This window comes from Streptomyces sp. CB01580, assembly GCF_001905795.1.
In the GTDB taxonomy this organism is placed as follows: domain Bacteria; phylum Actinomycetota; class Actinomycetes; order Streptomycetales; family Streptomycetaceae; genus Streptomyces.
This window is the reverse complement of record NZ_LIXJ01000006.1, coordinates 115,344-173,014: the sequence shown is the minus strand read 5'-3', so window position 1 is coordinate 173,014 and position 57,671 is coordinate 115,344. Positions and strand designations below refer to the sequence as shown.

Below are 57,671 nucleotides of genomic sequence, written 5' to 3'. Positions count from 1 at the left end.
CTGCTTGGCCACGGCCTCCTCGATCTGGGCGTTCTGCGCGAACTGCCAGAACGGGCTGCCGGTCGCCGTCTTGGTGATCTTCTCGGTCCACTCGGTGGTGAAGGTGTCCTTCGCGACCTCCGGGGCGGACAGGCCCGCGGTGGTGGACGGCGGCAGGGAGCGGGCCGCGAAGTACTCGGAGGTGGTGGCGCGGTCGGAGGTGGTGTGCAGGGCGAACTGTGTCGCGGCGTCCTGCCCCTTGCCCTTGACGATCGCGATCACACCGCCCCACAGCAGCGCCTGCGGCGTGTCACCGGAGCGCAGCACCGGACGCTGCATCGGCTGCATCGCGTCGGCCAGCGTCTTGTCCTTGGACTGGGCCGAGGTCACGCCCTTGCCGATGACGGCATCGTCGTAGAAGGCGGCCTTGCCCTGCCCGAACAGGGCGCGCGCGTCGAAGCGGTCCACGTCCGCGGCGATCAGCCTCGCGTCGTGCAGCTTCTTGTACCAGGTGACCGCGTCGACGGACGCGTCGTCGCCGATGGTCACCTTGTCGCCTTCGAGGAGCGTGCAGCCGAAGGTCTGCATCCACGGGAAGATGTCCTTGAGCTGCGCGACCTTGGTGGCCGCGGCGTAGGGCACGACACCGCCGCCGAGCCCCTTCAGCTCCCGCAGCGCGTCCTCGAACTCCTCGACGGTGGTGGGGTGCTTCTTGATGCCGGCCTTCTCCAGGAGCTTGGCGTTGGCGATCACACCGATCGAACCGGTGTTCCACGGCAGGCCGTACTGCTTGCCGTCGTACATGCCGCTGTTCAGCGCCACGTTCGTGTAGCCGCCCCTCAGGGCCACGGAACCGAGGTCGGCGAGCCTGCCCATCTGCGCCACCGCGGCGAGCCAGGCGATGTCGAGGTGCACCGCGCCGGTCGTCTCCCCGCCGCCGAGCTTGAGGGTGAGCTGGCTCAGGTACTCGTTGTACGGGTACGAGACCGCGCGGATCTTGGAGTTCTCGGCCTTCTCCCACGCCGCGATGATCTTCTCGATCGCGGGCTTGGCGGCCTCCTCGTTGAGCGACCAGGAGGTGAAGTCGAAGTTCTTGGACTTCGTGTCGCCTCCGTTGGAGGAGGTGCCGGCGCCGGACGGTGCGCAGGCGCCCAGCACGCCTGCGCCGGCCACACCGAGCGCGCCGATGCCGAACATGCGCAGCGCGCCGCGCCGGCTGATGCCAGAGGTGGTCATGGTGTCTCCATGGGGGAGTGGGTGGAAGGGGAAGTGCGTGGGGGAGAGCGCGGGCTCAGCTCTTGACCGAGCCGGCGGTCATGCCGCCGACGAGGTAGCGCTGCAGGAACATGAAGGCGACGACCACCGGGACGGACACGACGAGCGAGGCCGCCATCAACTCGGGCCAGGCGGTCTGGAACTCGCCGATGTAGGTGGAGACGAGGCCGGGCGGCAGGGTCTGCTTCTCCTTGTCGGCCAGCGTCACGGCGAAGATGAAGTCGTTCCAGCCGCGGACGAAGGCGAACAGGCCGGCGGCGATCATGCCGGGCGCGGCCAGCGGCGCCACGACCGAGTGGAGCGTCCGCCACCGGGACGCGCCGTCGATGGACGCCGCCTCCAGCAGGGCGTCCGGGATGGTGTCGAAGATGCCCTTCAGCATCCAGACGCACAGCGGCATCGTGAACGTGGTGAAGGACAGCACCAGGGCGGTGTACGTGTTGAGCAGGCCGAAGCTGGAGAACACGGCGTACAGCGTCACCAGCAGGAGTGCCTGGGGGAACATCTGGGAGGCCAGCACCAGGTGCATCAGCGAACGCCGCCCGCGGTAGCGGAACTTGGAGAACGAGTAACCCATGTACGTGGCGACGACCACGCTCAGCACGGCGGTGATCGAGGCGACGATCAGGGAGTTGACCAAGTACTTGATGAGCTGGTCGTTCTCGGCGAGGGCCGTGAAGTTGCTGAAGGTGATATCGGTGGGTACGAGCTTCGGCGGGAACTGGAAGGTCTGCTCGGGGCTGCTCAGGGCGGTGGCCAGCAGCCAGTAGACCGGCAGCATGCCGAAGGCGCCGATCACCAGGACCGCGGTCCAGGCGGCGATCCGCGAGCGCAGCAGGTCCTTGCGTATCCTGCGCCGCGTGGTGCGTCGGGCGGACGTGGCGGACCGCCTCGGCCGGTCGGTGCCAGACAGCGGGGTGGAGGTCGTGGAGGTCATCGGGCGTCGCCCTTCCGCTCGGTGATCCTGAGGTAGACGACGACCAGGATGAGCAGGAGCAGCATCCACAGGCCGCCCAGCGCGGTCGCCCGGCCGATGTCGAAGCCCTTGAAGGCGGTCTGGTACACGGCGGTCGCGAAGGTTTCGGTGGCGCCGGCCGGGCCGCCGCCGGTGAGCACGTAGATGGTGTCGAAGTGCTGGAAGTTCCAGATGAACTCCAGCAGCAGCACGATCGAGGCGACACCGCGGACCTGCGGCCAGGTGACGGCGAAGAAGCGCCGGATCGAGCCCGCCCCGTCCATCGAGGCCGCCTCGTGCAGTTCCTTGGGCACGGTCTGCAGACCGGCCAGGAGCATCACCATCATCCAGGGGAAGCTCGCCCAGGTCTTGGTGACGATGACGGCGAGCATGGCGGTGCCGGGCTGGCCGAGCCAGGAGACGGACTCCTCGATGATCCCGGCCTTCATGAGGATGCCGTTCAGCACGCCATAGTTGGCGTTGAAGATCCACATCCACAGGAAGGAGACCACCACGCCCGGGATCACCCACGGGAACAGGAACAGGCCGCGCAGGAAGCCGCTGCCCTTCAGACCCGAGTTCAGCGCGAGCGCGAGCGCGAAGCCGATCACGAAGGGGACGATGGTCGCGCCGACGGTGAAGACCAGCGTCTGCTCGAGGATCGTGAGGAAGTCGCCGTCCAGCCAGTGGGTGAAGTTGTCCAGGCCGACGAACTCCCGGCCCGGCAGCCGCAGGTCCTGCTTGAAGAAGCCGGTGAACAGCGCCGACACCAGCGGGTAGATGATGATCGTCGCGAACAGGGCGAGCCCCGGTGCGGTCAGCAGCAGTGCGAACGCGCCGTTGGAGAGCCGTCCGCCGGTCCGCTCACGGGGTGGAGCGGCCTTGTGGGGAGGTGCGGCCGTACTCATGGGTGTGTCCTCTCAAACGGTGCGGGAGCAGTGATGCAGGGCGCGCCACGGGAGGCCGTGCGCCGACAGGCGGACGCGACGCGGCCGGGCGTGAGCGGTGAGCGGCCTCGCCCCTCGCTTCGATCGAGGCCCTGTGTGAATGCCATGCATGCTCCGTTGAACGCAAGTTGCAGCATGCGGGATCGTTCTCCATATCGTGCGACGGCGTCAACCCTTTTGGTCGGTGAATCGCCGATTCTGTGCGGGACCAACGCTCTCGCCGCACCTGCGGCGAGCCCGGTCGTCAGTCCCTGACGGCGGTGTCATCGGCTGAGCCGGAAACCTACAGCACATTCCCACTGACTGAACAGTGGTTGCACAATGTGCATGTGATGTACGTTCAAGGTCGCTCCGCTGCGGCGGAGAGTATCCGAGCTTCACACCAAGGAGGCCGCACCGTGCGGGAAGAAGAGGTCCACTACGACATCGCCGTCATCGGCGGGGGCCTGGCGGGGACCTGCGCGGCCATCGCCGCTGCCCGGCTCGGCCGGCGCGTCGCCCTGGTCAACAACCGGCCCGTCCTGGGCGGCAACGCCAGCAGCGAGATCCGCGTCTGGGTCTGCGGCGCCGCTGCCCACGGCGTGCACCGCTGGGCCCGGGAGACCGGCATCATGGGCGAGCTGTACACCGAGAACCAGTACCGCAACCCCGAGGGGAACCCGTACTACTGGGACCAGGTGGTCCTCGACGCCGTGCGGGCCGAACCGGGCATCGACCTGTATCTCAACACGGACGTGCGGGAGGTCGACGCGAGCGGCCCGGACGACGCACGCGAGGTGCGCTCCTGCACCGGCTGGATGATGGGCTCCGAGCGCCGCATCACCTTCCACGCCCGGCAGTTCCTCGACTGCACCGGCGACGGCCTGCTCGGCCACCTCGCCGGCGCCCGCTACCGCATCGGCCGCGAGGCCCACGCGGAGTTCGGCGAGCCCTGGGCGCCCGAGGAGGGGGACGAGGCGCTGCTCGGGTCGACGATCCTGTTCCACACCAAGGACCTGGGCCGACCGGTGAAGTTCGTGCCGCCCGCCTCGGCCCGCGACCTCACCACCACACCCATCCTGCGCAACCGGGTGCTGCGCACCGGCGACAACGGCTGCGACTACTGGTGGATCGAGTGGGGCGGCGAGCTCGACACCGTCCACGACAACGAGCGCATCCGCGACGAACTCCAGGCCGTGATCATGGGCATCTGGGACCACATCAAGAACTCCGGCGAGTTCCCCGACGCCGAGAACCTGACGCTGGAGTGGGTCGGCAGCCTCCCCGGCAAGCGCGAGTACCGCCGCTTCATCGGCGACCACGTGCTGACCCAGCAGGACATCCTCGAGCAGCGGCAGTTCGACGACCGCGTCGCCTTCGGCGGCTGGTCCGTCGACCTCCACCCCGTGCAGGGCATGTACGCCGACGAGCCCGGCGCCCGCCAGCGCTACGCGGACGGCATCTTCCACATCCCGCTGCGCTCCCTGTACTCGGCGAACGTCACGAACCTCCTGTTCGCCGGGCGCAACATCTCCGCCACCCACGTCGCCTTCGGCGCCACCCGCGTCATGGCCACCTGCGCCACGCTCGGCGAGGCCGCGGGCACGGCCGCAGCCCTGTGCGTCGCCGAGGACATCGGCCCGCGCGAACTCGCCGCCAAGCATCCCGAGCTGGTGCGCCGCGCCCTGTTGCGGCAGGACGCCTCGGTCATCGGCCTCGCCGACGACGACCCCGACAACCTGGCGCGCACGGCCCGCGTCAGCGCCTCCTCGCACCTGAGCCGCCTGGCCGCCGAACCCACGCCCACCGCGCCCGGCGAGCCGTACCCGCTCACCCGTGACCTGGCGCTGCTGCTGCCGGCGGACCCCGCGCTCGACACGGTCGACCTGCTCGTCCACGGCGTTCCGGGCGAGCGGCCGAGCGAACTCACCGTGGAACTGTGGAGCACCGGCCGCCCCGAGAACGCGGTCCCCGTCGACCGCCTGCTCACCACCACGGTGAGCGTGCCGGCCGACGGCCCCCACTGGGTCACGGCCCGCCTCGGCCACCGCCCGGACGCCCCGGAGAACGTCGTCCTGATCGTGCGCGCCTGCCCGGGCGCGGCGCTGGTCCTCGTACCCGAGCGCACCGACGGCGTCCTCGCCCTGCGCAGCAGGATCGAGGGGGACGCGGCCGTGGACCACGACATCCCGGAGGAGGAAGGCCAGCTGGTCCTGGAGTGGCAGGCCCGCGGCCTGCGCCGCCGGACCTTCGGCTTCCGTGCGGCCCCGGACACCGCCGCTTTCCTGCCCGAGCGGGCCGTCGGCGGATTCCAGCGCGCCTACGGGGGCCCGCAGATGTGGTCGTCCGCGCCGCTGCCCGACCCGGACCGGGCCGCTCAGTGGCTTCGCCTCGACTGGGACGAGGAGCAGCAACTCGCCGAGGCGCGCGTGGTGTTCGACGACGATGTCGACGAGTACCTCAACAACCTGCACCGCCACCGCACCCCGTTCGAGGTCATGCCGGAACTGGTCCGCGACTACCGCATACAGAGCCGTGATTCCGACGGCACCTGGCGCACGCTGCTGACGGTGACGGGCAACCGCCGCCGCCACCGCGTGCACGCCCTGAACGGCGCGGACGGCGGGTCCGTGCGCACCGACGCGCTGCGGCTCGTGGTGGACGCGACGCACGGGGCGCGGCACGCGCACGTGATCGCGTTCAAGGCGTACGGCGCATAGCCGCACGGCGAAGGGGCCCGGTGAAGGTCGAACGACCTTCACCGGGCCCCTTCGCCGTGCGCGTCAGAGGGCGCCGAGTGCTTGGCTGATGGCGTCGGCGGCCTCGATGACCTCGCGGGTGAGGGCGAGGCGCTGCCCTTCGGCCTCGGCGTGGTTGCCGAGGAGGGAGGCGGGGCCCCACAGGGAGATGGCGGCGACGACGTCCCCCGAGGCGTCGCGGACGGGCGCGGCGAGGGAGGCGCGGCCCAGGGCGCGTTCTTCGGCTTCGATGGCGTAGCCGGTGCGGCGGACGGTGTCGATCTCCGAGTCGAGGAGGTCGTGGCTGGTGGTCGTGTAGTCGGTGTGCGCCGCGAGCGGTTCGGGAAGCAGCTTGCGGCGTTCCTTGGGCGTGAGGCCGGTGAGGAGGCATTTGCCGATGCTGGTGGCGTGCAGCGGGGCGGTGTGTCCGGCCTGCGTGTAGGACTTGGGGGCGCGCGTTCCCTCGAAATTGCACAGGAACATCAGCTCGGTGCCGCGGCGGACGGCGACATTGGCTCCGAGCCCGGTGCGCGTGGCGAGGTCCTGGAGGACCATGCGCGCGGCGCGGTGGACGGGGTGGCGGTTGGTGGCGGTGGCGGCGAGCGGGAGGATGCCGAGGCTGAGGCGGTAGAGGTTGCTGACGGGGTCGCGTTCGACCATGTCGAGGCGTTCGAGGGTGGACAGGAGGCGGGAGGTGGTGGAGGAGCCCAGCCCGGTGAGTTCGGCGACGTCCGAGACGCGCAGTTCGGCGCGGCCGGAGTCGAGTGCGCGCAGCACCGAGACCGCTCGTTCGACGCTCTGGTTCGTCCCGGTGTCGGTCGCCCGAGTAGCCATGACCCTCCTCATTCTGCAAACCGCTTGCACAATCTGCATCAGCATATCGTGTCGGCCTGAGGGCTGTTCGTGAAATCCGCTGACTCGCGGCCGGAACGGATACGGGTCGATCGCCGGGTTGCACGGCTCCCATGGGCGGCCGTCGTCTGCGTGAAGGGAAGCGCGGAGCAGGAGGAACACCTTCGCCGATGTCGCCGGCACGCACCGCCGTCGGGTGTCAGGACGACGACGGTGCTCGCGGCTCACCCTCAGGCGGGTTCGGGTTCCAGGTCCGCGGGCCGTGCCTGTGGCTCCCGCGCCGGTGCGGTCCTCGACCGCCACCGCTTGGTGGTGCGTAGGTAGTGAAGGACGACGCCGGACATCGACAGAAGGAGCAGAGGGCCGAACAGCCACGGATGCGCGGCCATCTGCTGCGGCAGGTAGCGGTAGGACACCAGCAGCAGGGCGAAGACCGTCGTGCCATGGGCCACCAGCCACGTGCACGACCGGTCCCAGCCGAGTGCCGCGCCGCGCATGCCGGCCTCGATGGTGAGGGCGAACACCACACCGGCGACGAGGTCCACGCCGTAGTGGTAGCCGAAGCCCAGTGTCGCGGTGAGGGTGGCGACGAACCAGAACATGCCCGCGTATCGCATGAGCCGTGAGCCCTCGCGGGAGTGGATGAGGAGCGTGGTGGCCCACGCCGTGTGCAGGCTGGGCATGCAGTTGCGCGGCGTGATCTCGTCGAACGGTATCGGATGCGGGGTGCCGATCACCGGCAGCGAGTCGGGCCATACGTCGGCGGCCGCCCACGCTCCGCCTTCCGCACCGTAGGCGTAGACCGGCCCGACGACCGGGAAGATCATGTAGATGGCCGGCCCGAGCAGGCCGATGACCAGGAAGGTGCGCACCAGGTGGTGGGCCGGGAACCGCCGCCGATCCGCCACGTGACGCAGCTGGTACAGCCCGACGAGTGCGGCTGCCAGCGGGAGTTGGCCGTAGACCAGGCCGAGAACATGGCCGCTGATTGGGTCGGTGGCCTCGACGATCCGGCCGACCAGCCACGAGGGATCACCCAGCGCGTGATCGGCGGTGACGAGGTACGGGTCGAGCACGGTCGGGCGGGTCTGTGACGTGATCAGCAGCCAGGTGTCGCCCGTCCTGTGGCCCATCACCAGCAACAGGCCGAGACCCGCACCCTTGAGCAGCAGCGCGCGTTCCGCGCCGGTGCGGCGCGTGAGAGCGAGGACCACACAGCCCACGACCACCCACAGGGCGCCGTTGCCGAAATGCATGTCGGCGCCGACAGCCCACCGCACCAGCAGGAAGAGGACGTCGATGCCGATCGCGGCTCCCGCCGCGACGAGCCGCTGGCGCCAGGTGAGCACCACCATGGTCAACGCCAGACCGGCATACAGCAGGGGGCCCGAATGGGGGGCGAATATCAGCTCCCGTGTCTCGACGGCGATCGGCCCCGGCTCGCCGTAGCCGCGCGCTGCGAATTCCAGCGCGATGAGGAATGCGAGGGTGGTCACGCCGGCCGCAGCCCACAACATCGTTCGTGGCTGACGCCATGCGGTGTGACCGTGCGAGGGTATTCGTGGTGGTGTGGTCTGCAATGGCCTGACTCATCGGTGGAGTGGAGGAAAGGGACAAGTGCTGCGCCGATGAACGCGAATTTCCGGTGAAGAACAGGTGATCACGGTGATCGTCGCGAGTTCGAACATGCTAACGGCACGTGGGCATGTCACAGGCGGTTCGGCGACGATCGGGCGGCGGAGGCCATCGTTCCGTTCACCGGACCTGCCCAGGTCGCCGTGCGCGCGCCGCGGTTCAATCACCGCCGCGGTGCGGCGGCCGGGCCAGGTACGCGGACGGGGCACGGCCCAACAGGCTCCGGAAGGCCGCCGTGAACGCGGCGGGATTCTCGTAACCGAGCGACGCCGCGACCCGGGTCACCGGCGTGCCCTCGGCCAACGCGCGCACCGACCACAGGATGCACGCGCGCTGCCGCCACTGGGCGAAGCTCAGGTCCGTACCGCGCCGGAACAGTCGGCCGAGGGTGCGCTCGCTGACATTCAGGGCTGCCGCCCAACGGGCCGGCGGATCGTGGATGTCCGGTGCGCGCAGGAACGCGTCGCACAGCCGCCGCAGTTCCGGGTCGGCGGGCAGCGGCACGTCGAGGGGGAGCGGCGTCAGGCTCCGCAGTTCGTGCAGGATCAGCTCGACGACGGTCGCGTCCCGGCCGTGTTCGGGGTAGCGGGGAGTCATGTCGACCGCGTCGAGGACCAGCGCCCGCAGCAGCGCGGAGACGTCCACCACCCGGCACTGCCCGGGGAACCACGGAACGGCACCCGGCTCGATGTACAGACTGCGGGTGCTGACCCCCGTCATGGCGACCTGGTGCCGGATCCCGGGCGGGATCAGGACCGCACGGTCCGTGGGCACGGTCCAGGCCCCGTCCGCCGTCTCGACCTGCATCACGCCGGTCGCCGCGTACAGGAACTGGGCGCGGCGGTGCGCGTGGAAGGGGAGCAGGTGGTCGTGCGGGTAATCGGTGCCGATGGCCAGCACCGCACGGTCCAGGTCGTCCACTTCGTCGACCGGTACATTGCGCACACCCCGATCTTACGCACAGGCTGTCGCCTGCGCGTAAGAAGTCGGCGAATGATCGATTGTCCGCCGTAGACGCGGACGCCTAGCGTCTCCACCGTGTCGACCTCGCTCCTTCCCTGTCTCCCGCTCCTCCTGTTCGGCTGCCTGACCGGCGTCACGACGGTGCTGTTCGGTTTCGGCGGCGGCTTCGTCACCGTCCCCGTCGTGTACGCGTTCCTGACCACCGCGGTGCACGACGACCCGGGCGACGCCATGCACGTGGCCGTCGCGACCTCGACGGCCGTCATGGTCGTGAACGCGGTGACCGCCACGCTGGCGCAGCACCGGGCCGGCCGACTGCGGCAGGAGTACGTCTGGCCCCTCGCAGGCTTCGTGCTGCTGGGCGCGGCACTCGGTTCGCTCGTCGCCACCCGGCTCAGCGGTGGCCTGCTGCATGTGCTGTTCGCCGTGTACCTGGTGGTCACGATCGCGGACAGCCTTCTGCGCAAGGGGTTCCTCGCCGTGGCCGACGACGACGGGCCGCGCCCGCTCGGCCGGTTCACCACGACGTTCGGCGGCGTGGGCATCGGTGCGGTCGCGGCGAGCCTGGGCGTCGGTGGCAGCGTCATGACGGTCCCGCTGCTGCGCCGCCGCGGACTGCCCATGGCCACCGCCACCGCGCTGGCGAACCCGCTCAGCGCCCCCGTCGCTCTCGCGGGCACCCTGGTCTACGCGCTCGCGCCCACCGCCCAGGCACACGTCGGCCGCGTCGGCCACATCGATCTCGTGGCCTGTGCCGCACTGCTCTGCGGATCCCTGCCCACCATCGCCCTGCTCAGGCGGGTCGGCGGGCGCGTCCCCGACCGCCTGCACTCCGTCGCCTACGTGGCCCTGCTCGTCCTCGTCCTGATCGTCATGCTCGCCACCGGGCCGTGACCGCAGTGCCGTCGCGCTCGTGAGGGAAGCGGCCCGGGTCGATCCTCCGAGCCCACTTCCCCGTCCGCGCCCCACCCGCTGTCCGGGCGGCCAGAAGGCGCTGCCCCGGGGTCGTTGAACCCGACGGTGCGAAGGTCAGGGACGGCGGCGCGGGCGGAGAACGCCGCTCGGCCCACGTGCCCCCCGTACAGGCAGACGTGCTTGTCACCGCATTCGTAGGTAGCGGCTGCCGCCGGGGAGAGCACCGCGGTGGCGGCCATCACCGCTCCTGTCGCCACCACGGTGCCGAATGTGCTGACCCTGGGCATCGGAGTGCGCCCCTTTCGTTCCGGGCGTGAGCCATCGGTGAATACCGTTCGGCCTGCCGCGCATGCCCGAACCGAGACGGCGGCCGCCGTTGTGCGCCGGACTCCAGAACCCATCAGGTCCAGCCAGTGGGAGGCGATTCGGCGTCGCGGCGTACCCGGGTCGGCGTCGCGGCGACCGTCCACCCGGCGAGGACGCGTCGGCGCCCTCGTCAGTCGTCGGGCGTGGTGTTGACGGCGCCACATGCCCAGTAGTTCCATTCACCGGGCAACTCGTAGTGTGTTGTCGTCCAGAACCCCTTGGGGCGGCCCTGGACGACGTTGGTCTCCCAGCAGCTCCAGCAGCTCCAGCAGCTCCAGCACTCGAACTTGAAGTCCTCCATGACCTCGGAATGGGGCCCTTGAAGCGCGGCCAGGACTCCGTTGCCGAACTCGGCCGGTAGGTGTCGCCGCAGGTCCGTCCAAGCCCCGTTTCTCGGACCCGGCAACCGCCGTCGCATCGTCCGCCGGACATCCACCACGCCGCCCCCCTCGACGGGCACCGACCGTCGTGTCCGGCCGCGCGCCAGGAGGGGTGGACCCGGGGCCGCTCTGTGCCGCGCGCCCCTTCGTCGTGCTCCCTGTCGCGGAGCACGATGAGAGGCGCGCGGCAATCGATCGAGGAGCCGCTCCCTCATGATGTCGAGCAGGACGCTGTCCGCCGTGCCGTGGGACGCGGCTCGCGGAGGTGGTGAAGCATGAGCGGGACGCACGGGAAGCGACGTGAGCCCTGACGGCCGGGAGACGCCGTAGCGCGGGACGGAACACAGGTCGGTGCTGTGCCGCAGCATCTGCCCGAAAGCCGCATGGCGGGCAGGCAACCGGCTACGGCTTCTCCGACGGCCCCTCCGGGGTGCATGCCGCACCGTCTCCTCGCCGCGAGCTTCGACCCGCCCTGCCGCTCCGACGGTACGGGGAGAAGTTCATGGTTGCGGGCGAGCGGCGGTGGTTCTCGCGGAACGGCTCGGCATCCCCCTTGCGTACGCCACCGGGATCGACCTGCCCCGTGACCCGGAGGCGCGGCAGGGCGGTCGCCGTCATCTGTCCCGGCTCGCGGCGAGTGCTGGGCCGGGAGCAGTGTCAGCGCGCCGCCCGGGGCCCGCGACGTCGGCACCGACGTGGCCCTCCTGAGCGCCAATACCCGCTTTCGCCAGGTGCGACTGAACGGAGGGCCACTTTTTTGGTCACGTGACCTATATTTGGTTTCATGACTGACGAACTCTTCTTCGACGCCGACGGCCCTGTGCTTCTGGTCGGCGGATACGGAACGGTCGGCGCGGAGCTGGCACGGATGGCGGCCGTGTCATGGCCGCTGGTGCTCACGGGGCGGACTGTGCAGCGCGGACAGCGACTGGCGGACGAGACGGGCGCGGAGCTGCGCACCTGGGACCTGACGGACCCGACGCCGTTCCGAGCGGGGGTCAGCGCGGTTGCCGGCGTCGTCAACGATCCGGACGACCGGGTCCTGCGCGCCGCGATCGACGGCGGGGTGCCGTTCGTGGACGTCACCCGCTGGACCACGCGGATGCAACGCGCGGCCACTGTCGCGGCACTGGCACGTCCGACCGCACCGGTACTGCTGTCCTCCGCGTGGATGGGTGGCGTGACCAGCCTCGTCGCAGCCTGTCTCGGTGACCGGCTCGGCGGTGCGGACACGGTCGACGTGGCCATTCGCTGGGACCTGGGCGACCGGGCGGGCGTGGACTCGGTGGAGTTCATGGACCGGCTCGGACTGGACTACGAGGTGGTGCGGGACGGAGAGCGGCGCACGGTCATGCCGCTGAGCGACGTCCGCCGCGTCCGTATCGGGGAGTCGCTGACCCGGGTCGCCAGGATCGACACCCCCGAGCAGTTCACCCTTCCCCTCACCCTCGGGACCACGACCGCCACAACCCGGATCGGATTCAGTTCGCCCGCGTCCACGGCGGCCCTGCTGGCAGCCAAGCGGCTCGGATTCTTCCGCTGGGGCCGCGGCGAGCGCTTCACCAGGGCGCGCCGCGGACTGCTGTACGCACCGGGCGAAGGCGGTACGGCCCAGCTCCGTGTCGATGTCGTTCACGAGGGCGACGCCCTCTCCGCGACGGTGACCGATCAGGCCGGGCAGGCGCATCTGACCGCACTGGGCGCCCTGATGGGGTTGCGCCGGGTACGCGGCGAGGACGGTGCGCCCGCACCGAGCGGCGTGGTCTTCCCCGAACAGCACCCGCATCCGCAGAGCGTGCCGTCCGACCTCGCCGCGCAGGGTGTCGACCTGGTGGTGCGCAAGGACGCGCGAGACGCACGGGCGGAGGGTCGGGCGGCATGAGCGGACGATCCCCGGAACAGGGCAAGCGGACGCCCACCACGACCAAGGGGGCCCAGCGGCGTGCCGCCCTCCTGGACGCCGCCGAGAAGATCCTCTTCGAATCCGGGTACGGCGAGCTGACCATGCGGGCAGTGGCGGCCACCGCACAGACGCGCCTGGGGCATGTGCAGTACTACTTCCCCTCCCGCACGGATCTGATCGCCGCCGTCCTTCGCCGCACCCTGGACCGTTCCCTCGACAGGCTGGCCCCGTTGTTCGCCGACGCGGCCGAGCACACCCCGCCGGACACGGAGGGGCTGATTCGCCAGCTCCTGGCCGAGCACGATGATCCACGACTCGTCCGGGTCTACGCCGAGTTGTGGGCACTGGCGGGCCGCGACGAAGCCGTCGCGGCGGTCACACGTACCTTCTACGGCGAATACCAGGATCACGTGGCCGGATTTCTGCGCGCTCGAAATCCGGCTCTCCCCGACACCGTCTGCCAGGCCCGGGCAAGGGTCTTCACCGTACTGATCGAAGGAGCATCCCTCTTCCGCTCCGGCATCGCCGCCCACCGCACCGAGGAAGCCGACGCGGAACTCATCAACACGGCCGGCGCCCTGCTCGACTGACGAGGGTCCCGGAAGAGCGGGGTGGTGCCGTGTCGGATGACCCGACTGCCATCGGTCGGCCGAGGCGATTGCGGCCGCCGACGAATGCCCGTTTGCCTCACCACGCCCGCCCTGTGCAGCCCGCAGCCGCTGACTGCCCCTCACACGGACCGCCGCACCGCTGACAGCCCGTCGTCCGGAGCTGTCCCGGTACGATGCCGCGTTCGGTGGTCGGGCAATCGGGGGCTGTCGCGACTACGGAACAGTTGTCATCGCAACGAGTGCGTCCGTAGGCTCAAGGCCTTGGCACGAGCTGTTGGTCTGCACCGCAAGGGCAGGGCCGTCACAGCGCCTTGTCATCCCATTGGGCCAGGAGATCGTCGCCCATGGCGTGACCGGGCTCGGCTGCACCGTCGCGCAGCGATTGCTCGGCCCAGATGACCTTGCCATGGTTGGTGTACCGGGTGCCCCAGCATTGGGCGAACTGGGCGATGAGGAACAGGCCGCGCCCGCCCTCGTCCGTGGTGGCCGCCCGGCGCAGATGCGGAGAGGTGCTGCTGCCGTCGGAGACCTCGCAGAGCAGGATGTTGCGGTCGTGCAGCAGGCGAAGCCGGACGGGGGCAGCGCCGTAGCGGATGGCATTGGTGACCAGCTCGCTGACGATCAGCTCGGTGGTGAAGGCGGCCTGGTCCAGGCCCCAGGTCTCCAGCCGGCGGGCGCAGGCGGAGCGGAGGGGGGCTACGGCTGTGGGGCCGCCCGTCACGTCCCACTCGGCGACCTGCTCGGGGTCCAGCATCCGGGTGCGAGCCACCAGAAGGGCGATGTCGTCGCCGGGGTGGGTGGGCAGCAGGGCGTCGATCACCGTCTGGCAGGTCTGTTCCGGAGTGCGGTCTCGATGGGCGAGGGTCTCTCGCAGAAGTTCGAGGCCGGTGTCGAGGTCGCGGTCGCGGCTTTCGACGAGTCCGTCGGTGAAGAGGGCGAGGCTGGTGCCGGCGGGCAGGTGCAGTTCTGCGCTTTCGATCGGCAGGCCGGTGCTGAGGCCGAGGGGCGGGGAGACGGGGATGTCGGGGAAGGTGACGGTGCCGTCGAGGTGGACGAGGGCAGGGCCCAGATGACCGGCCCGGGCCACGACACACCGGCCGGAGACAGGGTCGTAGATCGCATACAGGCAGGTGGCGCCGGTGATGGCGGCGCCGTTGCCTTCGGTGGTCTGCTCCTGGTCGATGCGGGCGACGAGCTCGTCGAGGTGACCGAGGAGTTCGTCGGGTGACAGGTCGAGCGCGGAGAAGTTGTGGGTGGCCGTGCGCAGGCGGCCCATGGTGGCGGCGGCGTGCAAGCCGTGGCCGACGACGTCGCCGACTACCAGGGCCACCCGGGCACCGGGCAGCGGGATGACGTCGAACCAGTCGCCGCCCACCCCGGCCTGGGCCGGCAAATAGCGGTACGCAACTTCGACGGCGGATTGCTCGGGCAGCTCGCGGGGCAGCAGGCTGCGCTGCAAGGTGACGGCCATCGTGTGCTCACGGGTGTAGCGGCGGGCGTTGTCGATGCACACGGCCGCGCGGGCTGCCAGCTCCTCGGCGAAGGACAGGTCGTCCTCGTCGAAGGGCTGGTTCTGCGAACGCCAGAAGTCGGCCATCCCCAGCACGACCCCGCGCGCCTGCAACGGTACCGAGACCAGGGAATGGATGCCGTACTCCAGGATCCTCCGAGAGCGTTCCGGGTCCTGGGCACGCCATCCCTCGGAAGCAGCCAGGTCGGGCTCGAGCATCGAACGACCTGCTGCCAGACCAGCGGCTATGGGGTTCGCGGCCACGAACCGGATCAGTTCGCCGACCGGGAAGAGGGGCTGGTCGTCGCGGATGCCGCAGACGGCGGTGCGGCGCATTTCGGTGCTCGGGCCGTTCGGCTCCTCGCCTCGCAGGACGGGGTCCCGAAGCTCGACGGTGACGAAGTCGGCGAACCGGGGGACGGCCACTTCGGCCAGCTCCTCGGTGGTTCGTACCACGTCCAGTGTGGTGCCGATCCGGCCCCCCGCGTTATACAGCAGCCGCAGCCGCGCCCGCGCCACCTCCGCCCGGCTCGTCACGGAACGCAGCTCGGTGGTGTCGCGCAGTGTGGCCACGCTGCCCGCCTGGCCGCCATTGCCGACGGGCCGCAGGTTGACGGCCAGCAACCGGTCCTCCGCAAGGTGAACCTCGTCGGTGGCCGTCCGCCCGGAGGCCAGCAGTCCGGCTATGTCCGGCGTCAGGCCGAGGTCGTTGACGTGGCGCCGCTCCGCGTCCGCGGGCAGGTCCAGCAGCCGCCGCGCCTCGTCATTGGCCAGCAGGAGCCGCCCGTCCCCTGCGATGATCAGCACCCCCTCCCGAACCGCGTGCAGCACCGCGTCATGGTGCTCGTACATCCGGGTCATCTCGATCGGGTCGAGCCCCCGGGTCTGGCGCCGCAGCCGCGCGCTCACCAAAGCGGAACCGCTACCGGCCAGAACGAGGGCGCCTCCGGCGCCACCGAAGAGCACAGGCAGCTGCCGCCCCACCGCCTTGTTCACGTTCTTGACCGTGATCTCGGGAGTCACAATGCCGGCGACCGAGCCGTCGGGCCGGAACACGGGGACCGCCGCGTACACGGACAGCCCCAGAGGATCCACGACGATATGCGTGAAAGCCTTGCCGTGCGCGGCCTCCTTGTACGGGCCGACATAGTGCTTCCCGATCAGATGAGGGTCACGGTGGGTGAGACGGATGCCGCTTGTCGTGGCCACGACCAGGTTGTCGAGGTTGGACCGCTTCTCGGCCTTCTGGGCAAGCGGCTGAAGCACCGCGGTGGGATTGGGGCCGTCCAGTGCCTTCACGATCCCCGGAGAGTTGGCGAACGCCTCGCCGGCGGCAAGCACCTCGTTGCGGGCTGCCTCCGTGCCTTGGCGCCGGGCCTGGAACACCAGCGCCCCCAGCGCCGCGACGACCATGATCCCTACCACTGCCAGCTGCAGGAGGAACACCTGGCCCGCGACGCTCCGCACGTGCAGCAGCGAGCGCAAGCGCCGCCTCCGCGAGCGGCGCAGCACTTCCCGTTCATCCCCGGACCGAGTGCGCCGCGCAGGCCACTGTCGAAAATATGACAGTATATCCATGCTTTCAATGCTCCATCGGCGGGCAGCGGCTGGCACGCGGTACAGCCGGGGAGCGGAGCGCAGGGCTACGGGCCCTGCCCCCGACGCACGGATCAGCGCAGCCGAGCGCGAAGGCCTCCCACCGGCTCTCTGGCGAGACCTCGCGCGGCAGGAATACGCCCTCGGCCTGGCAGGCGCAGTCACTGGGCAGTCGGCTGCGTCTGCTGATCGGTACCCGCGACGACGACCGGTTTCATGGCCTCCTGGCCCTGCCTCGTGAACCGGGACCCGGACGGCTTCGGCAGCGCTCCGTCACCGGGCGGGGGCCCGATCGGCCCCGTGTGCAGGGCCCGATCGGCACTGCGGGGTCCGCGTACCCGGAGCGATCGTGGAAGCAGGAGTCCCGTTCGGCCCCGGAGACCGAGGAGGTGAAGGGGATGCGTCGCATACGGATCCGGGCACGGCCGAAGGAGCCCCGCCGGCCTCTCCCGCCAGACCAGCGGGCGTCCTCTGGTCGACCGCTGCCCTACTGAAGACCGTGACACCCGCGCACACGGCGGAGGGCAGCATGACAACCACTCGACGCGTCATGCCGTTCGGCGTCCTCGGCCGCGGGGACGTTCCCCTCGCCGACGGCAAGAACGCCTCACTGGGGGAGATGATCTCGCGCCTGGCACGCGTCGATGTGCGGGTGCCTCCAGGTTTCGCGACGACCGCGGATGCCTACCAGGAGTTGTTGCACGGCCACGGCCTGCGCGGACACATCGAGGAGCAGATCACGCGCCTGCGGGGCGGAGCGGCTCTGCACGAGGCGGGAGCGGCCATCGGGCCGATGTTCATGGCCGAACCCTTGCCCGCCGCGCTGTCCCGCGAACTCGTCTCCGCCTACGAGCGCCTCGCACGCGAGCAGGGTCGCCAAGAATCCCGAAGTTGCGGTGCGCAGCAGCGCCACCGCCGAAGACCTGCCCGAGGCGGGTTTCGCCGGACAGCAGGAGGCCTGTCTGAACGTGCGGGGACCGGATCAGTTGCTTCGCTGCTGTCATCGCTGCTACGCCTCCCTCTTCACCGGCCGGGCGATCGACCACCGGGAACGCATGGGCTTCGACCACCTCGCGGTCGCGCTCTCCACGGCTTCTCGATCGGGAGCAACGACCTGACCCAGCTCACCCTGGGCGTCGACCGCTTCCTGGTGCGCAGCGGCATCGACTCCATCTCGGTGGCGCCGGACAGCTTCGCCGCGGTCAAGCACCACGTGGCGGCCGCCGAACGGGATGCGCACGGCAGGAACGACGCCACCACCGGCGCCGGCCCCGCAGGCCGCCGTACGTCCTGAAGCTGAAGCGCGGTCCGCGACGGCAGCTGGCACCGTGGAGCGTGCGGCGAGGTCGCGCACCATGGCGGGGCTCGCGCCGACGTCCGGCTCATACGCGGTTTCGTTCCGCTCCGACCGCGGGCAGGGTCCCCGTTCGGCCCTGCCGGAACGGGGGAGTCGTGTTCCAATGAGAATTGCGGAGGGAGCCGGATTCGAGGATGCGGAGAAGCGGCTAGCGGCCGCGCACCGCACGATCGGGAACCGCGAGAAGCGGTTGACTCCTTCCGCCCCGTGTGTCCGGAGCCACCCGTACCGGCCCGGCAGGCAACGTTGCCGTCCACGGGTGGAACTCCACTGGTCCTGTTTCCGCGGCATGCCGCGGATGGAGACGCGGGTGAGGCGCCTTGAGGTTCCCCGCCAGCCTCTGGGGCCGACACCTACGCGGTTGACGCCCGCGATGCGATGCAGTCCGCGCAACCGCTGAGCGTGGTCAACAAGGGGTAGTCGCACACGGCGCCAGCAGGTCACCGACATCAACTCCTCGGCCCTGGCCCCTGCGGCCTCGGCACGCTCTCCCACGCCTCGACGTGCGGGATCGGCGTCAGGCCGGACGGGTCCGCCCGGTCGGAGCACTTGCGCAGCAGATCGGCCTCGGACACCACACCATGGGGCGTTCCAGTTCGTCGGCCACAGGTGCGGCGGTGACGTCGTTCTCCGCGAGCAGCTCGACGATCTCCTTGAACGGCATGTCGCGCTGTGCCCGGACGACATTCCGGGTCATGAGCTCTGCGACCGTACGGTGGTGCATGTCGCCCCTCCGTTCCGATTGGTGACAGCCAGTGGTGCCTTGTTTCAAGCGTGTCGGGAGTCAGCCACCCACGGATGAGCCGCCCGGGACCCGCTCCAGGCCGGTCGGCCCGGCACCAGCTCGTTCAGCTCTCCGGATCAGCCTGGTCATCCCATGCGTCGGCACGCCACGCGTGGCACGTTGGGGACAGCAACAATCTGAGGAAACGGCGGCGATCATGCGAGCTCAACTCGGCGATCAACTCGTTGTCGAAAGCCCTGCCACCGGCGCTACGAGGCGCGACGGCGAGATTGTCGGACTCCACCACGAGGATGGAACCCCTCCCTACGACGTGCGCTGGTCGGATACGAACGAGGTGACGCTCGTGTTTCCCGGACCCGACGCACATGTCCGTCACGTCGAGCACGGGCCCGGGGGACCTGAAAAGCTCTCCCGGGCACGCATGGATGGGGCAGCGAAGAAGCAGGCGGGCGCCATGTCCAACAGGATGGGGGCGGGCGGGGCACAGAATCCCGGCGACATCGGCCGGCGGATGGCAGCTGAGCGCAAGCGACAGGGAATGTCCCGGGCAGAAACAGCCCGCCGCGCCCGCATGGCGCCCGACTACCTGGCCTACCTCGAGGAACAGCCGGCCGAGCCGAGCCCGGCGAGTCTCATCAGACTGGCTGACGCACTGGGCACCAGCGTCGCAGCCCTGCGCGGGGGCGGCAGCGATCTGCCCCCTGGCCAAGGCCAGGCGCTCCTGCACCCCCAGCTGCGGGACCTCGGCCCCGACGAATGCCGTGCCCGGCTTTCGACGCATGGCGTGGGCCGCGTTGCCGTATCGACGCGGCACGGCCCGGCAGTGATTCCGGTGAACTACGAGGTCATCGACGACGCGATCGCCTTCCGGACTGCCCCGGGCTCGGCCCCTGCGGCGGCCGTGGGAACGGAAGTCGCCTTCGAGGTCGACCATGTCGACGAGACGATGAGCCAGGGCTGGAGCGTGCTCGTCGTCGGCCCCGCGCGGGGGGTTACGGAGCCTGAAGAGGCGCGGATGCTGGCCGATCGAGCCCACTCCGAGCCGTGGGCGGGGGGCGAACGTGAGATGTGGGTATCGATCCAGCCCACGCGCCTGACCGGGCGCCGCATCAGTCCACGTGATCAGTGAGTGGCCACGGACTGGGATGGGTTCCTCGGCGAGCAGGCGATAGCGGCGAGATGATGCGCACACCTGTCGGTCGGCTTCCGGGGCGCCGGCCGGCGGCTACGGGCCCGGGCGGGCACTGACCGAACGGCCCGCTCAGGGCCGTTCGACCCCTGCCGTCCAGGAACGACCGGGTTGAGGCTGGTAGCCGGGGTTCATGTCGACGGAAGGGCGTGGGATCGGTGATCACACGAGTGCGGATGCCGCACAGGCACCTGACGCCGCCCGCCAAACCCGGGCCGCCGCGCGAGCCGCCCACGCCCCCGTCCCGGCCATCGCAGCCGGTCGGCGGACGGTGGCTCTTCTGGTGGATCCTGATGACGCTCATCATCGTCCTGTTGCTCGCTCGCGCCCGCTCCGGACCACACCCGGCCTCACTGTCCTACAGCGACTTCGTCGGCAAGGTCGGCACCAGCCAGGTGCAGACGGTCGACGTCAACGACAGAGGCGCGATCAGCGGCACCCTGAAAAACGGGACGAAATTCACCACGCAGATCCCCACCGCGCTGGGCACCGGCGCCCAGCTCCAGCAACAGCTGACCTCGCACCACGTGCACATCAAGGCCAGCCAGAGCAGCAGCGGCGCCTCGGCGTGGTCGTCCGTGCTCTTCGCCTTCCTGCCGTTCCTCCTGCTGATCGGCCTCTTCGTGTGGATGGGACGCCGGGCCGCAGGGTCGATGACCGGCGGGCTGAGCGCCATCGGACGCTCTCGCGCGAAGATCATCGAGGCGGAACGGCCGACCACCGGCTTCAACGACATCGCCGGCTACGACGGGGTCAAGCAGGAGATCAGCGAGGTCGTCGACTTCCTGCGCAATCCCGCCCGGTACACCGCCGCAGGCGCCAAGGGACCCCGTGGCGTGATCATGGTGGGGCCGCCCGGTACTGGCAAGACGCTCTTCGCCCGGGCCGTCGCCGGCGAGGCCGACGTACCGTTCCTGTCGGTGACGGGCTCCGCGTTCGTGGAGATGTTCGTCGGCGTCGGCGCATCCCGAGTACGCGACCTGTTCGGCGATGCCCGCAAACGTGCTCCGTCGATCATCTTCATCGACGAGATCGACGCGCTCGGATCGCGTCGCGGCGGTGGGACACGGCTGGGCGGCAACGACGAGCGCGAGCAGACTCTCAACCAGCTGCTGTCCGAGATGGACGGCTTCGACCAGTCCAGCGGCATCGTCGTCCTCGCCGCCACCAACCGGCCCGACGCCCTCGATCCGGCCCTGCTGCGCCCCGGACGGTTCGACCGGCAGGTCTCCGTACCGCTGCCCAACCAGGCCGAACGGGCCGCGATTCTCTCCGTACACACCCGCGACAAGAACCTGGCTCCGGGCATCGACCTGGACGTCGTCGCCCGTGCCACACCCGGATTCTCCGGGGCGGATCTCGCCAACCTGGTCAACGAGGGCGCCATCAACGCCGTACGGGACGACCGAACCCGGATCGAGCCGCACGACCTGGACGCCGCCCGCGATCGCGTCCTGCTCGGACGCCGGGAGTCCTCCAACGCGCTGCTGCCCGAGGAACGTCGCTCGGTGGCCGTCCACGAATCGGGCCACGCCCTGGTCGCGGCGTTGTGCGAACACGCCGACCCGGTGGCGAAGGTCACCATTCTCCCCGCCGGCGTCACCCTCGGCGTCACCGAACAACTCCCCGAAGCAGAACGTCGCTTGTACAGCGAGAGCTACCTGAACGACCTTCTGGCAGTGCGCCTGGGCGGACGCGCGGCCGAACTCGTCGTCTTCGGCGAAGGATCGACGGGAGCCGCCAACGACCTGGCCGGAGCCACCCAGATCGCCACCCGCATGGTCCGCGAGTTCGGTCTCTCCCCCCAACTCGGCCCGATCGGCTACGCCTCGTCCCACCCGCACTTCCTTGGCGAGACCACCGAGGAGCCCGGCACTCCGGCGTACTCGGAGCAGACCCAACGCATCGTCGACGAGGAGGTCGCCCGGCTGCTGCGCCAGGCCGAGGAGCGCGCGATCACGCTGCTGCGCGGCCACCAGCCCGCCCTCGAACGCCTGGCCGGAGAACTGGTCACCCACGAGACCGTCGACGGCTCCGTCGTCCTCGACGTCCTGCGCCAGTGACATGGCCAAGGCGGACGGCGCCCTGCCCGCTCGGCTCGGCGGACAAGACGGGCGCATCGAGCCTGCGGCAGGAACAGGCAAGGCGGCGCCGAGGCGGTTGGACGAGGTGAGATTGGCCGAGGTGAGAAGAGAGGAGTACGGCGATGAAGGTCTCCGAACTGATGAGCTCGCCAGCGGTGACCGCCGCCCCTGCGACGCCTGTGCGGGATGTGGGCCGGTTGATGGACAAGTACGGCGTCGGTGCCGTGGTGATGACGGAAAACGGGTTCCCGGCCGGGATCGTCACCGACCGCGACCTCGCTCTGCACGTCCTGGTCGGCGGTCTGAACCCTGAGTCTCCTGTGAGTGGTGCGATGTCGAGCCCGGTGATCACGGTGGATGTCAACGACGGGGCGCAGGAGGCGTACCGGACCTTCCGCCGGTGCGGTGTGCGCCGCCTTCCTGTCCTTGACGAACAGCAGGTGATCGGGGTCCTGACCGTTGACGACATGCTCATGGACGTCTTCCGCCGGATGGCCGACCTGCTCGCCGGCCCCATAGCCTGGAGCGTCTTGGAAGAGCTTCCCGGCCCACCAGGACAAGGGGCCGGCCCTGGCATCACGTAGGCGCACTCGTGCCGAGTCTCCTTCTGAGGCGGAGCACGAAGCGGGCTACCGTGAGTAACCGGGTTCGGCCGTGCGGGACGACGGCGACAGGGCGGCGTGCGTGCGGGATGGCGGTCTGGTGCACCGGTCCGGGCGGAGGTCCCGGGACGGGATGGTGCCTGTGTCGACCGAGGTGGGCGATTGTGAGGGGCGCTCGGTGCGCGAGCATCCGCGCCTACACGTCCGTATGGCCGCAGATCCCGGGCGACATCCGATGCGGCGGCACGCCACGCGTGGCACGTTGGCTACAGCGGCATCGGGAGGAGGCGGTGGTGACCATGCGAGCTCACCTCGGCGACCAACTCGTGATCGAAAGCCCGGCGACCGGCGCTGTCAGGCGCGACGGCGAGATCGTCGGACTCCACCACGAGGACGGAACGCCTCCCTACGACGTGCGCTGGGCGGAAACGGGTGAGGTGACGCTCGTGTTCCCCGGGCCCGATGCGCACGTGCGTCACCTCGCGCGTGAGCCCGGCGGATGCCAGGCGTCTTCCCTGCCTGGCAGGGAAGAGTCCGGTGCCATGTCTGCCACGACCCCGCCCGACGGCACTGCGGGTCCTGGTGACATCGGCCGACGCGTGGCCGCCGAACGCACACGGCAAGGACTGTCCCGCGAGGAGATCGCCGACCGGGCCGGCATGGCGCGCGAATACCTCGCCTACCTCGAAGAACGGCCGGCCGATCCGAGCCTGGCGACGCTTATCAGGCTGGCCGACACCCTGGGCACGACTGTCGCGTCGCTGCGCGGAGTCGGCATCGAGGCACCGCCCGGCCAGGGGCAGGCGCTCATCCACCCCCGACTGCAGGCTCTCAACCCCGGCGAATGCCGCGTCCGCCTCTCCACGCACGGCGTGGGGCGCGTCGCGGTGTCCACCCCGGACGGCCCGGCGATCATCCCGGTGAATTACGAGGTCGTCGACGACGCTGTCGTCTTCCGTACCGCTCCTGGTTCGGCCCCCGCCGCGGCCGTGGGAACGGACGTCGCCTTCGAAGTCGACCACGTCGACGAGGCCATGAGCCAGGGCTGGAGCGTGCTCGTCGTCGGCCCGGCCCGCGTCGTTTCGGAGCCCGGCGCCGTGCGGCGGCTGGCGGATCGAGCCCATGCCGAGCCGTGGGCCGGGGGCGAGCGTGGGATGTGGGTACGCATCCAGCCCACGCGCCTCACCGGCCGCCGCATCGGGCCGGCCGACCAGTGAGTGACCGAAGGCTGCAGTTCGCTCAGGCGCATGCCGACGGACGTTTCCGGTGGATGAGTGGCCACGATCCAGCGGGAGGCCGGGCCCCACCGGTGCAGGCCGGCAGGAAGTGAGTCATGGTGGAGCTGCGCATGGCACCCGTCGGGATGCCGAGCAGCGTCAGAAGCAGGTTGGGAATGATGCCAGGAGTGTGAACAAGGATGCAGGCGCATGTAGGTGGCGTGCTGCGGTTCACCGGCAGGACCGTGGGAACACCCGAGCACCATGCCATCGTCGTAGAAGTACTCGGCCGGAACGGGGAACCGCCCTACCGGGTGCGCTACGACGACGGCCACGAGACGGAGATCTGTCCCGGTCCCGGATGCGTGATCGAGACCCGCCCGCTGCGCGATGCCCCACCCGGGTTCCCGAGCCGGGAGGAACGATGACCAGCCTCTCCCGAGCCGGGAAGAGGGCTCAGCCGACCGCGTGCGGTGCCAGGCCGCCCTGGCACCGGGGGCGGGCGGTGCAGGCACAGCCGCGCGTGGAAGCGGCCACGCTCGCGGGAGCGGAGGACTTGCCCTGAGCGCATGGCTGTTGGTGCCTGAGCCCGGGTGGCGGCTCGTCGTCGCTCTACGGGTGCGCCGTCTGTTCGGCTGATGCCGACGTCGGCGGCGACGGCAGTCGACATCGGCCCTGTCGTGGAAAGGCGCCGACACGGCGACCCATTCGGAACAGGTCAGCGCGGGATGTCGGTGATCCGGTGGTGACGCTCCGGGCCGCAAGGCGGACGACGGCCAGGAGCAGACTGGTCACCGCGGCGGTGTGCCGACTGCGGTGTCGGGCTCCGCGCGAAGGTGATGGGTGACGTCGACGACACCGTCTACGCTCTCACACAGGCGTACCGCGATGGGGATGAGGCTGCCCAGCGGCATGGTGCCGCTGAGCGTCACCCGTCCGTCGGTGACCTGGACGGTGACCGCGCCGGGAGTCACGCCGAGAGTCCGGGTCAGGACATCCGTCGCGATCTCCTCGCGGATCGCCGGGTCGCGCCGCAGGAAGACACGCAGCAGGTCACCACGGCTCACGATGCCCACCAGCCTGCCAGCGTCGTCCACCACGGGGAGCCGCTTGACGTGGTGGCGAGCCATGGCACGGGCCGCCTCTACGACCGACCACCGCAGTCGCGCCGTGATGGCAGGGCTGGTCATCACTCCATCGGCAGTCAGTGCGTGCGCCTTGGCGCGTCCTGCGGGCTGCAGGTAGGTAACGCTCAGGTGTCCGCCAGGATCCGCCTGGCTCTCCTGTTTGCGTAGCAGGTCCGCCTCCGACACCACGCCGATCGGGCGGCCTTGGTCGTCGACGACCGGCATCGCCGTGATGTCGTGCTCCGCGAGGTGCCAGGCGATGTCCTTGAAGCCCGCATCCGGCCGCACGCTCACGACGGCCGTGGTCATGACATCTTCGACCATGTGATGCCGCATGTCACCGCTCCCCTTCTCGGTTGTGCCGCAAGCCCCGTTGGCGACCTCCCGGTGGGGGCGTGCCCGTTCGGCTTTTGCTCTTCCCCGTTGACGATGGGCGGCGACGGATCCGGTGGCCCTTCATCGTCCCCGGCACCACATCGATGTCGGTGCCCGCCGTAGCCGTGAACGGTTCCCCGCCGGGAACGATTTTCCCTGGGCGAGTTCGCCGGTGGTCGTCTTCTTGGGGTCGCCGCCCGTGGCCAGCTTCCCCGGCATCGTGTCGCCTCCTGGACGCCCTGAGCCTGTATTCCATCCTCATGCCGGTCGCCTCGGCCCGCATCCGAGGCGTGGCCGGAGCGTGTCTTGTGGCGGTGTGCATCCGCTGTCTGCGCGATGAGTGGAGGTGTAGAGGCGCGTGTCGCTTCCTCGTGTTCCTCCGGTATGGGTCCCGTTGGGAGGCTTGCCTGGTGGGCGACGTGAATAAGACCTCCGGTCAGGCCCTGCTGCGCCGGGGTTTCGTGCTGGAGTACGTGACCTTGGGCTGGAAGGTGGTCGGCATTGTGGTGCTGGCGGTGGCGTCGAGGTCGGTGACGCTGGCTGGGTTCCGCTGGGGATCGTGTGGACTACGGTGACCGCGATGGTGATGTTCGCCCTGGCCTTCGGCAAGGTCCACACCGGTAGCGCCCTTGACAACCCGGTGCTGTAAACGGTGCCTCGCTGCGCACCGTCGCGCCGGTACACCATGGAGGGAGGCGCGCGGAGATCAGTGCGACGAACCGACGGGAGCCCGGGGATGGCGCGTGGACGGCTGCAGATCTACCTGGGGGCAGCCCCGGGTGTGGGGAAGACGTACACCATGCTCGAAGAGGGCCAGCGTCTACGTGCCGCCGGAGCCGACGTGGTCGCGGGCTTCATCGAGCCGCACGGTCGACGACCGACCGCTGTCATGGCCGAGGGCCTGGAGACGGTGCCGCGGCGGACGGTACCCCGCCGGGGAGCAACGTTCACAGAGATGGACCTTGACGCGGTGCTGGCTCGCCGCCCGCAGGTCGCGCTGGTGGACGAACTCGCCCACACCAATACCCCTGGTGGTGGAACCCGCAACGCCAAGCGGTGGCAGGACGTGGAGGAGCTGCTGGGGGCGGGGATCGACGTCATCACCACACTCAACGTCCAGCACCTGGAGTCCCTGAACGATGTCGTTCGGCAGATCACGGGGGTGCTCCAGCGCGAGACGCTGCCGGACGAAGTGGCCCGCCGAGCCGATCAGATTGAGCTGGTCGATCTGCCGCCGGAGGTTCTGCGCCGCCGCTTGGCGCACGGCGACATCTACCCGTCGGACCGGATCGAGGCGGCTCTCACCCACTACTTCCGGGTGGGCAACCTCATCGCGCTGCGCGAGCTGGCGTTGTTGTGGCTCGCCGACCGGGTGGAAGAGGGACTGCAGCGGTACCGCGCAGAGCACGGCATCGCCATCCCTTGGGAGACCCGTGAGCGGATCATGGTGGGGCTGACCGGCGGCCCGGAAGGCAAGACACTGATCCGCCGCGCCGCCCGGATCGCCGCGCGTACTCCGGGCAGCGAACTGCTGGCCCTCCACGTCGTACCGACCGACGGGCTCACCCACGCCGATCCGACAGCCCTCTCAACCCAGCGCACCCTGGTGGAGTCCCTGGGCGGCACCTACCACCAGACGACGGGCGAGTCGGTGGTCGAGGCACTGTTGCAATTCGCCCGGGCCGAGAACGCCACCCAGATCGTGCTCGGCGCCAGCCGCCGTAGCCGACTGTCGCTGCTGCTGGACGCCGGAGTAGGACATCGCACGATCCGCGGCTCGGGCCCCATCGACGTCCATGTGGTCACCCACGAGGCGGCCGCCAGCTCCGCCCTCACGACGCGGCGGCCGCGCCCCGGCCGTGGCACCGGGCCGCGCCACTTCTGGCCGGCAACGGCGGGTGCCGCACTATTGTTGCCAGTGCTGACCTTGCTCCTGACCGCGCCCGCCCCACGGCTCGCCCTGTCCGGAGTGCTGATCGTCTACTTGCTCGCCGCCGTGGGCGTCGCCCTGGCCGGCGGGCTGATTCCCGCACTGGGCGCAGCCCTCGCGACGGCGCTGCTCGCCGACTACTACTTCACCGCGCCCGTTCACTCGCTGCGGGTCGAGCACGGCGGCGACGTCCTCGCGCTGGCGGGCTTCGTCATCGCCGCCACTCTGGTGGGAGGGGTCGCCGACATGGCCGCCCGGCGTACCCGGCAGGCCGTCCACGCGACATGGGAGGCGCGGGTGCTGAGTCGGCTGGCGACCGCCATGATGCACGGCCAGGACCTGCCCAGCCTCGTCGAACAGGTACGGGAGAGCTTCGGGCTGACCGCCGTCAGTCTGCTCGAACGCGCCCCCGAGGCAACACCGGCATCACGCTGGTACGTAGTCGCCAGCGCCGGTGCGCGCCCGCCGGAGCAGCCGTACAACGCCGATGTCGAAAGCCCGGTCGGCGACACCCTCACGCTGGCGGCCCGTGGAGTCCTGGCCACCGACGACCAGCGGGTCCTGGGCGTATGCGCGGCCCAACTCGGTATGGCCTACCTGCACGGCAAGCTCTCCAGGCATGCCGCTGAGGCGGATACCTTCACCGCCGCCGAACGCACCCGCGCCTCCCTGATCCGGGCGGCCGATCACGACCTGCGAGAGCGGCTGCACGCGGCGGAACAAGCTCTCGCCCGCCAGGACACGGATGCGACTCGGGTGGCGGTCCGGCGCGCCGCGCAGGTTGTCACCGACCTCGCCGACCTCGACCGGCTCCAGGGCGGGGCCCTCGACCTCTACCTGCGCCCCGTCGGCCTGGACGAGGTCCTGACCGCCGTGCTGGACGACCTGGGCCCCGGCGGCCGCACCATCCAGATCCGACTACCGGAGCAGGAGCCCGACGTGATCGCCGACGGCGCCCAGCTCACCCGGGTCCTGACCGCCCTCGCGGCCGACGCCCTGCGACACAGCCCGACCGGGGAACCTCCGCCGACACTGACCGCCGAAGCCTTCGACGGCAGGCTTCGCATCCGCCTCACCAGCGGCCCCGACGGCGCCCCGCGCGCCGACAGCCTGACTCTGCGACTCGCCCAGGACCTCACCGAGGCGATGGGCGGCACGCTCGAACCGACGTACGGCGACGGACGGTTGCTCTCGGTGACACTCACCCTTCCTGCCGCCTCCACACACCCCTGACCTCGCCCGGACACAGCCCGAGCCCGTAGGCGTGAGCCGCCTCCCTCGCCTCGCTGATCGGTGCGAATTGGCCGGCTTCCTGGGTGTCGGAGCGCACCAAGGATTTCAGCGCCCGAGGCTCCGACAGGCGCCGCGCTCGTCATCGGAGCCGTCCAGTTCACCGCGGCGCAGAAAGAGGGCACGGATGTCTCCTTCGGCGACGTCTTCACCCAACGATGGGTCGAGGACCACGCCGACCACTACGGCATCGACGCCCACTGCATCTCCATGGGCGGCATGTCAGCCGGCGGCACCCTCGCCATGAATACCGCCTACCGCCTGCAGAACGGCACCCTCAAAGCAGCCAGTGGCCGTACACCCAATCCCCCGGCCTCCGTCGTCGGCTTCTACCCCGGAACCGACGTCACCGGAATGTGGCAGCGCGACGTGGGGGCTCACGCGAGACCGCCGAACTGTTCACGGGCGGCACGCCCGAGCGGTACTCCGACCGCTACCGCGAGGTGTCACCGACCGCCAGATCACCGAAGGCCTTCAGCGCACCCTGCTCGTCGTCGGCGACCGCGACCGCAGCGCGCCGCCCCGGACAGTGAAGGATCTCGGTGCTGCGCTGCGCGCCAAGGGCATCGACACCACGGTCAAGGAACTGCCCTTCGCGGAGCACGCCTTCGATGACGACGCATACGGGAGCATCACCTCTCAGACCAGCCGCAACATCCTGCGCGACTTCCTGACCCGATGACCCGGCGCCTTGCGCCGACCCCCACGCACCACGCACGTCGGAAAGGCGCCGGAGGGACGCCGAAATAGGCACGCTGCGCAATGCCGTCATGGAAGGAGACAACCGTGCCAACGCCCTGACGGCGAACCGCCGCGGCGCCGGTGCCGGCGCCGCCGGAGACCGCCGGCCTGCCCCGACAGGCCGTCCTCCACCACCCACTCCCGCCCCAAGGACACCGCCTGCCGACCGGCCCGGATGCGGGTCTTCGAAGGACAATTCCCGTGCGCATTTCGTCCGGCACCCGCAGAAGACTGCCGCCCCAGCCCAACCGCCAAGGCCCCGATCCTTACGCATTCTGAAATGATCAGCAAGCCGACGAGCACCGACCGGCCGGCCACCCGCGCCAGGGGTCCTGTCACTGTGTGCTCTCGGGTGTGGCCAGGGGGCCGGACTCACCGGTGAGGTGCGGCTCGACGTCCACCACGCCCTCCACGGCGCTGGCGAGGCGCACGGCAACCGAGACGAGCGAGGTGTCCTGGACCTGTCCGCGGAGAGTGACGACTCCCTCGTACACGTTCACGTGGATGGTGTGGCTGAGGGCGGGAAACAGGTAGGACACCACCGTGCGGCGCACTTCTTCCTCGATGTCCTCGTCCGATCGCAAGAAGACCTTCAGCAGATCCCCGCGGCTGACGATGCCCTTCAGTATGCCCTCGTCATCGACCACGGGAAGGCGCTTGACGTGGCTCACCGCCATGATCCGGGCCGCCTGGGCCAGCGTGACGTCGGGATGCACCGTGACGGCGGGCGAGCTCATGACCTCCTCCGCGGTCACCGCTCCCGCCTTGGCGATGTCGGCCAGGCGTTGCTGCTGTCCGTACAGGCTCTGAGCGCTGTCGCGGAACTCTTCCTTGGGCAACAGGTCGGCCTCGGAGACCACACCGACGACGCGCCCTTCGCCTTCCAGGACCGGAAGGGCACTGACCTTCCATTGCCCCATGACCCGGACGACCTCCTTGAAGGGTGCGTTGCGCCTGACGGCAACCACCTGCTGAGTCATCACATCGCTCACGATGTGCGGAGCCTCATGCACGTCGGACCTCCCTTCTTTCGCCCACCAGGCACATCACCTGTGCCGTAGGACGCGTACGGGTTCAGCAACCGCACCCTTGCGGTTCTGAGCTGGTCCCCCTACACCCCGGCTGCATGGACACACAGACACTGACCAAGTGTCAGCCCGTTTCGCACGTGTGGGCGGGGGAACTGCCTCGGAGGGGCGGGGCCTACCGCATGGTGTCGGCCTTGTTGGTAACAACGGTGTGCACGTCGTGGATAAGGTCCTGCTGTGCCTCGGTGAGGCCGCAGAGGATAATGCGTGTACACCGAAGATAGTGCGACTCCTTGCATTGGCAGTGCGGCATCGCGCGTCCAGACGTGAGCGGCTTCACGGGTGGTGGGGACAGGCCCCACCACCGTTCTTTCCACCTCAGGCTTGGGTGATCTCGATGTGGTGCGGCCTGGCTGCCTGGCCCTTGGGGGCGGTGATGGTCAGCACCCCGTCGGCCAGTTCTGCCGTGATCTCTTCGGCTCTGACGTCCGCCGGCAGCAGCGCCCAGTACTCGAAGCGCCCGGTACGCCTGGTGCTGCGGCGCAGGACGCCTTCGCGCTCGCACTGCTTGTACTCACCGGTGATGCACAGGCCCCGGTCGCTGATCTCGATGTCGATGTCCTCGCGCTTGATCCCGGGCAGTTCCGCCTCGACCACGTAGGCGACGTCCGTTTCGTGCAGGTCGGCCAGAGGCGACCAAGCCCCGACGGCGGGAGTGATACTGGCGGACTGCAGGAAGCGGGCCATCCGTTCGAAGAGGTCGTCGAACTCGGCGGCGGTCGGCTCTCCCCAGCTCAGGGCCTGGAACGGGCGTTCCAGGAGCGGGCCGGGCCGGTGGTGTACGGGCAGGGTCATCGCGATTCACCTCCACCAAACGACAGTCTTGCGTTGATTTCCATGCTGCGTGGTCCCGAATCGCCCCGCGAATCGGGCAGCTTCCGACCGTGCCACAGCACCTTGAGTACAGGCTTCGCGCTTCAGCTGTTCAGGAGCCGGGCGATGGTGCTGCATGAGCACCCGGGCAGTCTCGGCATGGTGGATGGGATCGTGCCGGAGAGCATCGATGACATGATGACGGTGCCCCGCTTCCTGTGGGTGGCTAGTGGGCGGCCGATCGCTGCGCTGCTGTGCGGAAGCCATCGAGCTCGGCCCGTTCCTCACCGATGGCCGTACGCACGAGGCCCCCGGCGCTGCGGACGCCGGTTCGCCGCCGGTCACGGCACCCTGCTGTTATGCAGCCTTCGGCATGGAACCTCCCCAATGCCGCTGAGTGACGGGCTGCGAATCATCCGACACCCACCAAAGGCGTAGACCACTGAGCGAAGCCGTCCGCCCCTGACATACTGCCCTCCCGGTCGGGACGGGCTGTTCACGTTTCATGGCTATGGCTGCGGATGACGACGACGGGGCAGGGGGCGTGCTGCACGCAGTGCTGGCTCACCGAGCCCAGAAGCGCCTCGGTGAACCCTCCGTGACCTCGGTTGCCCACGACCAGCATTCGCGCTCCTGCGGCGGCATCGAGCAGGACGGCGGCCGGGTGTCCATACGCCGCGCGGGCGTAGATGGGGACCGGCCGGCCCGGACCCGGGCCGAGGGCCTGGTCGATCGTCTGGTTCAGGAACGTGCGCGCCTGCGCCTCGTAGTCCTCCGGCTTCTTGTCCGTGGGTGGCGCCAGGCCGTACCAGGACGTCGGGAAGTCCCAGGCGGTGACCGCGTCGACCACCCCACTGGTCAGTTCCGCCTGACCGACCGCCCACCGCAGGGCTGCCTTCGACGGTTCGGAGCCATCAATGCCTACCACGATCCGCGGAGCGGACGGTGCCTCGTCGTTCACCACGCACCTCCTGTTCGTGCTCGGCTTCTTCCGCCGTCTCCGTCTCCTCTGCAGGGAGTGGCTCGGTGCCGGGTACTGCTTGGGACGGAGGGCCCGGCGACGGCACGGCCGGTCTCAGGCATTGTGTGTTCCTTCTCATGCGGCGGCACGCCATGCGTGGCAGTTTGAGTACAGCGGAACCACGAGGAAACGGTGACTGCCATACGAACCCATCCCGGCGATCGCCTCGTCGCTGCGGCGTCGGCTGGAAGCCGCCAAACGGGTCGCGGCCCCGACCCGCCTCGCCAAGCAGATCAACGGGTGGTCTCGGTGGTCAACCATGTGCCCGTACTACCGGCGGCTTCGGCGCCCGGCGTGCCCCGACACCGGGCCGACCGACGCATCCAGAAGCCACCGGCCACCGCCCGCAACAGTCACAACGACACATCCCGCACAGTGCGGACCGAGGACGAGGACCCGGCCATGGACCACCGCGTGCGTGGGTCGGCCATGCCGAATCACCGCCCCACCACGGCGGCCGCCTGCTTCTTCCCGCTCCCCGCGGTTGCTCCGTGCCGGAACTCGACTTCACAGCGTAGAGGCACACGAGACGGCCCGTCCCCTGCGCAGTGCGGCACCTTTCGTGGGTCATGCGCTGCTCTCACATGACGTAGGGAACGTTGAGCACAGCGCCTCCACCTGCGAAGACGACTTTCATCGTGGTCATATCCAGCACCGGTCCAGCACCTTCGGTCTCATCCATCACATCCAGCACCACATGCAACATGGTCGAGCGCCGGGAGGCACCGGGGCACCGGCCGCACGGCGTTCTGCAGGACCTCCCGGCACCGGATCCCCGAGAAGCCGATGGCGATGTCCAGCAGGATGCCCGGCAGGTCGTGGAGGTCGCGCAGCCGCGGTCGAGGGTGACGGGTGGGGCGGCCGACGACGCGTTTCCTCAGGAGCCCCGTGGGGCGGGACGTGCATGCGGGGCCGATGATTTCCGGTCAATGACGATACCGGCACTTTACCTTTGCTATGCATGAAGGAATGCTGGTCCGAAATAATCCTGCGAAGCGTGGTCAGTCGCCTCTGCAAGGTCCGTGCATACCGAAGGCTGAAGTCGGCACTGGTGCTCCCGAGGAAGGATTCTCTCAGCGTGTCATCCCGGAAACTCCCCCTGCTGGCCACCGATCACGACGTCCGGCGCTCCCCGGAAACGTGCACATTCAAATGCGGGAACGCCTGTGCTCGCGACGCGCCGAACACCTCCGGGAACACCTATTTCGGTGAGTTATTGCGCAGGGCTCTGTCACGCAGGGCCCTGCTCGGCTGCGGGACGCTCTCCGTGGTGTCGGCGGCCGTGCCCGCGGCCCGGGCCCAGGAACCCGGACCGCACGTACGAGGGGGAGACAAGCGCGGATTCCTGCCGGTGCCCCCCGACAGCGGGGACCGCGTGACCGTTCCCGAAGGCTTCACCCACGAGGTGCTGATCGGCTGGGGGGACGCCGTCCTGCCGGGCGCCCCGGCCTTCGACTTCGATCACCAGGACGAGGCGGCGCAGGCCCGGCAGTTCGGGGTGAACAACGACTACTGCGCCCTCGTCCCGCTGCGCGCCGCGGGACGGTGGCTGATGGTCTCCAACCACGAGTACGCCACCGAGCCGCTCATGTTCCCCGACTGGAATCCGCAGGAGCCGACGGAGGCCCACGTGCGGACGGCCTGGATGGCCTACGGGTTGTCGGTGGTACTCGTGGAACGGGCGGACGACGGCAGGCTGAGGACCAGGGTGGACGGACGGTGGAACCGCCGCATCACCCTGCTGAGCCCCTTCGAGGTCCGTGGCCCCGCCGCCGGGTCGCCGCTGCTGCGTACCTCGGCCGATCCGGCGGGTACCCGGGTGCTGGGCACGATGGCCAACTGCTCGGGCGGCACCACCCCGTGGGGCACCGTGCTGTCGGGCGAGGAGAACGTGCACATGCCCTTCGCCCACGCCGACCAGGTGACGGACCCCCTGGTGTCGGAAGGGCTGAGGCGGTACGGGTTCCCCGAGGGGCCCTCCCTGCGCGGCTGGGAGAAGTACGACACGCGGTTCGACCTCGGTCGCGAGCCCAACGAGGCGCACCGCTTCGGCTGGATCGTCGAGGTGGACCCGCTGGAGCCCGACTCCGTGCCCGTGAAGCACACGGCTCTGGGCCGCTTCAAGCACGAGGGAGCCAACATCTCGACCGCCCCGGACGGACGGGTCGTGGCCTACATGGGGGACGACGAACGGTTCGAGTACATATACAAATTCGTTTCCGACGGGCGCATGCGGCCGGGTGACGATCCCGCCAGCCGCGCGCACAACAAGCGTCTGCTGGACTCCGGAACCCTCTACGTCGCACGGTTCGACGGAGACAGCCCGGCTGAGGAGATCGACGGATCCGGTCGGCTGCCGGCCGACGGGGCGTTCGACGGGACGGGGCGGTGGATTCCGCTCGCGCACAACGACCTCAGCTTCGTGCCGGGCATGCGCGCGGACGAGGTGTACGTCTTCACCCGGATCGCCGCCGACCGCGCGGGGGCCACCCCTATGGACCGGCCCGAGGACGTCGAACCTCACCCCGTGACCGGGCGGGTCTACGCCTCCCTGACCAACAACGACCAGCGCGGGGCTCCCGGCCTGCCGGCTCCCGACGAGGCCAACCCGCGCTCCGGCAATCGCGACGGGCACGTCCTGGAACTGTGCGAACGCGGGGACGATCCGACGGCTGAACGCTTCGGCTGGCGGCTGCTGCTGGTCTGTGGCGACCCGGAGTCACCGGGGACGTACTACATGGGGGTCGACAAGAGCCTGGTCAGCGCGATCTCCTCGCCCGACAACCTGGCTTTCGACGACCACGGCAACCTGTGGATCGCCACCGACGCGAACGGCCGGGGCGGCCGCAACGACGGCTTGTACATGGTGCCGCTCAGCGGCCCCGAACGCGGACGGGTGCAACGGTTCCTCACGGTGCCCACGGGCGCCGAATGTTGCGGACCGGTGATCGGTCCGGATTTCGTGCTGGTCTCGGTGCAGCATCCCGGAGAGCTGCCCGACGCCAGTCCGCAGCGGCCCGCGTCCCACTGGCCGGACGGCGGGTCCGCCCAGCCCCGGGCGGCCGTCGTCGCGGTGCGCCGCAGGGACGGCGGCCCCCTCCTGGGCGGACGGCGGTAGCGCCGCGCCCCGGCAGCCACGGCGGCGCTGCTGAGGGGGCACCTGCGACCGGGTGGCGCGCCCGACGGACCGGCGAATCAGGTTGCTTTCGCGCCATCATCGAATCATCGTCGCCAATCATGTCAGGCCCACTTGCGGGCCCTCCCCCGCAGGAAATTATGGTTCAGTAGCAATCCGCCCGGCCCTGTGGTCACCGGCGGACGACCGATCGGAATGCCCGCCCGAGGGGCCGTTTTTCCCTCCGGGGTGAACAGCCATTTTCTCCCCTGTCACCGCACCGAACTTTCCGGTGCGAAATCCCTTTACCGAACGGGCTTCAGGCAGCATTCTCCACAACCAGTGAGTGGGTGACAGTGCAGTCGTCTGTGAACTTTTCCCCGGCAGCCGATTTCTACGACAAGACGCGTGGGGGTGAGGCACGCGGCCGAAGGATCGCGCCGGCCATCGCCGAACGCACGGCGAAGGACCGTCTGATCCTCGACGCGGGCATGGGCACCGGCGTGGTGGCCCTGGCACTCACCGACGTCGGGTACTCCGTGGTGGGGATCGACCTGTCGCACTCCATGCTCACGAAGGCCGTGAGCCGCGTCGGGCAGACGGCCGCGGCGGCCTCGCTGACCGCGCTGCCGTTCCCGGCCGGATCCTTCTCGCAGGTGTACAGCGTGTGGGTGACCCACGTCGTGGGCGACCTGCGCAAGGGACTGCAGGAGGTCCACCGCGTGCTGGAGCCGGGTGGGCGGTACGTGGTGATCCCCGGCATGATCCTCTTCGATGACCACCCGGTCAGCAGGATCATGGAGGAGATCCAGTCACGCACGGCGGAGGCGGACGACCGGGCCCAGCGCATCCTGCCGCTGGCCGAGTCGGTGGGCTTCACTGCCGTGGAGGTGGGGGAGCTGGACGCGGCGACCCACGAACACAGCCCGGAACAGATCGCCTCCGGACTCGAACAGCGCATGCTCTACCACTTGTGGGCCGTGGACGACGCGGTCTTCGAGGAGAAGGTGGCTCCCCTGGTCAGGGAGTTGCGGGCGCTGCCGGACCCGGACCGCCCGGTGAAGCGGCAGACCCGGCGGCAGATCATCGTTCTCGAGAAGCGGGGGTGAGCGTGTCCGGGGACCACAGCATCGACCTGGCCGCCGAGGTGGCCGGAGCGCCGCTCATCGCCATGCTCACCGAACCGGATTCCCCGGCCGTTCCGGCCGTGACCGATGAACTGGGCAAGGCGGGTGTGAGGGCCGTGGAGATCACACTCACCTCCCCCGACGCGCTCGACGCCGTCCGGCGCAGTGTGGCCACGGGCGCCGCGCTGGTGGGCGCCGGGACCGTACGGGACCGCGAGACCGCCCGGCGGGCCGTTGGCGCCGGCGCGCACTACCTCCTCACCCCCGGCGTGCTTCCGGAGGTGCTCGACGAGGCCCGGGGGCTGGGGGTGCCCGTGGTGTGCGGAGCGTTCACCACGACCGAGGTCATGGAGGCGTGGCGGCTCGGCGCTGCGCTGGTCAAGCTCTTCCCCGCGCGGCTGGGCGGACCTGCTTATCTGGCCTCGCTCACCATGGCGTTCGGGGACATTCCTATCGTTCCGACCGGCGGGATCACCGCCGACGACCTGGGCGACTACTTCGCCGCGGGGGCGCACGCCGCGGCGCTCGGCCGGCCCCTCGTGGGTGACGCGCTGCATGGCGGGAACCTCGCCGACGTGCGGCACCGGGCCACCGACCTCCTGGACCGGGTCCGGGCCGCCCGGCGCTGAGCGCCCGCCGGCCCCGCCGTCCTGGCGTCCGCTGCTCCCCGCAGCACGCCGCTCAGCCGTTCCTCACGAAAGGGAGACCCTTGGGCCTGGACCGTTCCTTCGCACTCGACCGCAGGGCCGAGCAGATCGACGCTCTGGCAGCCAAACGGAAAAAAGTGATCGCCTCCGACCAAATGGTCGAGGGGCACTACCCGGTCTTCGCCGACCGTGCCCACGGGGCCCACTTCTGGGACGTGGACGGCAACAGGTATCTCGACTTCTTCCTGTCCTACGGCACGGTCATACTCGGCCACGCCGATCCGGACGTGGACGAGGCCGTGGTGCGCGAGATCCGGCGCGGTTTCGCGATCGGGCTGATGAAGTCCGTCCAGACGGAGCTCATCGAGGAACTGCTCGACATCGTGCCGGGCGCGGAAATGGGCATGCTGCTCAAGACCGGATCGGATGCCACCGCTGCGGCCGTGCGCCTGTCCCGGGCCTTCACCGGCCGGGACCGGGTGGTGCGCTGGGGCTACAACGGCTGGCACGACTGGTGTGCCCAGTGGGACCGCGGCATCCCCGCCGTCAGCCGGGCGCTGGTGGACACGTTCACCTACAACGACCTGGACTCGCTGCGGGCGGTCCTCGAGCGTCACCGCGGGGAGATCGCCTGTCTGGTGATGATGCCGTTCATGGTCGAGCGGCCTGCCGAGGGGTTCCTGCAGGGCGTGCGGGAACTGACGCGCGAACACGGCATTCTGCTGGTCTTCGACGAGATCCGCTCGGCTTTCCGGCTCGCCCTGGGCGGCGCGCAGGAGTACTACGGAGTCACCGCCGATCTGGTGACGCTGAGCAAGGCATTCGCCAACGGGTACGCCATCTCGGCGCTGACCGGGCGGGCCGATGTGCTGCGCACCCTGGACACGGTGCACATCTCGTCCACCTACTACGCCAACGCCGACGCCATGGCCGCCGCGTTGGCCACGGTGCGCAAGCTGCGGTCGGGCGACCACCTCAAACGGATCTGGCAGATGGGCGAGCGGCTGCAGGGCGGTCTGGGTGTGCTGGCCGAGGAGTTCGGGGCACCGGTCGACGTGGTGGGGCACCCGCCGATGCCGTTCCTGGACTTCCGCTTCGGCGACGAGGACCGCAACCAGCAGGCGAAGCGGTCCTTCTACGCGGCGACGATCCGCGAGGGCGTCTTCCTGCACCCGAACCACCACTGGTTCATCTCGGCGTCCACCACCGACGACGACATCGACACGGCGGTCGGCGCGGCCCGGCGCGGCTTCGAGGCACTTGCGGAGGACGGCCGGCTGCCGTCGCGCCGGCGGACCGAGGACGGAGCGATATGACCGACCACGAGCGGGGCGCCGGGCCTGCGGGGGACGGCGGCGCGCCCGGCGCCGGACACGGTTTCGGGATACTGCACCCACGCGTGCGCGGCGAGGCCCACTGGGCCGAGGAGCAGGAGGTGATCGGCCCCGGTCTGCAGGCCGTGATGCTGCTGTCCCGATTGTGCGTGGCGGAGGCGGACGGCGCCGAGATCGTGGACGTCGACGGCAACCGCGTCATCGACTTCCAGGGCGCGGGCGGTGTGAACTCCATCGGCCACGCCGAACCGCGATTCACCACGGCCCTCGCCCAGGAGCTGACCCGCGCCACCGCCGGGGCCTTCGGCAGTCCCGCCCGGCTCGACATGGTGCGGGTGCTGCGCGAGTTCCTGCCCGAGGACCTGGACACGATCCAGCTGTACAGCGGCGGCACGGAGGCGGTGGAGGCCGCGCTGCGCCTGGCGAAGTCCGTCACCGGAAAGCACGAATTCCTCTCCTTCTGGGGCGGGTTCCACGGGAAGACCATGGGCAGCCTGGCCCTGACCGCCGGCGCCCGCTCGGGTCTCGGGCCGCTCCCGCCCGGCTACTTCTCCGCCCCGTACGCCAACTGCTACCGCTGCCCCTTCAAGTTACGGGCGCCCGAATGCGGCTTCGCGTGTGTCGATCACGCCCGTGATGTGATCAAGGAGAACTCCACCGGGGCTCTCGCCGCGATCGTGGTGGAGCCCGTGCAGGGCAGGTCCGGCAACGTGGTGCCGCCCCGGGGCTACCTCGCGGCCCTGGGCGAGGTGGCCCGCGAGTTCGACGCGTTGCTGATCGCCGACGAGATGATGACCGGTTTCGGCCGTACCGGTGCCGCCTTCGCCTACCAGCACGAGGAGGTCCGCCCCGACGTGCTGACCGTCGGCAAGGGCATGGGCGGCGGCTACCCGGTCACCGGCGTCGTCGCCTCGGCGGAAACCATGGCGGCGGCCCCGTTCTCCGAGCCCAGTGCGAGTTCGTCCAGCTTCGGGGCGTTCCCCATGGCGTGCCGGGCGGTGGCCGCGACCACGAGCATCCTCACCGAGGACAAACTGGTCGACAACGCCGCCACCCGAGGCCGGGAGATGCTCGATCAGCTGGCCGACCTGACGGAACTCGCCCCGCTGGTCGGCGACGTGCGCGGGGCGGGACTCGCTCTCGGCATCGAGCTGGTGGTGGACAAGCAGACCCGTGAGCCGGCGCCCAAGAGCCTGGTCCAACGCGTCTACCTGGAACTGCTGGAAGCAGGCGTCCTGGTGATGCTCGGCGGCAACACACTGCGGCTGTACCCGCCCCTCACCGTCGACCGCGCACAGGTGGAGACCGCCGTCGGCATCATCCGCGAGACCCTGATCGGCATGGGGGGTGAGGGGTGACCGTCGTGTTCGACACCGACCGTCTCACCGCCACGGCGGCGCAGGCCGCGTCGGAGGCCGCGAAGGAGCTGCTGCGCTGGCGCGGCGCCCGGTTGACCGTACGCACCAAGGAAGGCGACGCGCCGGTCAGCGACGCCGATCTGGCCGCCGAGCACCAGGCGCTGGCCATCCTGCGCATGTACACACCGGACTTCGGGATCGTCTCGGAGGAGTCCGATCCCGTCGCGCCCGGGGACGGCCGTCCGACCTGGATCGTGGACCCGCTCGACGGCACGACCAACTACCTGCGCGGACTGCCCGACTACGCGGTCGCCCTGGCGCTGGTCGTGGAGGGTGTCACGCGGTTGTCCCTGATCCGGTTCCCCGAGTCCGGCACGGTGTTCCGGGCGGTGGCCGGGCAGGGCGCGTTCCGCGACGAGATGCCCCTGCGCATCGCGGACCCTCCGCCGGGCAGACCGCTGGCGGGCACCGGCTTCGGGACCGAAGGCGTGGTGCGCGGGCGGCAGCGTTCGGTGGCCGACCGACTGCTCGACGCGGGTTTCGAGATACGCGAACCGGGCAGCGCCTCCACCGGGCTGTGCCGCGTGGCCTGCGGGGCGTACGACGGCTATCTGGAGTTCGGCATCGGGATCTGGGACACCGTGCCCGGTGCGCTGCTGATCACCGAAGCGGGCGGCGTGGTCACGGGGTGGGGCGGTGACGCCTTCACGTCCCGCCACGACAACATCGTCGCGGCGTCGCGGACCGTCCACCGGGAACTGGTCGAGGCCGGGGGTTCCTGCCCGCCGGTGGCCTCGGGAGGAAAGGCATGAGCGTGAACGGGACACCCCTCACGCCGGTGCCGATCGGCCGGGACAGTTCCGTCTCGGTGGTCGTCGTCGGGTTCGGCACGGCGGGCGGCGCCCGGCTCAGCGGGTACGGATCCGTACCGGGCGTCGAGGTGGCGGCGGTCGTCGACCCGTCACCCGAGCGCCGGGCGCGGGCGGCAGGTCTCCTGCCTCACGGCCGGGTGTTCTCCTCACTGGACGAGGCGATGGAGACCGCCCCCGCGGTGGACGTCGTCGACGTGTGCACGCCGCCCGCCTTCCACGGCCCGCTCACCCGGACCGCGCTCTCGGCGGGCCGTCACGTGATCTGCGAGAAACCGGTCGCGGCGCGCGGCGCCGAGGCGCGCGAGCTGACGGAGCTGGCCCACGCCCGGGGCCGGCTGCTCTTCCCGTCGCACAACTACGGGACATCACCCCTCATGCGGACGCTGCGCGAGGCGGTCGCCGGGAGCCCCCGCACCGGGAACGGCGGCGTGGGGCGTCTGGAATCGGCCACCTTCCGCATCCTGCGCGACCGGCACGCGCGCGGGGTCCCGGGGTACTCCCCCGACTGGCGCCGGTCTCCCGAACTGGCCGGTGGGGGAATCCTGTTGGACCACGGGACGCATTGTGTCTACATGGCCCTGCGGCTGTTCGGCCGGGCCCCCGTGAAGCTGTCCTGCACCGTGGAACGGCCGGACGGCGATACTGCGGCGGTGGACGAGGCCGCCCGGCTGCGTCTGGACTTCGGCGACGGCCGGTGCGACATCCTGCTGAGCTGGACGAGCGACGAGCGGTCCAACCACTACGCGGTCCGCGGCTCCGCCGGGTCGGTGCGCATCGACGACGGAGAGGTGACCGGTCGCACGGCGGGGAGCGAGTGGCGGCGGTCCCTCGTCTCGCCGAACAAGGACCAGGCGCACCTGGAGTGGTTCACGCCCATGTATGAGGACTTCCGGCGGGTGCTCTCGGATCCGGGACTGTGGGGCATGTGCGCGCGGGAGATCGTGGACACCGCGCGGGTCGTGGAGGCTGCCTACGCCTCGGCGGACGCGGGCGGTCGCGTGGTGGCGGTATGAGTTCGCCGGCCGCGCCCGCCCGGTGGCGTGGCGGCCGCAAGGGTGCGGTGGAGGATCCGTGGACCCCACCGCACCCCTACGGTCCCCGCCGGGGCGACGCACCGGCGGGGACGGCCTGCCGGTGCGTGCGCGGATCAGCCGCCCGCGCCGATGGCACGGGCGAGCAGCGGGCCCTCCTCGGACAGGTTGTCGAACGTGGTGGAGCGTTCGTGGGACGCGAAGTAGTGGCAGATCACCCGGTCGTCGATGGCGGGCAGCCATTCCAGGCGGCCGGAGCGGTACGGCTCTCCCAGGTTCCGCGTCCGCCCCCCGCCGAGCCGCCCTCCTAGCAGCGAGTACGACATCTGGGTGACGTAGCGCGGCGCGAAGCTGATCTCGCGGGGCAGCGCGCTCAGGGTGTGCTCCAGGAAGTCCGCGTCGAAGAAGGCGGCGGAGTCGACGGCGGCGAAGCCGCAGCACATGTACGGAACGTAGGGGGTGCCCGGCAGGTGGTCCGCTATCCAGTGCACGCCCTGAGGCTCCCACCCGAACTCGGGCGAATAGAGAAAGGCGGGACGCTCGTCCGATGCGGCCGTCGCCCAGTCGACGAGGGCGCGCGGACGGGACAGGAACACCACGTCGCTGTCCATGCTGACGACCGACGGCGCACGGCTCAGCAGGTAGTAGTCGACGAGCTGGAGGATACGGACGTTGTTGCGGCGCACCGCGGCGAGCGTGGGGTGGTCCACGAGCAGTTCCTCCACGCGCCGGTCCGCTTCGGCGCGCCCGAGGATCCGGGCGTCGGGCACGTGCCGGCGGAGCCGGGCCGTGTCGCGCGGGGTGAGCGTGCCGTCGTCGTGCACCACGGGCGTCACCTCGGGCCAGAAACGGGCCAGCGACTTGGCGGCGAAGAGGTAGAGCGGCACGTGGTCGGAGGAGACCAGGCTGTGCACCTCCACTCCGTGCTCGCCCGTGAATCGGGGGGTCTGCGTGGCCAGCAGCCGTCGGGTGAGGGCGAACACGTCCTGCGCGTCACCGGCACTGACGGCTCCGGACTGACTCATGCGGGTCTCCTTGACCGAAGGGCAAACGTGAACGAACACCATGATTATCAGCAAATCGCTTTATCCGTAGAGGGGTTGGGACCGGACGACCGGAACTGGCTCTTCTTCACCCCGCACGAGGCGGACGTGGTCTGTGAGGCCATGGCGCTGCTCGTCCCAGGCCCCGCCGACGCGCCGGGCGAGCCCGGCCCCGGGGCACGCGAAGCGGACGCCGTCCGGTACGCCGACCAGTTGCTCGGCGCGTTCACCGTCGAGCCGCCCCTCGTGTACGCCTCCGGCCGCCCCGACGGCTCCTTCCTCCCCCTCACCCCCGCCCAGCGAAGGGGATGGCGCCACCGGGTCTCGGACCTGCGCCGCACCTACCGCACGGGCGTGACGGTTCTGGACCGCCTGGCGAGGGGCGACTTCGCCTCCGCCCCGCCCGCATCACGGCACCGGGCCCTGTGCGACGTCGAGGCGGCCGTCTTCCGCGACCAGCTCTTCGACCACGCCGTCGAGGGAACCTACGGCGCCCCCGTCTACCGGGGCCGGCCCGCCACGGCGAGCCCCACCCTGCTCGGACTGCCGGCGCCCCGGAGCGCCGAGGCGGCCACGACGCCCGCCGGACCGCCACGGACGAACGCGCCCGAGGCGACGGGCCGGCCCGCGGCCGTGGAGCCGTACGCCGGCGAGGGGCCCGATCCCGTCGCCGTCCTCGCCCGGCACTTCGGCAGGGCCGCACGGCTGATCGCGTCGTCGGGGGGCTACGGTGGCTGAGCGCGCGGTGGTCGTGGGCAGCGGCCCGGGCGGATCGACGGCAGCGATGGTGCTCGCCGAAGCGGGCTGGGACGTCACCGTCCTGGAGCGCGGCCCCAACCACTTCGAGGACCTCTCGGCCCCGGCTCCGCGCCACGTCTTCTCCGCCGACGAGATCAAGGGCCCGGTCCGCGGCTTCGAATACCCGGACCCGCTCGCCGAGCCCCGCGTCTACCACGACCGGGCCTTCCCCGGGCAGCCCGTCACCGGGTTCGTCAACGCCCTGCCGGCGGCCGTCGGCGGCGGCTCGGTGCACTGGGACGCCAAGACGCCCCGGCTGTGGGACCTCGACTTCGCCAAGCATTCCGCGCTGGGCCCGCTGCCGGGCTGCGACGTCGTGGACTGGCCGTTCGACTACGCGGAGATCGCTCCCTACTACGACGAGGCCGAGGCACTTCTGGGTGTGCAGGGCGACCGTGCCGCCCTGCCCGCGACGACCTTGCGCCACGCCCCGCGTTCCCGGGACTTCCCGATGCCACCGGGGCCGGACCAGACGTCATCGGTGCGCGTGGCCGAAGCCGCGCGGACGCTGGACCTGCACCCCTACCCGATGCCGATGGCCGCCAACTCCCGTCCCTACGACGGGCGGCCCGCCTGCACCGACTGCGGCGCGTGCTGCGGCTACGGCTGCCCCAACCTCTCCCGCGGCAGCGCCCTGACGGCGCTGCGCCGCGCGGTACTGGCGGGCGCCGAGGTACTGCCGCTGGCGACGGCCGTGCAGGTGCGGCACACGGGACGCAGAGCACGCGCGGTGGTGTACGCGGATGCCGAGGGCGTCCGGACGGAACTGCCCGCCGACCGGGTGGTGCTCGCGGGATCCGCGGTGGAGAGCTGCCGGCTGGCCCTGCTGTCGGAGCTGCCCGATCCGTCCGGGCTGCTGGGGCGCCACCTGATGTTCCATTGGTACTCGGTCGCCTACGGGCTGTTCCTCGGGGAGCGGGTGCGCAGCCCGAGGGGCCGGAACATCACCCACGCCCTGGACGACTTCGCCGACCCGGACTGCCCCGGCGCGCGCGAGGCCGCACGCGCGGCGGGGCTGCCGTATCTGCGGGGTGGCGTGGTCGAACTCGGGGGCGGGCAGCCCGGCCCCGTCCAGGAGGGCCTTCTCTACCGGCGTCTCCTGCCGGAGCTGACGGACGTGCCCTACGGCCGGGCCTTTCAACGGCTGATGCGCGAGAGCCCCCTGCGGGACCGGTTGCTCGGGGTGCAGATGCACGGGGAGGACGTCTCCCAGCGGGAGAACCGCGTCGGCCTCGATCCGGTCGTCCGGGACTGGCTCGGGCTACCGGTGCCCTGCGTCTCGTGGGCCCCGCACATCCACGAGACCGCGGCCCAGCGTTTCTACCTGCCGAGGCTGGCCGCGCTGCTGGAGGCAGCGGGCGCGGACGCGGTGGCCGCGGTGCCGGAGACGCGCTCGCGGGCCTTTCCCGGTGAACCCGGCACCGTGCCCGGCAACTTCCACACCCTCGGGGGGCTGCGGATGAGCCACGGCCCTCGCACGGGGGTGACCGACGGCGTGGGCCGGATGCACGCGCTGGACAACGTCTTCGTCGCCGACGGCGGCCTCTTCCCCACCTCCGGGGCGCACAACCCGACTCTGACGATCACCGCCACCGTGCTGCGCAACACCAGGAGGACGACGTGAGCGACACGACCGCCGAGGACATCCGTCCCTACGCCTTCGACCCCGCCGCCGCACTGGGCTGGAAGAACATCGGCCTGGACGGGCTGGGGTGCTTCCTGCGCTCGGTCGAGGCCGTGCTGCTGCAACGGGGTTACGGCGCAGACGCGGTGGCACGTGGCCTCGCCGTACCGCTCGACCTGGTGCGGCGCGGGGAATGGTACGGGCCGATGAGCGATTTCCCGGCCTGCGCGGTCCGTTGGCACCTGACCGGGATCGGATCGGGCCGGAGCCACTGGCCGCGCGTCGCCGAACTGGTCGGTTCCGGGACGCCGGTGGTGCTGATGCCGGACGGCCACCACTGGCCGGGCGACGACCACGAGGGCAAGGAGCACTACCACCACCACATGGTGCTGGCCCACCGGATCGACGACCGGGGGCTGCATGTCCTGGACACCGACGCCCCGGCCGAGGACGGCCATCGGCGGGTCCTGCCCGTCACCGGCGCACTGCGCGAGGCCTGCACCCGGTACGCGGTCGTGGAGCGGATCGCGTCGCCGGACGCCCGGCGCCCCGAGGAGGCGGCCGCCGCACTGGTGCCGCCCTCCCTGGTCCCGCTCGGTGAGGACGTCGCCGAACTGCGCGCGTTCCACGGCGAGGTGTGGTCGGGGGCGCGCCTGCCCCTGCTGCTGGCGAAGGGGATGGACGTATGGGTGCTCGGGGACGTGCAGCCGCAGCTCTTCCTGTTGGGGCACGCCCTGGCCGGTGCCGAGGAGCCGCGCACCGTCGCGGTGTCCCGTGCGGCGCTCGCGGCGGCGGGCCGGGCCCAGAAGCTGGGCCTGCTGCTGCTGGGGCTGCACCGCTACCGCTCGGAGGGCGTCTACGCGATGGCCCATGAGGAGATCGCCACGCTGGCGAACGCGCTGGAGGCGCTGCTGGAGGCGATGTGCCGGCATGCCGGGACCGGGCGCCCGTACGCCGAGGGGGACGGCACCCGTCTCGCACGGCGCCTGCGGGGCGAGGCCGAGTGGTGTTTCGGGGAGGGCGGGCCGCTGCCCGAGCTGTCCTTCGCCTGAGCCCCCACTGGCACGGGAAGCCGCCCGGAAAAACTTGAGAAAAACCGGAAAACCCTGCGGACAATCGCCCGGAATGGGCCTGCCCGCAGGGTCGGAAAACTATTCCCTGAATAGGGGAGAAAAATATCGACCGCAATTTTCGAAATATTTGACAGTCTTGATCGATGGTTTTAGCGTGTGGCCCGGATTTCGCGTCGCCGCACGGTAGGGCACGGCAGACAGAGGGGTGGGCTTGCAGATGAGCAGCGTAGACAGTCTCGGATCCACGGACCGCACGGAACTGTTCGACGAGGTGCGCACGATTCTCGTCGAACAGTGCGAGACCTCGCCGGAGGTCGCCGGAAAACTCACCGAGAACGACCCGATGAGCCGACTCGGGCTCGATTCCATCACGCTTGCCTATGTCTTCACCTACTTCGAGCAGAAGCACGATCTGACCTTCGAGAACGACGACATCGACCCCCTGCGCTACACGACGGTGGGCGAGTTGCTGGACGTTCTCGCCACGCGCATCTCCGAGGCCGCCGCGGAGGCCCGGTGACCGCAAAGACCCTCGCCCCGTCCGGCGTCCTGCCGGAAAGCGGTACCCACGCGTCGGGCCCGGACGACCGACTGCTCATGGACACCTTCATGTCGCAGTACCGGCTTCCGGCGGTCGCCGCCGCGGACCGTCTCGGTCTCTTCCCGACGCTCGCCCGGTCACCGGCCGACGCGGCCGGACTCGCCACGTCACGCGGTCTGGACCAGGCCGGGACGGCGGTGGTGCTGGAATACCTCGCCGCCCTCGGATACCTGTCCGTGCACGGCGGCCGGTACCACCTGACCCCGGCGGCCCGTGCCTTCCTGCTCCCGGACGGCGCCTGCTACTGGGGGCCCATGCTCGGACTCGGCTGGGACGAACGCTGCGCCGCCGTACGCGGGCTGATCACCACCGGCGCCCCCCACGGCTACCGGGGCAAGGACATCTGGGAGACCCATGAACGCTCCCCCCACCACGGCGTGCAGTTCGCCCGGGCCATGCACGCGCACTCCGTCGGCCCAGCCGCGGCCCTGGCCGACCGCCTGGACCTGACGGACTGCTCCGCGCTGCTGGAGGTCGGGGGCGGCGTGGGCACCTTCGCGATGGCGCTGGCGCGCCGCAATCCGCGTCTCACGGCCACGGTCCTGGACCTGCCCGTGGTGGAGCGCGAGGCGAACCGGCTGCTGGACCGGACGGACCTCGCCGGGCGGGTCCGCCTGCGCACCGGCGACATGTTCGCCGACCCGTGGCCGGGCGACCAGGACCGGGTGCTGTTCGCGGACGTGCTGAGCGACTGGGACGACGCACACTGCCGAGGTCTGCTGGAACGCGCCCGCGCGGCCCTGTCCGCCGACGGTCGACTGCTCGTGCACCAGGTGCTGCCCGACGACGCGGCCCGCCGCTCCCCCACCGTCACGGGCTACTCGCTCGCCCTGGCGGTCATGACCGGCGGCCGGCTGCGCACATGTCCCGAACTCGTCGCGCTGCTCGACGGATCCGGCTTCACGGACTGCGTTGTCACGCCCGTCTACGGCCACTACTGCCTGCTCACCGCACGCCCCGCCTGACACCGGCCCGGCCCTGCCGGACCGAAGCCCACCGGACGTCCGCACCCGAACGGGAGACCACATGGACAGCCCGCCCCGCGTCACCGCCGTCATCACCAGCCGCGAGCGCTTCTCGTACGCCGAGGAGTCCCTCAAGAACTTCTTCGCCCACACCGATGTCCCCTGCCACGTCGTGTACGTCGACGTCAACTCCCCCAAGGAGCGCTGGGAACGACTGCGTCGACTGAGCGACGTGCACGGCTTCACCGCGGTGCGCGTGAACAAGTACGTCTCGCCGAACTGCGCCCGCAACATCGGACTGCGCTATGCCGAGGGCGAGTACGTGGTCTTCCTCGACAACGACGTGGAGTACACGGACAACTGGCTGGGGCCGCTGATCGCCTGCGCCGACGAGGAGAAGGCCGCGATGGTCGGCCCGCTCTACCTGCACGGACCGCTGGAGGAGCAGACGGTCCACATGGCCGGCGGCGACATGGAGTTCTCCGGTGTCTGGGGCACGCGCGAATTCACCCAGACCCAGCGGTACTTCATGAAGCACGTCTCGGAAGTACCCGCCGAGAAGATGCGCCGCCAGGCGTGCGACATCATCGAGTTCCACTGCGCGCTGGTGCGCCGCTCGGTCTTCGACCAGGTCGGCGGCATGGACGAGGGGCTGCTGACCACCCGCGAGCACCTCGACTTCAGCCAACGGGTGCTGGACGCCGGCGGCACGGTGTGGTTCGAACCGAGCTCGGTGATCACCTACCGGATGCCGCCGCCCTTCGCACTCGCCGACCTGCCGTACTTCATGCTGCGCTGGAGCGACGCGTGGACGGCCGAGACCCTCAAGCATTTCGCCACCAAGTACGGCATCAGGCCCAGTTACGTGGAGCGGGTCGTCAAGAACCGCAAGGGCCGGCAATGGCTGCTGTTCGAACAGATCAAGGAATACCTGCCCGACGCACTCGGCCCGGCCGGCACCAAGGCCGTCAAACGGGTCTTCCAGAAAGTGGAACCGGTCGGCAACCGCCTGCTGGTGGAACTCCTGACCTTCCGCGAGCCCCCGCTGCGCTGGCAGGTCCACCGGGGCGGCGAGAGCCTCGCCCCCGAGCCGGCCGCCGCGGGCGCCGCCCGGTGAACGTCCGCCCCCCGTCCGGGCCTCGCGTCGTGGTGGTGACCGGCATCCCCGGCAGCGGCAAGTCCACCGTGGGCACGCTGCTGGCACGCCGGTTCGACCCCTCCGTGCTGATCGAGGGCGACGTGCTGCGCCGCATGGTGGTCACCGGCCGTGCGGAAATGTCCCCCGACCCGACGCCGCAGGCGCTGCGCCAGTACGAACTGCGCCTGCGTCACCTGGCCATGCTGACCCGTTCGTACGCCGCGGAGGGCTTCACCGTGATCGCCGAGGACAACCTGCTGGGCGAACACCTGGAACGGTTCATCGGCATGCTCGGCGACGTCCGCCCCTGCCACGTGGTGGTGCTGGCCCCGCGGCCGGAGACCGTCCTGTGCCGGGACGCGGGCCGCGCCCACCAGGCGTACGACGGACAGGGCTGGGGGGCACGCGAACTGGACGAGGTGTTCCGCCGCGACACCGCGCGCATCGGCTTGTGGCTGGACACGACCGGCCAGAAGGAGGAGGAAACCGTCCGGGACATCCTGGACCGCCTCGGCGAGAGCGCGCTGTCATGACCGGTGCGGCCCCCGCCCCGTCGCCGCGCTCCGGGACGCGGACGGACCCCGGCGCCACGGTCCCGGACGGCCGGGAGGTCTGCGTGTACCAGGCGCTGGTGACTCCCGAGGCCGTCCGCCGCTGCGCCGGGCTCCTCGACGCCGCCGAGCGCGAACGGGCCGGCCTGCTGGCGGAGCGGGCCGCCGCCCGGTTCACCGTGGCACGCGGACTGCTGCGCTCGGCGCTGTCCGGACGTCTCGGGGTACCGCCGGGGTGCGTCGCCCTCGCGGCGCGCTGCCCGGCCTGCGGAGAAGCCGGCCACGGCCCGGTGCGGCTCGCCGGGGCCGGCGGCGCGGAGTGGACCGTGTCGATCGCGCACTCAGGGGTCCTGGCCGCGGTGGCGCTGGGGCGCGGGGCCGGGCCGGTGGGGGTGGACGTGGAGACCGCGGACCGCGCAGCGGAGATCGAGACGCTGGCCCCCCGGCTGTTCGGCCCGGAGCAGAGCGGCCGGCTCACCCGGCTGTCCGCGTCGGTGCGGCAGGCCGTCCTGCTACGGGTCTGGACGAGCGCCGAGTCGTACGCGAAGGCCACCGGCACCGGACTCGGTCACGCACTGGCCCGTATGGACGCGCGGGTCGACACCACGGGCCGGGTGACCGTGGTCGGCCCGGAGGAACTGGCGGGCTGGTCGGTGCGCACCGTCCCGGCTCGCGCCCCGGGCTACGCCGCGGCCGTGACGGTCCGGCACGGCACACGCGTGCACACGCACGCACGTACGGATCTGACGGCCGGCACGCCGATCGGCTGAGGCACCGCCCGCCTTCCGCCGACACGGCGGTGGTGGTTGCGCACACGAGAGGACACGGATGCGGCACACCGACGACGGCCCGGCGGCACCCACCGCCGCGCTGGAAGACCTGGTCCGCGAGCGACTGGCCGAACGGGTCGGCAGGGATCTGGCCCGGAGCATCACCCGGGAGGACAAGTTCTTCGAACTCGGCATCGACTCGCTGGACATCGTGACCGTGCTGGCCACGCTGGAGCGGGAGTGCGCCGTCGAGCGGATCGCCGACGGCGAGCTGTGGGACGTCGCGGACTCGGTCGGCGCCCTCGTCCGCCACCTGTCCGAGCACGGCCGGCTTCCCGGGGAGGCCCGATGAGCGCCCCCTCCTCCGTCGTCGTGACCGGACTCGGGGTGCTCTCGCCCGGTGGCGCCGGTCTCGACGCCCTGTGGCGGGCGTGCGGGGGCGGCGAGGTCGCCTTCCGGCCGGTGGAGCACTTCGACGTCTCCCGTACCGGCGCGCACCTGGTCGGCCTGGTGCCCGAGGAGGCGACCGGACGCGGGGCCCCGCCGCCCGGGCACCCGGCCCGGCTGCCGTACCTGTTGCACCGGTCGACGGACGAGGCCCTGAACGACGCCGAGGCGCGCACCGGCCGGGCCCGCGTCGGCCGCACCGCCCTGGTGCTGGGCACCACCGACAGCGGCGGCTTCCCGTCCGCCGCCGCCTGGCGGGCGTGGCACGAGGGACGCGCTCCGGCCGCGGGGGCCGCCTGGAGCCCGTACGCCCCTCCCGCGTGGGACGGACCGGTGGTGCAGGTGGGCAACGCCAGCGCCGCGGGCGCCACCGCTCTCGGGGTCGGCGCGGACCTGTTGCGCGACGGCCTCGCCGACCGGGTGCTGGTGTGCGGGGTGGACACCATCACGGAGACCGCCTTCCAGGGCCTGGCCTCGCTGCGCACGCTCAGCCCCGGCGGCTGCCGCCCGTTCGCCGCGCGCCGCTCCGGCATCCGGATCTCCGAGTGCGCCGCCACCGTCGTGCTGGAGCGCACTGCGGACCGACCGCTCGCCCACCTGCGCGGCTGGGGCAGCAGCAATGAGGCGAGCCAGGCCGCCCGGCCGGATTTCGAGGGCGTCGCCAAGGCGATGCGGCGGGCCCTGGCGGACGCCCGTACCCAGCCCGAGGAGATCGGATACGTGAACGCGCACGCCGCCGGCACCCGGCACGGGGACGTGGCGGAACTGCGCGCGCTGGCGGACGTGTTGGGCGACCGCCTCCCCCGCATCCCCGTCGTCAGCAGCAAGGCGGCGCTCGGCCACTGCCAGGGCGCCGCAGGCACAGTGGAGGCCATCGTGACCGTACTGACCCTGCTGCGCGGAGAGGTGCTGCCGACGCTCGGCCTGCAGGACCGCGACCCGCGCTGGGACCACCTGAACCTGGGGGACGAGCAGCCCGACCGGCCCCCGCAGGCGGCGCTCACCCTCTCGTGCGGTCTGGGCGGCTCCAACGTCGCGGTGGTGTTCGGCCGTGACGCGTGAGACCGCGCGGATCGCCGCGACCGCCGTGCGCCTGACCGAGCGGGAGTTCCCCCGCATGCCGAGCGAGACGGCCGACCTCCCCCGGATGCCACTCGCCGTGCGTGACGTGCTGGGCCCCGAGCTCCTTGCCGCCGCACGGGAGGCGCTGGCCGCCGCGGGCATCGCCCCCGACAAGGCGCACGCACTGGGCTGTGTCACCGCCTCCCGCCGGGCCACCTCCGCCACCTCCGCGTACATCGCCGAGGTCCTGGACTCCCACGGACCCCGCTGGCTCGCTCCGGAGTGCTTCCTGCACTACTCGGCCCACTCGCTGACCGGGCGGCTGTGCATCGAGCTCGGCCTGGACGGCACCGCGGTCACCCTGACCGGAGCCTCCAGCGGGGTCGACGCCCTGGGGTACGCCGCCGCCACGATCGCATCGGGCCGGCTGCGCCGGGTCCTGGTGACCGCCGCGCACTGGCCGCCGCCCGAAGATCCTCGGGACACCGGACCGGTACGCCTGCGCACCGCCGCCGTGGTGCTGGACGGTGCCGGCGGCTGGGGGGAGGTCGGCGGCTGGCGCCCGGGCGGCAGCCACCCCGCCGTGCAGGACGCGAACGACGCGGACCACGAGCGGACCGACCCCAGCGAGGCGTTCGCCGCCCTGGCCGACTGGCACCACCGACGTCCCGCCGAGCCTGCCGAGCTTCGCGGGGGCGGCTCGCTCCTCGTCCTCCGCCCGGGAGGCACCGCATGAGCGCAGTCGTGCCTCACGACACCCTGCCGGGCCTGCTCGCGGCACGGGCCGCGGCCACGCCTGTGCGGCCCGCGGTGGAGCACCGGGGCACCACCGTCACATGGGCCGGACTCGCCGACCGGGTGCAGCGTGCCAGGGCCCGGCTGCGCCGGGGCGGTCAGACACCCGGGGCCCGGCTCGGGATACTGGCGCGCAATGATCCCGACACCCTCGTCGCGCTGCTGGCGGCGACCGCCGAGGGACGAGAGGTCGTCCTGTACGACGGCCGGGCCACTGCCGCCGAACGGGACCAGGTGGCGGCGCTGGCCGGGCTGACCGGATGGCACACGCCGTCGCCCGCCGACCACGCGGACGGCCCCGTCGGCGCCGAGGCCCCCGCGTCCGGCGGGCCGGCACCGGCTCCCCACCTGGGCCTGGTGACCTCGGGCACCGGCGGACTGCCGAAAGTGGTGCGCAAGCGGTGGCACACGGCCCTCACGAACGCGGCGGACTTCGCCGCGCTCGCCGGCTACCGCGAGGGCGACCGCCTCCTGTGCACGACCCCCGTGCACCACGCCTACGCGTTCGGCGTGGCCGTGCTGCCGGCGCTGGTCACCGGCTGCACCCTGGTGCTGGCCCCGCATCCGGCCGCGCCCATGGCGTTGGCCCGGCTCCTCCGTGACAGCCGCGCCACCGTGGTGCAGAGCGTTCCGTTCCTCTACCGGGCCGTGCTCGACAGCGGCGAGCCGCCCGCACCGTCCGCCCTGCGGATCTGCGTCAGCGCCGGCGAGCCGCTGCCCGGCGCGCTGGCGGAGGACTGGCACGCCGCCACCGGCGTGCCGTTGCGCGACCAGTACGGATCCACCGAGTTCGGCCAGATCGCGTACACCACCGGTGCCCCGGGCGGACCGCTGCGCCTGCTGCCCGGTGTCACGGCCCGCCTGCGCGCCGCGGACGGCACGTGGCTCGCCGCGCCGGGCCCGGACGTCTCGGGGGAGCTGCACCTTCGCCAGGCCGGTGCCGGTCCCGTCACCTACTGGGGACTGCCCGAACTGACCGCCGCTTCCCTCGCCGACGGCTGGTTCCGCACCGGTGACACCGGGCGGCTGCCCTCCCCCGAGTACGTCGTCGTGGAGGGCCGCACCACGCGGCGCATCTCGGTCGCGGGCCGCAAGGTCGACCCCGACGAGGTCCAGCGGGCCGTCCTGCGGGTGCCCGGCGTCCGCGAGTGCTGGGTCGCCGCGCCGCCCGAGGGCAGCGCCGGACACGGCGACCGGTTCGCGGCCTTCGTCGCCGTCGAGGAGGGGGTCACCGAGTCCGGCCTGCGCCGGCACGTGGCGCGCGCCCTCTCCTCGTACAAGGTCCCCACCCGTTTCCACCTGCGGGAGGCGCTGCCCCGGACCGGGACGGGAAAGGTGCACGCCGCCCGGCTGTGGCAGGAGGCGGTACAGACCCGTGGACAGGAGGACGCCCCGTGACGACCACCGTGCTCGACGCCGTGTCCCACGGCCGGTACGCGCTGCTCCTGCCCGGTGCGGGATCGCAGCTCCCTTCCATGGCGCGGCGGCTGTGCCGTTCCTTCGACTGCGCGCGGGACGTGCTGGAGAGGGCGGCGAAGGCCACCGGGCTCGACCTCGTCCGCCTCTGCCGGGAGGGCAAACCCGCCGAACTCGCCACCGCGGAGATATCCCACCCCGCGATCGTCGCCACCTCGCTGGCGGCGACGGCCGCGCTCCGTCGGCACCTGGGCGACCGGTGGGCGCCACCGGCCGTCGTCGGTGGCCACAGCCTGGGGCACTTCGCCGCACTCGTCGTGGCGGGTGCCCTGGACTTCGACGACGCCCTGCGCCTGGTGGCCCGGCGGGCGCGGCTCATGAGTGAGCAGACGCGGGCGCGGCCCGCGCTGATGACGTCCTTGGCAGGGGTGTCGCCCGAGCAGGTCTCCGAGTGGTGCGCCGCATGCCCTCCGGAGCACGGCGTGGTGGTGGCTGCCTGCTTCAACGGTCCGCAACAGACCGTGGTCTCCGGTGACGCGGCCGCCGTGCGCTGGGTCGGCGGTCGGGCCGGAGCGGCGGACGACGCGCGGGTGAAGGAGCTGTCCGCCGGTGTGGCGTCGCACTCCCCGCTGATGGAACCCGTCCAGCAGGCGCTGCGGCCCGGACTGGCCGCGGTGCCGCTGTCACCGCCGGCCGTTCCGCTCCTGCTCAACAGCACCGGACGGATCTCCTGGGAGGTGGACGCGCTGCGCACGGACCTCCTGGAACAGCTCGCCGTTCCGGTGCGGTGGAACGACGCCATGCGCGCCCTCGTCTCCTCGGGCGTCACCACCGTCCTGGACTCCGGCCCCGGCCAGGTCATGGCACGGGCCGCCGCCCTGCACCCGGAGCTCGCCCCGGTCGCGCTGAACTTCATGCATCCGCTCGAGAAGGCGGTGCCCCTGCCGTGACCGGAGGTGACCGCACGTCGGGCCGCTCCGCCCTGGTGTTCGGCGGAAGCCGGGGCATCGGCCTGGCCGTCGCGCGCGCCCTGGCGGACCAGGGCCACCGGGTGACCGTCGCCGCCCGCGGCGTAACCACGGGCGGGGCGGGACCGGCGGGCTTTCCGGCGGTGCGCTGCGACGTGACCGACACCGGCCAGGTGGACGCCGCCTTCGCCCGCACGGAGGCCCGCCAGGGGCCTGTGGAGATCGTCGTCGCGAGCGTCGGCGTCCGCGACGACGGGCTGCTCCAGCGCACCAGCGAGACGGCCTTCCGGCAGGTGACCGACGCCAACCTCACCGGGTCCTGGCGGATCGCGCGGCGGGCGGTGTCCACCATGGCCGAGCGCGAGTGGGGCCGGCTCGTGTTCGTCTCGTCCGTCGCAGCGGTGCTCGGCACCACCGGGCAGGCCGCCTACGCGGCGGCCAAGGCCGGTCTGGTCGGGCTGTCCCGCAGCGCCGCACGGGAGCTGGGTCCCCACGGTGTCACCTGCAACGTGGTCCTGCCCGGGTTCGTCGACACGGCGCTCACCTCGGACCTGCCACCGCGCCGACGCGCCGCGATCCTGGCCGCCACTCCACTCGGCCGGGCCGGACGTCCCGAGGAGATCGCCGCCGTCGTGGCCTTCCTGGCCTCCGAGCCGGCCGGTTACGTCACCGGCGCCGTCATCCCCGTCGACGGGGGGCTGGCCATGGGTCACTGAGCACCACCCGCCCCCTTCCGGCATCCCGTCCGACGCCCGTCCTGGAGCCCCCATGCGCACACTGCTCGTGGACAACCACGACTCCTACAGTCACAACCTCTTCCAGCTGATCGCCCGCACGACCGGCACCGAACCCGTGGTGCTGCGCAACGACGCCGCGGCGCTGCGGTGGCTCGACCCGGAGGACTTCGACGCCCTGGTCGTCTCCCCGGGGCCCGGACACCCGGGGCGGGACCGTGACCTCGGGCTCGCGGCGGGCCTGCTGACCGGTCCGTCGTTGCCCGTTCTCGGGGTCTGCCTGGGCCATCAGGCGATAGCCCTGGCCGCGGGCGCGCGTGTGAGCCCCGCGCCCGCGCCCCGGCACGGCCACCTCAGCACGATCAGACATCTGGGCGACGGACTGTTCTCCCTCGTCCCCCAGGACTTCACCGGCGTCCGCTACCACTCGCTCGCGGTGCAGGAGCCGCTTCCGGAGGTGCTGCAGGCCACGGCATGGGCCGAGGACGGTGTCGTGATGGGCGTGCGCCATCGGTCGCTGCCGCGCTGGGGCGTGCAATTCCATCCGGAATCGGTGGCCACGGAGTACGGCGAGCGGCTCATCGCCAACTTCGCGCGGCTGGTCCGCGCCCATCAGGGGGCGCGCCCCTCGCGCTCCTCGGGTGAGCACCGCAGGAGCCCTGCCGAGCCGTCGGGCGTGGGCGGCCCGGCGGGATCCGCCGACCGCGCTGTCGGTCGCGGACGAGGCGGCGCGCGACATGCGGGGGCTTCCCCGGAATCGCCGGTGCCGTCCGCCCCGGGTCCGGCACCCACGGCGGCCGTTCGCCCCCCGTTCCGTCTGCACGTGCGCAGGCTGCCCCTGGCCCCGGACACCGAGGAGTTGTTCCGTGCGCTTTTCGCCCGTGCGAGCCACGCCTTCTGGCTGGACAGTTCACGGGTGGAGTCCGGACTCGCACGCTTCTCCTTCCTGGGGGACGCCGAAGGACCCCTCGCGGAGATCGTGCGCTACCACGCGGGTTCCGGCCACGTCGAGGTGACGGACCACGGCGGCACGACCACCGTGCCCGGCACCGTCTTCGACCACTTGCGCGCGCAGTTGGCCCGACGCCGTGTCGAAGCGCCCGTACTGCCCTTCGACTTCACATGCGGGTATGTCGGCTGGTTCGGCTATGAACTGCGCGCCGACTGCGGTTCGCCGCTGACACGGCCCTCGGCGGGGGACGACGCCGCCTGGATATTCGCCGACCGGCTGGTCGCCGTGGACCACGAGCGCGGGGAAACGTATCTGCTGTGTCTGGCCCGCGACGACGGGACGGACGGGGCACGCGCCGAGGCATGGCTGCGGCGGACGGGTGCGCGTCTCACCGCCCTGCCGCGGGACGGCGGCCTCCCGGCGCCGCCGTCCGGCGGCTTCCCCGTGATCCGGCCGTCCCGCGGCGAGGAGCGGTACCTGGCCGACATCCGGCACTGCCAGGCGGAGCTGCGCGCGGGCGAGAGCTACGAGATCTGTCTGACCGACACGGTGCACGTGCCCGTGGACACGGACGGGCTGTCCGCGCACGCCGTCCTGCGACGGCTCAACCCGGCACCGTACGCCGCGTTCCTGCACTTCGGTGACATCGAGGCGGTCTGTTCCTCCCCGGAGCGCTTCCTGCGGATCGCCCCGGACGGCCGGGTGGAGAGCAAACCCATCAAGGGCACCGCGCCGCGCGCGGCGGACCCCGTCGAGGACACCCGGCTGCGCGAGGCACTGACCCTCGACGCCAAGACCAGGGCCGAAAACCTGATGATCGTGGACCTGCTCCGCAACGACCTGGGGCGGGTGTGCGAGATCGGCAGCGTGCACGTCCCGAGGCTGATGCACGTGGAGACCTACGCGACGGTCCATCAGCTGGTGTCCACCGTCCGCGGCACGTTACGGCCCGGACTCGGCGCGATCGACTGCGTCCGCGCCTGCTTCCCGGGCGGCTCCATGACCGGTGCGCCCAAGCTGCGCACGATGGAGATCATCGACCGGCTGGAAGGCGCCGCGCGTGGCTT

48 protein-coding genes and 3 pseudogenes (2 of these 51 cut by a window edge) are annotated in these 57,671 nt (G+C 71.0%); 36 read left to right on the top strand and 15 right to left on the bottom strand.

Going from position 1 to position 57,671, the window contains the following annotated elements; all coding sequences use genetic code 11:
- The 3 genes in view from AMK22_RS12380 to AMK22_RS12370 are tightly spaced (at most 55 nt apart) and all read right to left on the bottom strand, a layout consistent with a single transcriptional unit that may run on beyond the window.
- Positions 1-1,215, bottom strand: partial view of a sugar ABC transporter substrate-binding protein gene (locus tag AMK22_RS12380; RefSeq protein WP_073784284.1) — the 5' portion only. The gene continues 87 nt to the left of window position 1, outside the view; 1,215 of the gene's 1,302 nt are visible here — the first part of the coding sequence; its start codon is at positions 1,213-1,215; its stop codon lies off the left edge, out of view.
- 55 nt (positions 1,216-1,270) lie between these two features.
- Complete coding sequence (locus AMK22_RS12375; RefSeq protein WP_079186105.1) at positions 1,271-2,191, bottom strand: carbohydrate ABC transporter permease; 921 nt, start codon at positions 2,189-2,191, stop codon at positions 1,271-1,273.
- On the bottom strand, positions 2,188-3,117 hold the full coding sequence (locus tag AMK22_RS12370; RefSeq protein WP_073784282.1) for a carbohydrate ABC transporter permease: 930 nt from the start codon (positions 3,115-3,117) through the stop codon (positions 2,188-2,190). Before AMK22_RS12370 ends, AMK22_RS12375 begins: the two co-directional genes overlap by 4 nt.
- A gap of 437 nt (positions 3,118-3,554) precedes the next feature.
- Between AMK22_RS12370 and AMK22_RS12365 the strand changes: the two genes are divergently transcribed.
- On the top strand, positions 3,555-5,855 hold the full coding sequence (locus AMK22_RS12365; protein WP_073784280.1) for an FAD-dependent oxidoreductase: 2,301 nt from the start codon (positions 3,555-3,557) through the stop codon (positions 5,853-5,855).
- Positions 5,856-5,918: 63 nt separating this feature from the next.
- On the opposite strand, the gene AMK22_RS12360 is transcribed toward AMK22_RS12365, so the two are convergent.
- The 3 genes from AMK22_RS12360 to AMK22_RS12350 all read right to left on the bottom strand — a co-directional run bounded on the left by AMK22_RS12360 (position 5,919) and on the right by AMK22_RS12350 (position 9,305).
- The gene (locus AMK22_RS12360) at positions 5,919-6,707 is read right to left on the bottom strand and encodes an IclR family transcriptional regulator (RefSeq protein ID WP_073784278.1); all 789 of its coding nucleotides are present in this window, start codon (positions 6,705-6,707) and stop codon (positions 5,919-5,921) included.
- Between the two features lie 248 nt (positions 6,708-6,955).
- Positions 6,956-8,242 carry a phosphatase PAP2 family protein gene (locus tag AMK22_RS12355; protein WP_079186104.1) on the bottom strand — a complete coding sequence of 429 codons (1,287 nt, stop codon included), beginning with the start codon at positions 8,240-8,242 and terminating at the stop codon, positions 6,956-6,958.
- 277 nt (positions 8,243-8,519) lie between these two features.
- Positions 8,520-9,305, bottom strand: coding sequence for an AraC family transcriptional regulator (locus tag AMK22_RS12350; RefSeq protein ID WP_073784274.1), 786 nt, complete (start codon positions 9,303-9,305; stop codon positions 8,520-8,522).
- A gap of 93 nt (positions 9,306-9,398) precedes the next feature.
- Between AMK22_RS12350 and AMK22_RS12345 the strand changes: the two genes are divergently transcribed.
- The gene (locus tag AMK22_RS12345) at positions 9,399-10,217 is read left to right on the top strand and encodes a sulfite exporter TauE/SafE family protein (protein WP_073784272.1); all 819 of its coding nucleotides are present in this window, start codon (positions 9,399-9,401) and stop codon (positions 10,215-10,217) included.
- Between the two features lie 517 nt (positions 10,218-10,734).
- Here the strand turns inward: AMK22_RS12345 and AMK22_RS39495 are convergent.
- Entirely contained in the window at positions 10,735-10,905 is a 171-nt protein-coding gene (locus AMK22_RS39495) for a hypothetical protein (protein ID WP_158072046.1), read from the bottom strand.
- An 863-nt stretch (positions 10,906-11,768) separates the two neighbouring features.
- Here AMK22_RS39495 and AMK22_RS12340 point away from each other — a divergent pair.
- Both AMK22_RS12340 and AMK22_RS12335 read left to right on the top strand, forming a co-directional pair.
- Entirely contained in the window at positions 11,769-12,866 is a 1,098-nt protein-coding gene (locus AMK22_RS12340; protein ID WP_199883199.1) for a saccharopine dehydrogenase, read from the top strand.
- Positions 12,863-13,477 (top strand): TetR/AcrR family transcriptional regulator, encoded by a 615-nt coding sequence (locus AMK22_RS12335; RefSeq protein ID WP_073784270.1) that lies wholly within the window; start codon positions 12,863-12,865, stop codon positions 13,475-13,477. The genes AMK22_RS12340 and AMK22_RS12335 overlap by 4 nt, the downstream gene beginning before the upstream one ends.
- A gap of 322 nt (positions 13,478-13,799) precedes the next feature.
- Here the strand turns inward: AMK22_RS12335 and AMK22_RS12330 are convergent, their stop codons facing one another.
- Positions 13,800-16,586 carry a SpoIIE family protein phosphatase/ATP-binding protein gene (locus AMK22_RS12330; RefSeq protein ID WP_079186103.1) on the bottom strand — a complete coding sequence of 929 codons (2,787 nt, stop codon included), beginning with the start codon at positions 16,584-16,586 and terminating at the stop codon, positions 13,800-13,802.
- A gap of 547 nt (positions 16,587-17,133) precedes the next feature.
- On the opposite strand from AMK22_RS12330, the pseudogene AMK22_RS42030 reads away from it, so the two are divergent.
- Both AMK22_RS42030 and AMK22_RS42025 read left to right on the top strand, forming a co-directional pair.
- A pseudogene (locus AMK22_RS42030) lies at positions 17,134-17,427 on the top strand (PEP/pyruvate-binding domain-containing protein); the annotation flags it as partial.
- A 73-nt stretch (positions 17,428-17,500) separates the two neighbouring features.
- Positions 17,501-17,722 carry a PEP/pyruvate-binding domain-containing protein gene (locus AMK22_RS42025; protein ID WP_338014154.1) on the top strand — a complete coding sequence of 74 codons (222 nt, stop codon included), beginning with the start codon at positions 17,501-17,503 and terminating at the stop codon, positions 17,720-17,722.
- Between the two features lie 620 nt (positions 17,723-18,342).
- On the opposite strand, the pseudogene AMK22_RS40790 reads toward AMK22_RS42025, so the two are convergent.
- Positions 18,343-18,685, bottom strand: a pseudogene (locus AMK22_RS40790) (CBS domain-containing protein); the annotation flags it as partial.
- 217 nt (positions 18,686-18,902) lie between these two features.
- Between AMK22_RS40790 and AMK22_RS12315 the strand changes: the two are divergent.
- The 5 genes from AMK22_RS12315 (at position 18,903) to AMK22_RS12295 (ending at position 24,226) form a co-directional block, all read left to right on the top strand.
- On the top strand, positions 18,903-19,835 hold the full coding sequence (locus tag AMK22_RS12315; RefSeq protein ID WP_073784265.1) for a pyridoxamine 5'-phosphate oxidase family protein: 933 nt from the start codon (positions 18,903-18,905) through the stop codon (positions 19,833-19,835).
- 236 nt (positions 19,836-20,071) lie between these two features.
- The gene (gene ftsH, locus AMK22_RS12310) at positions 20,072-21,958 is read left to right on the top strand and encodes an ATP-dependent zinc metalloprotease FtsH (RefSeq protein WP_107430534.1); all 1,887 of its coding nucleotides are present in this window, start codon (positions 20,072-20,074) and stop codon (positions 21,956-21,958) included.
- Between the two features lie 143 nt (positions 21,959-22,101).
- A complete protein-coding gene (locus tag AMK22_RS12305) occupies positions 22,102-22,563 on the top strand; it encodes a CBS domain-containing protein (RefSeq protein WP_073784264.1) in 462 nt (153 codons plus the stop codon).
- 317 nt (positions 22,564-22,880) lie between these two features.
- Complete coding sequence (locus AMK22_RS12300) at positions 22,881-23,798, top strand: pyridoxamine 5'-phosphate oxidase family protein (RefSeq protein WP_073784468.1); 918 nt, start codon at positions 22,881-22,883, stop codon at positions 23,796-23,798.
- A 200-nt stretch (positions 23,799-23,998) separates the two neighbouring features.
- On the top strand, positions 23,999-24,226 hold the full coding sequence (locus AMK22_RS12295; protein ID WP_073784262.1) for a DUF1918 domain-containing protein: 228 nt from the start codon (positions 23,999-24,001) through the stop codon (positions 24,224-24,226).
- 363 nt (positions 24,227-24,589) lie between these two features.
- Here the strand turns inward: AMK22_RS12295 and AMK22_RS12290 are convergent, their stop codons facing one another.
- On the bottom strand, positions 24,590-25,261 hold the full coding sequence (locus AMK22_RS12290) for a CBS domain-containing protein (RefSeq protein ID WP_073784260.1): 672 nt from the start codon (positions 25,259-25,261) through the stop codon (positions 24,590-24,592).
- A 775-nt stretch (positions 25,262-26,036) separates the two neighbouring features.
- On the opposite strand from AMK22_RS12290, the gene AMK22_RS12280 reads away from it, so the two are divergent.
- Complete coding sequence (locus AMK22_RS12280) at positions 26,037-28,463, top strand: sensor histidine kinase (protein WP_073784256.1); 2,427 nt, start codon at positions 26,037-26,039, stop codon at positions 28,461-28,463.
- A gap of 105 nt (positions 28,464-28,568) precedes the next feature.
- Here the strand turns inward: AMK22_RS12280 and AMK22_RS40785 are convergent, their stop codons facing one another.
- A complete protein-coding gene (locus AMK22_RS40785) occupies positions 28,569-28,721 on the bottom strand; it encodes a hypothetical protein (RefSeq protein WP_242433940.1) in 153 nt (50 codons plus the stop codon).
- A 9-nt stretch (positions 28,722-28,730) separates the two neighbouring features.
- On the opposite strand from AMK22_RS40785, the pseudogene AMK22_RS42290 reads away from it, so the two are divergent.
- Both AMK22_RS42290 and AMK22_RS40780 read left to right on the top strand, forming a co-directional pair.
- Positions 28,731-28,835, top strand: a pseudogene (locus AMK22_RS42290) (hypothetical protein); the annotation flags it as partial.
- A gap of 214 nt (positions 28,836-29,049) precedes the next feature.
- A complete protein-coding gene (locus tag AMK22_RS40780) occupies positions 29,050-29,202 on the top strand; it encodes a hypothetical protein (protein ID WP_242433939.1) in 153 nt (50 codons plus the stop codon).
- 394 nt (positions 29,203-29,596) lie between these two features.
- Here the strand turns inward: AMK22_RS40780 and AMK22_RS12270 are convergent, their stop codons facing one another.
- From AMK22_RS12270 to AMK22_RS12260, 3 genes are all read right to left on the bottom strand, one after another.
- Positions 29,597-30,274 carry a CBS domain-containing protein gene (locus tag AMK22_RS12270; RefSeq protein WP_073784252.1) on the bottom strand — a complete coding sequence of 226 codons (678 nt, stop codon included), beginning with the start codon at positions 30,272-30,274 and terminating at the stop codon, positions 29,597-29,599.
- Between the two features lie 393 nt (positions 30,275-30,667).
- Positions 30,668-31,144, bottom strand: coding sequence for an Hsp20/alpha crystallin family protein (locus AMK22_RS12265; RefSeq protein ID WP_073784250.1), 477 nt, complete (start codon positions 31,142-31,144; stop codon positions 30,668-30,670).
- 514 nt (positions 31,145-31,658) lie between these two features.
- Positions 31,659-32,123: a universal stress protein gene (locus AMK22_RS12260; RefSeq protein WP_242433938.1), complete on the bottom strand. Its 465-nt coding sequence runs from the start codon at positions 32,121-32,123 to the stop codon at positions 31,659-31,661.
- A 1,138-nt stretch (positions 32,124-33,261) separates the two neighbouring features.
- Here AMK22_RS12260 and AMK22_RS12255 point away from each other — a divergent pair.
- From AMK22_RS12255 to AMK22_RS12225, 7 genes are all read left to right on the top strand, one after another.
- Complete coding sequence (locus tag AMK22_RS12255) at positions 33,262-35,301, top strand: PhoX family protein (protein WP_073784248.1); 2,040 nt, start codon at positions 33,262-33,264, stop codon at positions 35,299-35,301.
- Positions 35,302-35,666: 365 nt separating this feature from the next.
- Positions 35,667-36,407: a class I SAM-dependent methyltransferase gene (locus tag AMK22_RS12250; RefSeq protein ID WP_073784247.1), complete on the top strand. Its 741-nt coding sequence runs from the start codon at positions 35,667-35,669 to the stop codon at positions 36,405-36,407.
- Positions 36,404-37,054 (top strand): bifunctional 4-hydroxy-2-oxoglutarate aldolase/2-dehydro-3-deoxy-phosphogluconate aldolase, encoded by a 651-nt coding sequence (locus AMK22_RS12245; protein WP_242433937.1) that lies wholly within the window; start codon positions 36,404-36,406, stop codon positions 37,052-37,054. The genes AMK22_RS12250 and AMK22_RS12245 overlap by 4 nt, the downstream gene beginning before the upstream one ends.
- An 80-nt stretch (positions 37,055-37,134) precedes the next feature.
- Positions 37,135-38,388: an aspartate aminotransferase family protein gene (locus AMK22_RS12240; RefSeq protein ID WP_073784245.1), complete on the top strand. Its 1,254-nt coding sequence runs from the start codon at positions 37,135-37,137 to the stop codon at positions 38,386-38,388.
- Positions 38,385-39,764 carry an aspartate aminotransferase family protein gene (locus AMK22_RS12235; RefSeq protein ID WP_079186101.1) on the top strand — a complete coding sequence of 460 codons (1,380 nt, stop codon included), beginning with the start codon at positions 38,385-38,387 and terminating at the stop codon, positions 39,762-39,764. Before AMK22_RS12240 ends, AMK22_RS12235 begins: the two co-directional genes overlap by 4 nt.
- Positions 39,761-40,576, top strand: coding sequence for an inositol monophosphatase family protein (locus AMK22_RS12230; protein ID WP_073784243.1), 816 nt, complete (start codon positions 39,761-39,763; stop codon positions 40,574-40,576). The genes AMK22_RS12235 and AMK22_RS12230 overlap by 4 nt, the downstream gene beginning before the upstream one ends.
- Positions 40,573-41,649 carry a Gfo/Idh/MocA family protein gene (locus AMK22_RS12225; RefSeq protein WP_079186100.1) on the top strand — a complete coding sequence of 359 codons (1,077 nt, stop codon included), beginning with the start codon at positions 40,573-40,575 and terminating at the stop codon, positions 41,647-41,649. The genes AMK22_RS12230 and AMK22_RS12225 overlap by 4 nt, the downstream gene beginning before the upstream one ends.
- 134 nt (positions 41,650-41,783) lie before the next feature.
- Here AMK22_RS12225 and AMK22_RS12220 read toward each other — a convergent pair whose 3' ends face one another.
- Complete coding sequence (locus tag AMK22_RS12220) at positions 41,784-42,692, bottom strand: hypothetical protein (RefSeq protein ID WP_073784240.1); 909 nt, start codon at positions 42,690-42,692, stop codon at positions 41,784-41,786.
- A gap of 75 nt (positions 42,693-42,767) precedes the next feature.
- Here AMK22_RS12220 and AMK22_RS12215 point away from each other — a divergent pair, with 75 nt between their 5' ends.
- The 15 genes from AMK22_RS12215 to pabB form a co-directional block, all read left to right on the top strand.
- The gene (locus tag AMK22_RS12215) at positions 42,768-43,448 is read left to right on the top strand and encodes a hypothetical protein (protein WP_073784238.1); all 681 of its coding nucleotides are present in this window, start codon (positions 42,768-42,770) and stop codon (positions 43,446-43,448) included.
- Positions 43,441-45,132 (top strand): GMC oxidoreductase, encoded by a 1,692-nt coding sequence (locus AMK22_RS12210; RefSeq protein ID WP_073784236.1) that lies wholly within the window; start codon positions 43,441-43,443, stop codon positions 45,130-45,132. The genes AMK22_RS12215 and AMK22_RS12210 overlap by 8 nt, the downstream gene beginning before the upstream one ends.
- Entirely contained in the window at positions 45,129-46,184 is a 1,056-nt protein-coding gene (locus AMK22_RS12205) for a hypothetical protein (protein ID WP_073784235.1), read from the top strand. Before AMK22_RS12210 ends, AMK22_RS12205 begins: the two co-directional genes overlap by 4 nt.
- 238 nt (positions 46,185-46,422) lie before the next feature.
- Positions 46,423-46,725: an acyl carrier protein gene (locus AMK22_RS12200; protein WP_073784234.1), complete on the top strand. Its 303-nt coding sequence runs from the start codon at positions 46,423-46,425 to the stop codon at positions 46,723-46,725.
- Positions 46,722-47,771 carry a methyltransferase gene (locus AMK22_RS12195; protein ID WP_073784233.1) on the top strand — a complete coding sequence of 350 codons (1,050 nt, stop codon included), beginning with the start codon at positions 46,722-46,724 and terminating at the stop codon, positions 47,769-47,771. Before AMK22_RS12200 ends, AMK22_RS12195 begins: the two co-directional genes overlap by 4 nt.
- 61 nt (positions 47,772-47,832) lie before the next feature.
- Complete coding sequence (locus AMK22_RS40775; RefSeq protein WP_073784232.1) at positions 47,833-48,888, top strand: glycosyltransferase family 2 protein; 1,056 nt, start codon at positions 47,833-47,835, stop codon at positions 48,886-48,888.
- Positions 48,889-48,923: 35 nt separating this feature from the next.
- Positions 48,924-49,442, top strand: a complete 519-nt coding sequence (locus AMK22_RS12185; protein ID WP_242433936.1) for an AAA family ATPase — start codon at positions 48,924-48,926, stop codon at positions 49,440-49,442.
- Entirely contained in the window at positions 49,439-50,230 is a 792-nt protein-coding gene (locus tag AMK22_RS12180; RefSeq protein ID WP_073784230.1) for a 4'-phosphopantetheinyl transferase family protein, read from the top strand. Before AMK22_RS12185 ends, AMK22_RS12180 begins: the two co-directional genes overlap by 4 nt.
- A gap of 58 nt (positions 50,231-50,288) precedes the next feature.
- Positions 50,289-50,582: an acyl carrier protein gene (locus AMK22_RS12175; RefSeq protein ID WP_073784229.1), complete on the top strand. Its 294-nt coding sequence runs from the start codon at positions 50,289-50,291 to the stop codon at positions 50,580-50,582.
- Positions 50,579-51,739 (top strand): beta-ketoacyl-[acyl-carrier-protein] synthase family protein, encoded by a 1,161-nt coding sequence (locus tag AMK22_RS12170; protein WP_073784228.1) that lies wholly within the window; start codon positions 50,579-50,581, stop codon positions 51,737-51,739. Before AMK22_RS12175 ends, AMK22_RS12170 begins: the two co-directional genes overlap by 4 nt.
- Positions 51,729-52,475: a beta-ketoacyl synthase N-terminal-like domain-containing protein gene (locus AMK22_RS12165; protein ID WP_073784227.1), complete on the top strand. Its 747-nt coding sequence runs from the start codon at positions 51,729-51,731 to the stop codon at positions 52,473-52,475. The genes AMK22_RS12170 and AMK22_RS12165 overlap by 11 nt, the downstream gene beginning before the upstream one ends.
- Positions 52,472-53,932, top strand: coding sequence for a class I adenylate-forming enzyme family protein (locus AMK22_RS12160; RefSeq protein ID WP_079186097.1), 1,461 nt, complete (start codon positions 52,472-52,474; stop codon positions 53,930-53,932). The genes AMK22_RS12165 and AMK22_RS12160 overlap by 4 nt, the downstream gene beginning before the upstream one ends.
- Entirely contained in the window at positions 53,929-54,900 is a 972-nt protein-coding gene (locus tag AMK22_RS12155) for an ACP S-malonyltransferase (RefSeq protein WP_073784225.1), read from the top strand. The genes AMK22_RS12160 and AMK22_RS12155 overlap by 4 nt, the downstream gene beginning before the upstream one ends.
- Positions 54,897-55,634, top strand: a complete 738-nt coding sequence (locus tag AMK22_RS12150) for an SDR family oxidoreductase (RefSeq protein ID WP_073784224.1) — start codon at positions 54,897-54,899, stop codon at positions 55,632-55,634. Before AMK22_RS12155 ends, AMK22_RS12150 begins: the two co-directional genes overlap by 4 nt.
- A gap of 52 nt (positions 55,635-55,686) precedes the next feature.
- Positions 55,687-57,671: the 5' portion of an aminodeoxychorismate synthase component I gene (pabB, locus tag AMK22_RS12145; protein ID WP_073784222.1), read on the top strand. 262 nt of this gene lie beyond the right edge of the window; the window shows 1,985 of its 2,247 coding nt (coding positions 1-1,985); it begins with the start codon at positions 55,687-55,689; its stop codon lies beyond the right edge, outside the window.

Coding starts and splice junctions, on each gene's coding strand:
- AMK22_RS12200 (WP_073784234.1), top strand. CDS start 46,423: ATGAGCAGCGTAGACAGTCTCGGATCCACGGACCGCACGGAACTGTTC.
- AMK22_RS12225 (WP_079186100.1), top strand. CDS start 40,573: ATGAGCGTGAACGGGACACCCCTCACGCCGGTGCCGATCGGCCGGGAC.
- AMK22_RS12170 (WP_073784228.1), top strand. CDS start 50,579: ATGAGCGCCCCCTCCTCCGTCGTCGTGACCGGACTCGGGGTGCTCTCG.
- ftsH (WP_107430534.1), top strand. CDS start 20,072: ATGCCGCACAGGCACCTGACGCCGCCCGCCAAACCCGGGCCGCCGCGC.
- AMK22_RS12355 (WP_079186104.1), bottom strand. CDS start 8,242: ATGTTGTGGGCTGCGGCCGGCGTGACCACCCTCGCATTCCTCATCGCG.
- AMK22_RS12280 (WP_073784256.1), top strand. CDS start 26,037: ATGGCGCGTGGACGGCTGCAGATCTACCTGGGGGCAGCCCCGGGTGTG.
- AMK22_RS12375 (WP_079186105.1), bottom strand. CDS start 2,191: ATGACCTCCACGACCTCCACCCCGCTGTCTGGCACCGACCGGCCGAGG.
- AMK22_RS12305 (WP_073784264.1), top strand. CDS start 22,102: ATGAAGGTCTCCGAACTGATGAGCTCGCCAGCGGTGACCGCCGCCCCT.
- AMK22_RS12160 (WP_079186097.1), top strand. CDS start 52,472: ATGAGCGCAGTCGTGCCTCACGACACCCTGCCGGGCCTGCTCGCGGCA.
- AMK22_RS12370 (WP_073784282.1), bottom strand. CDS start 3,117: ATGAGTACGGCCGCACCTCCCCACAAGGCCGCTCCACCCCGTGAGCGG.
- AMK22_RS12315 (WP_073784265.1), top strand. CDS start 18,903: ATGCGAGCTCAACTCGGCGATCAACTCGTTGTCGAAAGCCCTGCCACC.
- AMK22_RS39495 (WP_158072046.1), bottom strand. CDS start 10,905: ATGGAGGACTTCAAGTTCGAGTGCTGGAGCTGCTGGAGCTGCTGGAGC.
- AMK22_RS12360 (WP_073784278.1), bottom strand. CDS start 6,707: ATGGCTACTCGGGCGACCGACACCGGGACGAACCAGAGCGTCGAACGA.
- AMK22_RS12340 (WP_199883199.1), top strand. CDS start 11,769: ATGACTGACGAACTCTTCTTCGACGCCGACGGCCCTGTGCTTCTGGTC.
- AMK22_RS12300 (WP_073784468.1), top strand. CDS start 22,881: ATGCGAGCTCACCTCGGCGACCAACTCGTGATCGAAAGCCCGGCGACC.
- AMK22_RS12295 (WP_073784262.1), top strand. CDS start 23,999: ATGCAGGCGCATGTAGGTGGCGTGCTGCGGTTCACCGGCAGGACCGTG.
- AMK22_RS12235 (WP_079186101.1), top strand. CDS start 38,385: ATGACCGACCACGAGCGGGGCGCCGGGCCTGCGGGGGACGGCGGCGCG.
- AMK22_RS12335 (WP_073784270.1), top strand. CDS start 12,863: ATGAGCGGACGATCCCCGGAACAGGGCAAGCGGACGCCCACCACGACC.
- AMK22_RS12290 (WP_073784260.1), bottom strand. CDS start 25,261: ATGCGGCATCACATGGTCGAAGATGTCATGACCACGGCCGTCGTGAGC.
- AMK22_RS12265 (WP_073784250.1), bottom strand. CDS start 31,144: ATGACCCTGCCCGTACACCACCGGCCCGGCCCGCTCCTGGAACGCCCG.
- AMK22_RS12330 (WP_079186103.1), bottom strand. CDS start 16,586: ATGGATATACTGTCATATTTTCGACAGTGGCCTGCGCGGCGCACTCGG.
- AMK22_RS12175 (WP_073784229.1), top strand. CDS start 50,289: ATGCGGCACACCGACGACGGCCCGGCGGCACCCACCGCCGCGCTGGAA.
- AMK22_RS40775 (WP_073784232.1), top strand. CDS start 47,833: ATGGACAGCCCGCCCCGCGTCACCGCCGTCATCACCAGCCGCGAGCGC.
- AMK22_RS12180 (WP_073784230.1), top strand. CDS start 49,439: ATGACCGGTGCGGCCCCCGCCCCGTCGCCGCGCTCCGGGACGCGGACG.
- AMK22_RS12220 (WP_073784240.1), bottom strand. CDS start 42,692: ATGAGTCAGTCCGGAGCCGTCAGTGCCGGTGACGCGCAGGACGTGTTC.